The sequence below is a fragment of the Silvimonas terrae genome (assembly GCF_014202765.1).
GTDB lineage: Bacteria > Pseudomonadota > Gammaproteobacteria > Burkholderiales > Chitinibacteraceae > Silvimonas > Silvimonas terrae.
The window spans coordinates 176603-233194 of record NZ_JACHHN010000005.1; the positions used below are offsets into that span (position 1 = coordinate 176603).

Below are 56592 nucleotides of genomic sequence, written 5' to 3' on the forward strand. Positions count from 1 at the left end.
AAATAAATCCCGCGCGTTCTGTTTTTTTTTGTGGTTGGGGGTTTTTTTTTTGGTGTTTTTCCGCCCACAAACCCACCTGGGGGGGGGGGTTTGGCGCCGCCAATCCACCCTACAGCTACCTGAATCAACTGCAGTCACCGCAACACCGAACACGGGGATACCCCAATGAATACATGGATGCGTCATGTGCTGGCGCTGCTCTTGGGTTGTTTGATCATGCTACCCGCCCAGGCCGCGCTCGATGCCAAAGTCATCCGTCAGTTGGTGGATGACGACTCCGACCAGAAACTGGCCGCCATTGCCACGCTGGTGCAGGTCGGCACGCCAGAAGCCGCGCGCGTCTTGCAGGCGCTGGGCAGTGACGCCCTGTACGCCACGGATGCCCGCGTCTGGCTCAAGGCCGACGACAAAGTCTATGACGCCACCACCGGGGCCGAGATCACGCCTGCGCCGGAAGATGTGGACACCGTATCGATCAATAACCGTGTGCGCGGCGCGCTGGATTCCGCCCTCAGCGGCTTCAAGCTAACCGACCCCGATCCGGCGGCCCGCCTGGCCGCGGCGCAATCGCTGCAAGGGGATGTCAGTGCGGTCATGATCCCGGCGCTGACTGCCGCGCTCAAGAAAGAGACCGACAGCAAGGTCAAGCCGGTGCTGGAACAACTGCTGGCACAAGCCAACCTGAAAAACCCGGACGTGAAAGCCCGGCTGGCGGCGGTGGAAGACCTGAGCCACAGCAACTCGCCCAACGCGCGCGGCTTGCTGCTGACCCGGCTTGATCCAGCCAATGAACCGGACGCCAAAGTACGCGCCGCCGCGCAGTCTTCCATTGCCGCCATTGATTCACGCCTCGCGTGGATCAGCGCGCTGGCGAACGTGTTCTCTGGCCTCTCGCTGGGCAGCATCTTGCTGCTGGCCGCGCTGGGCCTGGCCATCACGTATGGCGTGATGGGCGTGATCAATATGGCGCATGGCGAACTCTTGATGGTCGGCGCGTACTCGGCCTATGTGGTGCAAGGCATCTTCCGCGCACATTTTCCCGGCGCGCAAGACTGGTATCTGGTGGCCGCCGTGCCGGTGGCATTCTGCGCCGCCGCAGCGGTCGGCATGCTCATGGAACGCACCGTGATCCGCTGGCTGTACGGCCGCCCGCTGGAAACCCTGCTGGCCACCTGGGGGATCTCACTCGTCCTGATCCAGGCCGCCCGCGCCTTGTTTGGTGCGCAGAACGTGGAAGTCTCCAACCCGTCGTGGATGTCAGGCGGCATTGAATTGTTGCCCAGCCTGATCTTGCCGTGGAACCGCGTGGTGATCCTTGGCTTTGCGTTATCCGTGCTGGCGCTGATGTGGGCCATCATGCAAAAAACCCGGTTGGGATTGTTTGTGCGCGCCGTCACGCAAAACCGCGCCATGGCCGGTTGCGTGGGCGTCCCGACGCGGCGGGTCGATACCCTGGCGTTTGGTCTGGGTGCCGGCATTGCCGGGCTGGGCGGGCTGGCGTTGTCGCAGATCGCCAACGTCGGGCCGGATATGGGGCAGGGCTATATCGTCGACTCTTTCCTGGTGGTGGTGCTGGGTGGCGTCGGGCAACTGGCCGGGGCGGTCTGGGCTGCACTGGGGCTGGGGATTGTGACCAAGTTGCTGGAAGGCTGGGCGGGGGCGGTCATCGCCAAGATTATTGTGCTGGCGATCATCATTGTGTTTATCCAGCGGCGGCCGCAGGGGTTGTTTGCTTTGAAGGGGCGAGTGGTGGATTGATTTTCTTGCAGGCGTTGAGTCGCCGTAGGGTGGATTCGGAGCGATAGCGACAATCCACCTTTGTTGGCCTAAAACCTTGAACCGCTGTTAGCGCCTTCGGCGCGCTTGTTTACACACCGGCGGTGGCCGGAGCACGTCACTTTCTTTGCTTCGCCAAAGAAAGTAACCAAAGAAAGGCGACCCTGGCTTGGCGGCCCTCCGGGCTTCCCTCAGTCGGTCGGGAGCCTAAGGTCTCCCTCCACTCCTTCGGCGCTGAGCCTTGACGGGGGAAGGTCCAAAACCAGGACAACAGCAAGATCAAAGACAGCGGCAACAGCAACAGCGGGGAAGGTTGGGAAACTCGCAGACAGACGGCTTGCGGGGTTGGGGTTGCAGTTGGGCCCCTTAAGGAGCGCTGAGCATCGCAGGGAAGTCCGGGGTTTCGGCGTAAGGGTGTTTGAGGGCGCAGCCCGAGTTCCCTGGAGCCAGCCGGACTTCACGAGAAGCGCAGGGGACCCGCGAAGCGGGCGCTCCGCCGGGGTCGCCTTTCTTTTGGTTACTTTTCTTTGGCGAAGCAAAGAAAAGTGACGTGGGCCCGGCACCCCGGGTTTGTAAACACCGCGCCGCCAGGCGCTAACAAATAACGCCACCACCAGGCAAAACCGAAAACGCATTTTGAAACAGGAACCAACCTCTATGCGTACTTCCTACACCGAACGCACCGCCCGCCTCCTTGGCCCCAAAGGCTGGACCGCGCTGGCCGTGTTCCTGGTCATCATGCTGATCGCCATGCCGGTGCTGCACCTCTTGGTGCCACCGGGTAACCCGCTGCATGTCTCCAACTACGCCATCACGCTCACCGGCAAGATTCTCTGTTACGCGCTGGTGGCCGTCGCCATGGATCTGATCTGGGGTTACGCCGGTATCCTCTCGCTGGGCCACGGCCTGTTTTTTGCCCTGGGCGGTTACGCGTTTGGTATGTATCTGATGCGGCAGATCGGGCTGGATGGCAACTACCACAGCCCATTGCCGGATTTCATGGTTTTCCTGGACTGGAAAACCCTGCCCTGGTACTGGCAAGGCACGGATCATTTTGTCTGGGCGGCGTTCCTCACGCTGGCCGTGCCCACCGTGATTGCCTTCATTTTTGGCTTCTTCGCCTTCCAGTCGCGCATCAAGGGGGTGTATTTCTCCATCATCACCCAGGCGCTGACCTACGCGGCCATGCTGCTGTTTTTCCGGAACGAAACCGGGTTTGGCGGCAATAACGGGTTTACTGATTTCAAACGCATCATGGGCTACTCGGTGACTGCGCCGGAAACCCGCGTGGTACTGCTGGGCCTGACTGCGCTGGCACTGGCCGGCACGCTGGTACTGGGCCGCTGGCTGGTGACCTCCCGTTTTGGCCGTGTGCTGGCCGCTACGCGCGATGCAGAGTCCCGCGTCATGTTCATCGGCTACAACCCGCTCTGGTACAAGCTGTTCATCTGGACACTCTCGGCCGCGCTGTGCGGCGTGGCGGGGGCCTTGTACGTGCCGCAGGTGGGCATCATCAACCCGTCGGAGATGTCACCCGCCGCGTCGATTGAAATTGCCATCTGGGTGGCGGTGGGCGGGCGCGGCACGTTGATTGGTGCGGTGATCGGGGCGGTAGCAGTCAGCCTGGCCAAGAGCTGGTTTACGGTGTCGTTCCCGCAATACTGGCTGTTCTTCCTGGGTTTTCTGTTCATCCTCGTCACGCTGTTCCTGCCCGAAGGCCTGGTGGGCTTGTATCACAAGCTGCGCGGCAAACAACACGCGGCAGATGCAGAACCCGCGTTTACGCCTGATCCCGAAACCGTCAGCAGCCCGGCGCCCAAAGCCGCGTTGCCTGCGTCCCAACCCCACCTGACCGGAGAAAGCGCATGATCACCGTCGCGAGTGGCGAAGAATTGCAAACCCGCCCGCAATGGGCCGACCCTTCTGCGGGTCAGGCGCGTGCGGTACAGCCGGGCCAGGTGGATACCGCGCATGGCGTGATCCTGTATCTGGAAGACATCGCGGTCAGTTTTGACGGCTTCAAGGCGCTCAATAATCTGAGCCTGAATATCGACGTGGGCGAGTTGCGCTGCATTATCGGCCCCAACGGCGCGGGCAAGACCACCATGATGGATGTCATCACCGGCAAAACCCGGCCCGATAGCGGCAAGGCGTTTTTTGGCCAGACGCTGGACCTCACGTGGCTGAAAGAGCCGGAAATTGCCCACGCCGGTATTGGCCGCAAGTTCCAGAAACCCACGGTGTTCGAGAACCACACGGTGTTTGAAAACCTGGAACTGGCCATGAAGACCGACAAGCGCGTCTTCAAGAGTCTGTTCTTCAAACTCGACAGCGAGGCCCACGGCCGCATTGACGCCGTGATGAAGCAAATCCGTCTCGATACCCATGCCAACCGCCTTGCCGGGCTGCTATCGCACGGGCAGAAACAGTGGCTGGAAATCGGCATGTTGCTGATGCAAGAACCCAAGCTCTTGCTGCTGGATGAGCCCGTTGCCGGTATGACTGATGACGAAACCATGCGTACGGCAGAGTTGTTCCTCTCACTGGCCGGGCAGCATTCGCTGGTGGTGGTCGAGCACGATATGGCGTTTGTGGAAAAACTGGGCGGCAAGGTTACCGTGCTGCATGAAGGCAGCGTGCTGGCGGAAGGTGATCTGGCTTCAGTCCAGGCCGACCCGCGCGTGATCGAAGTCTATCTGGGCAGGTAGGTCTGAGGTAGACCGGGCGTTCTCTTCCAGCATAGCGCCCCGGATTGCCACCCCGCGATGCGGGGCTACAAAAGAGGCATCAACCATGTTGCAAGTTGAAAACCTGAACCAGTACTACGGCGGCAGCCACATCCTGCGCGGACTGTCTTTTACCGCACAACCGGGGCAAGTGACTACGCTGCTGGGGCGCAACGGCGTGGGCAAGACTACCTTGCTGAAAACCTTGATGGGTCTTGTGCCGGCTAAAACCGGGTCGATCCAGTTTGGCGGGGCCGACATTACCCGCATGGCATCGTATGACCGGGTTAAAGCCGGCATTGGCTACGTGCCGCAAGGGCGGGAAATTTTCAGCCGTCTTTCAGTGGAAGAGAATCTGCGCATGGGTCTCGCCACCCGCCCGGCCAGCGCCGCCATCCCGCCGCGTATTTTTGAAATGTTTCCGGTACTGCAACAGATGATGCGGCGACGTGGTGGGGATTTATCTGGCGGTCAGCAACAACAACTGGCGATTGGCCGGGCGTTGGCCATGGGGCCGAAGTTGCTGATTCTGGATGAACCGACGGAGGGGATTCAGCCGTCCATCATCAAGGATATTGAACGGGCGATCCGGGCGCTGGCGGAAACCGGGGAGATGGCGATTCTGGTCGTGGAACAATACTACGACTTTGCCCGCTCGCTGGCGGATCAATACCTGGTAATGGAGCGGGGGGAGATTATCCGGGCGGGGAAAGGGAGTGAGATGGATGCGGATGGGGTGAGGGAGTTGTTATCTGTTTGACCGTTCTGGTCTGGTGGGCATCTCCAGCTTTGTAGCCCGGATGGAGCCGCGCCCGCCCCCACAAAGCGAGTTGATGCACCGAATTACGGTTGCAGCGGGGAAGGCGGGAATCCGGGGTGGCGGGCTTGGTTAATATTGTTGTGGGTTGTTAGCGCCTTGCGGCGCAGGTCTTGTAAAAGCATTTGATACCGGCGGTGGCCGGAGCACGTCACTTTCTTTGGGGCCGCCGAGGTGCTTCGCCAGCCTCGGCGGCCCCAAGAAAAGTAACCAAAAGAAAGGCGACCCTGCGACAGCGCCCCTTCGGGGTTCCCTGCGCTTCTCGCAAGGCGCGGCAGGCTACGGGAACTCGCCCTGCGGGCTCAGACCCCCCTCCGCCGAAACCCCGGGCCTTGCTGCGATGCTCGGCACTGCCGGAGGGGAGTTACGTCAAAAGCAACCCCAACCCCAACCCCAACCCCAACCCCAACCCCAACCCCGCAAACCGCCTGTACGCAAGATTGGCTAATTTGCGTCTCCACTACCTCGTCATTCCGGTCCTCGGCGGCCCCCTTGCGCCGGAATCCAGCCGCAGCCCAACGGGCTGCCTACGGTGGATTGTCGCTTTGCTCCGAATCCACCCTACAAAACCAACGAACAGACGATTTGGTCGTTGCCGTTGGTTTTGCTTTGGACTTTCTTCCCCCCGTTAAAGCCAAGCGCCGATGGAGTGGAGGGAGACCCAAGGCTCCCGACCGACTGAGGGTAGCCCGGAGGGCCGCCAGGCTGGGGGCGCCTTTCTTTGGTTACTTTCTTTGGCGAAGCAAAGAAAGTAACGTGCTCCGGCCACCGCCGGTATCAAATGCTTTTCACAACCGCGCCGTAAGGCGCTAACAACCTGGTTCTCGCCAGAGAACGGGGCCGTTCCGGCCCCAACTGGATTCCGGCTCAAGGCCGGAATGACGAGTCATTGAAAGAGCGAGCAGCCTCGGCTGCAAATCCCGCCACCCCGCATGTCCAATGCGCCCCCTCCCTCACCCATCACCAAACAACGCCTGCAACACAGCCAGCACCGCCGGTCCGGCAGTCTCTGTTCGCAAAATGCGTGGTCCCAGCACGACAGCCTCAAACCCCACCGCCCGCGCTGCATTTTCTTCGCCGTCCGACAAACCACCCTCCGGCCCGACCAGTAACACCACCTGCGTCTGCGGTGCCGGCAACGCCGCCAGCCGTGTCGCCGCGCCCGGTGCCAGCAACAACCGAGTGGCGTCTTTCGGTGCTGCGGCCAAAGCGTCCGCCAGCGTGGTCACCGGCAAGATCTGCGGAATCCGCGTCCGCCCGCTTTGCTCGCAAGCGGATTGCGCGACGCCTTGCCAGTGCGCCAGACGCTTTTGCGCGCGCTCGCCAGACAGGCGCTGCTGGCTGTAGGCCCCGTGCACCGGCCAGATTTTGGTCACGCCCAGTTCGGTGGCTTTCTGGATGGTGTAATCCATGCGCTCGGCCGCAGATACCGCCTGGATCAGAATGGTGCGCAACGGGGATTCGCGATCTTCTGGCGTATAGCCAATGACGATCACGGCCACATCGCGCTTGCCCATCAGGGTGATGCGCGCTTCGTATTCACCGCCTTCGCCGTTAAACAGCGTGATGGTCTCGCCGGGTTGCATGCGCAAAACCTGCACGTGGCGGGCCGGGCCTTCGGGCAGGTTGAAGGCGTTGTCTACAGATAAGGCGTGGTCGACAAAAAAGCGCGGCATTGCGGCAAATCCAGCGGGCAGTAAAACATCTATTCTGGCAGATCGTGCGGCTTCATCGCCAGATAGCGACTGTATTGCTGACTTTGTAGTCAGATTGCTTCATGACTCAAACATAAGCTTGTGGCTACAATGCAAGACCCGGTCTTTTGCCGGGCCTCATCACTCACTGCCGGATAACACCATGTCTGAAGCCACGAACGACTATCTGGAACGAATCCTCACCGCCCGCGTTTACGACGCTGCCATTGAAACACCGCTGGAAGCCGCGCCGAATATTTCGCGCCGTATTGGCAACCATGTGTTCATCAAGCGCGAAGATATGCAACCGGTGTTCTCGTTCAAGATTCGTGGCGCATACAACCGCATGGCGCAACTGACCCCGGCGCAACTGGAACGCGGTGTGGTCACGGCTTCGGCCGGCAATCACGCGCAGGGCGTGGCGTATTCGGCGCAATTGTTGAAATGCCGCGCGACCATTTTCATGCCGACCACTACACCCAACATCAAGGTGGATTCGGTTACGCGCCGTGGCGCGGAAGCCGTGCTGGTGGGCGAATCGTTCAGCGACTGTTACCAAAGCGCAGTGAACCTGGCCGAGGAAACCGGCGCGGCGTTTATCCATCCGTATGATCATCCGGATGTGATTGCCGGGCAGGGCACGATTGCCATGGAAATCCTGCGTCAGCATTCAGGCAAGCTCGATGCCATTTTCATTCCGGTCGGCGGCGGCGGTTTGATCGCTGGCGTGGCGGCGTATATCAAGCGCCTGCGGCCAGAGGTCAAGATCATTGGCGTAGAGCCGACCGACGCCAATGCCATGTACCTCTCGCTCAAGCTGGGCGAGCGCGTGGTGTTGCCGCAAGTGGGTATCTTTGCCGATGGCGTGGCCGTCAAACAGGTGGGCGAAGAAACCTTCCGCCTGTGCCAGGAACTGGTCGATGAAGTGATCCTGGTCGATACCGATGCCATGTGCGCGGCCATCAAGGACATGTTTGAAGAAACGCGTTCCATCCTGGAGCCGTCCGGTGCGCTGGCCATTGCCGGCCTGAAAGCCTGGGTAGCGCGGGAGAAAGTGCAAGACCAGACGCTGGTGGCGATCACCTCTGGCGCCAACATGAATTTTGACCGCCTGCGTTACGTGGCCGAACAAGCCGAACTGGGTGAAGAGCGTGAAGCCATCATCGCCGTCACGCTGCCAGAGCGTCCGGGTGCTTTCCGGGCGCTGTGCAGCGCCATTGGCGCGCGCAATATCACCGAGTTCAACTACCGTTATGGCGACAAGGATCAGGCCCACGTGTTTGTGGGCCTGCAGATTCAGAACCGCGCCGAGGTGACCGATCTGATCGAAAAACTGGCCGCCGAAAAACTGGCGGGGGTGGACCTGACCGATAACGAACTGGCCAAGCTGCATATTCGCCATCTGGTTGGTGGTCATGCACCGCAAGTGGATAACGAACGCGTACTGCGCTTTGAGTTTCCGGAACGCCCGGGCGCGCTGCTGAACTTTTTGAACAGCATGGTTGGCACCTGGAATATCTCTTTGTTCCACTACCGCAATCACGGTGCCGATTATGGGCGCACGCTGGTCGGTATTCAGGTGCCGCCACAGGATGACGCCGCATTTGCCGATTTCCTGGAAAAACTGGGCTACCCGCACTGGCTGGAAACCGACAACAAGGCGTATCAGCTGTTTCTGGGGTGAGACGGGTAGGGTGGATTCGGAACGTGCCGGTACCCCGCAAAGAGGCTGAGCGTTACGGATAGCGGCCGGCAGTGACAATCCACCGGTGGATTGCTACGCGAATCCACCCTGCGGGCCAGACCACAAAAGCGGGGACTGCAATCCCCGCTTTTTCATTTGGGCCCGGTTACAATCAAACCAATCACCGTATTCAACGCAAACAGGTTTTGACATGAAGATTTACCGCGTAGGCGGCGCAGTGCGCGATGAAATGCTGGGCCTGCCCGTCAAGGACGTGGATTGGGTTGTCGTCGGCGCGACGCCAGACGATATGATCGCCCAAGGCTACAAACCCGTCGGCAAGGATTTCCCGGTGTTCCTGCACCCCAAAACGCATGAGGAATACGCGCTGGCACGCACCGAGCGCAAATCCGGCCACGGCTACAAAGGTTTCCAGGTTTACGCCGCGCCGGATGTCTCGCTGGAAGAAGACCTGCTACGCCGTGATTTGACCATCAACGCCATGGCGCAAGATGAAGACGGCAACATTGTTGATCCGTTCAACGGCGCGGCCGACGTCAAGGCACGCGTATTACGCCATGTCTCGGATGCGTTTGTGGAAGACCCGGTGCGGGTGCTGCGCCTGGCACGCTTTGCGGCGCGCTTCAATTTTGAAGTTGCACCAGAAACCATGGCGCTGATGCGGCAGATGGTCAGCACCGGCGAGGTCGATCACCTGGTACCAGAGCGCGTCTGGCAGGAAGTCGCCAAAGGGTTGATGGAAGACACGCCTTCGCGCATGTTCAATATCCTGCGGGAATGCGGCGCGCTGGCCCGGGTCATGCCGGAAATCGACGCGCTGTTTGGGGTGCCGCAACCCGAAAAACACCACCCGGAAATCGATACCGGCGTGCATGTGATGATGGTGGTGGATTACGCGGCCAGCCAGCAACTGCCATTGCCCACGCGCTTTGCCGCGCTCTGTCATGATCTGGGCAAGGCGCGCACGCCACAAGAACTGCTGCCGGCGCACCATGGGCATGAAGGCAAGGGCGTACCGCTGGTCGAGAAATTCTGCGAACGCATCCGCGCCCCGGCGGAATGCCGTGATCTGGCGATCATGGTTTGCCGTGATCACACCAACGTGCACCGCGCGCTGGAACTGCGCGCCGCCACCGTGCTGGAACTGTTTGGCCGTTGCGATGGCCTGCGCAAACCGGACCGCTTTGCCGCTATGCTGGATGCATGTACGGCGGATGCGCGTGGTCGTCTGGGACTGGAAGGCACGCCCTACCCGCAAGCTGAATATCTGCGCGCCTTGCTGGGTGCCGCACGTGCAGTGGATGCAGGTGCCATTGCCGGTGCCACAGAAGACAAAGCGCAGATTCCGCAACGGGTGGCGACAGCGCGCACCGAGGCGATCACTGAGGCCATGCGCGTTTTGCGTGAGCAGGAACAGTTTCGTCGCGAGAACCATTGAAATACACGGCTGGTATCATTACGCACAGCCTGTGCCGATTGTCCCAAACCCACCGAGCCCGCCCGTGACTTTGCTTTATCACCCAGACACCATTGCCGCCATTGCCACCGCCCCCGGACGCGGCGGCGTGGGCGTGATTCGCGTATCGGGCCAGGACCTCTCTGCCATTGTGGCCGGGCTGATCGGCCGTGAACTCACACCGCGCCATGCGCACTTTGCCAAGTTCAAAGACACCGACGGCACGGTGATCGATGAAGGGCTGGCGCTGTATTTCCCCGGCCCCAATTCGTTTACCGGCGAACACGTACTGGAACTGCAAGGCCACGGCGGTCCGGTGGTGATGCGCATGCTGCTGGCGCGTTGTGTGGCGCTGGGCGCGCGCCATGCCGAGCCAGGCGAGTTTACCAAGCGCGCGTTTCTCAATAGCAAACTGGATCTGGCGCAGGCCGAAGCTGTGGCCGATCTGATCGACGCCCAATCTGAAGCCGCCGCGCGTTCCGCGCTCAAATCGCTGGATGGCGCTTTCAGCCGCGAGATCAACACGCTGGTCGAAGAACTGATCAACTTGCGCATGCTGGTGGAAGCCACCATCGATTTCCCGGAGGAAGACATCGACTTCCTGGAAGCCGCCAATGCCCGTGGCCGGTTGAATGACCTGCAAGCCCAACTGGCGCGGGTGCTGGCCACGGCCAGCCAGGGCCGCTTGCTGCGCGAAGGCATGCACGTGGTATTGATTGGCCAGCCCAATGTCGGGAAATCCAGTTTGATGAATGCGCTGGCGGGCGAAGAGATTGCCATCGTCACCGATATTGCCGGCACCACACGCGACACCGTGCGTGAACTGATTCAGCTGGATGGCGTACCGCTGCACATCATCGACACCGCCGGCCTGCGTGACACCCTGGATACGGTGGAGCAGATTGGCATTGAGCGCACCTGGCGTGCGGTCGACAAGGCCGATCTGGCATTGTTGCTGATCGATTCCCGCGAGGGCATCACGCCGCACGATGAAGCCATTCTGGAACGCCTGCCACCGGCCTTGCCCGTGCTGCGCGTGTTCAACAAGATCGACCTGACCGGAGAAACCGCCGGCGCGGTGGGCGAGACCGAGGTGCATGTATCCGCCCAGGCCGGCCTTGGGCTGGACGAACTGCGCGGAAGGTTGTTGCATATGGCGGGTTGGCATGGCGCCAACGAAGGCGTGTTTATTGCGCGTGAACGCCATCTGGATGCGATCCGTCGTGGAGCAGAACATCTGGTCAACGCCGGCCACGCCTTTCATGCGCTGGAACTGTTTGCCGAGGAGTTGCGACTGGCGCAGTTGACGCTCAACGAGATTACCGGCGAGTTCTCATCTGATGATCTGCTGGGCGTGATCTTCAGCCGCTTTTGCATCGGAAAATAACCGGGCCGGCTGCACCCCTGCGCTGGGTGTTCCGCCACCGTGCTGCGGTGCCTGTTTGCAGATTGCAACAAAGCAGCCGACGGACTGCCACGAAATTGCCAAATGATTCAGGCAAAATAGCGCGTTTTCTGGCGCATGCCCGTGATGGCGTGCGCAGGTTTAACCCTGGTTGCCGGACCACCCATGCCATGAGTATTCGCAAAACGCCGCAAGGCTGGCATGATGAGGCGTCCCAGGCTCACCGCCGTTGAGGTGGTCGTGGTGTAGACACCCAGCCGCAACCTTGTATCAAGTCAGGACACGCTTTGAATCATCCCGCTGTTTCGCAGTTAGTTCATCCCGCCGCCACTGAGGCCGCCCGCGCTTGCGGTATCGACTTTGGTACTTCCAACTCCACCGTTGGCTGGGCTCGCCCAGGCGCACCGCTTTTGCTGGCGCTGGAAGACGGCAAAACCACCCTGCCTTCCATGTTGTTTTTCAATGTGGAAGAAGAAACGGTCAGCTATGGCCGTGCCGCGCTGGGCGAGTATCTGGAAGGCTACGAAGGCCGTCTGATGCGCTCGCTCAAAAGCATTCTGGGCACCGGCTTGATGGATTTGCAAACCGAAGTCCAGGGCCGTTCGCTCTCGTTCCGGCATATCCTCGGACACTTCATTGGTGAACTCAAACGCCGTGCCGAGGCCTCTGCCGGGCGCGGGTTTGATAGTGCCGTGCTGGGCCGGCCAGTACATTTTGTCGATGACAACGCCGCCGCCGACCAACTGGCGCAAGACATCCTGGCGGACATTGCCCGCGCCAGTGGTCTGAAGCATGTTGAATTCCAGTACGAACCCATTGCCGCCGCGTTTGACTTTGAAAGCACGCTGGCGCGCGAAGAACTGACGCTGATTGTCGATATTGGCGGTGGTACCTCTGACTTCTCTTTGCTGCGCCTGTCACCAGAGCGTGCGCGCAAAATGGAGCGGCTGGACGACATCCTTGCCAATGGCGGCGTGCATATTGGCGGTACCGACTTTGACAAGGCACTGAGCCTCTCCAGCATCATGCCGCTGCTGGGTTATCGCAGCCGCCTCAAGAACAACTCGGAAGTGCCGTCCAGTTATTACTTCAACCTGGCCACCTGGCACACCATCAACTTTGTCTATACGCGCAAGATCTGGACCGAACTGCAAGACGTGTTCCGTGATTCCGGTGCAGAGACACGCACCGTGCTCGATCGCCTGTTGAACCTGATCCAGCGTCGCACCGGCCACTGGTTGGCCATGCGTGCAGAAGAAACCAAGATTGCCCTGTCTGACAGCACCAGCCATCGCCTGGCGCTGGAGCGCATTGAAGACGGGCTGTACCACGATATCTCCCGCCAGGATTTTGAAGGCGCCATCGACACCCAGATCACCCGCATTGAAGAAACCGTGCAGGAAATCCTGACCAATGCCGGCTTGCGTCCCGATCAGGTGGATACCGTGTTCTTTACCGGCGGCTCCAGCGGCGTGCCTTTGCTGCGCCAGCGCGTGGCGGCGCTGTTGCCCGCTGCACGGCATGTGGAAGGCGATCTTTTTGGCAGCATTGGCGCGGGTCTGGCGATCGACGCCCGCAGAAAGTTCGGCTGACCCTGCCGTACACGACCGGGCTTGCGCAAGGCGGGCCCGGTCTGGTTGGATAGCACTTTTATGCCATTCAGGAGTGCTGCATGTACACGGTTCACGGCGTCGCCCAGTCCGGTAATTGCTACAAGGTCAAACTGGCCCTGAGCCAACTGGAAAAGCCCTTTACCTGGCATGAAGTGGACATGATGAACGGCGCCACGCACGCGCCGGAATTCCTCGCCATGAACCCCGCCGGCCAGGTACCGGTACTGCAGATTTCCGCCAGTTCTTTTCTGCCGGAATCCAACGCCATCCTGTATTACCTCGCACAAGGCTCCAGCCTGTTTCCCGAAGACCGGCTGGAACAGGCGCAGGTCATGCAGTGGTTGTTCTTCGAGCAATATAAACATGAGCCGAACCTGGCGGTGGCGCGGTTCATCGTCCTGTTTGCCGGCCGCCCGGCCGAGCGCGAAGCGCAGTTGCAACAGAAGATCAAAGCCAGTGCAGATGTGCTGGCCGTGATGGAACAGCATCTGTCGACGCGACGGTTCTTTGTGGGCGAGCGTTATTCCATTGCGGATATCGCCCTGTACGCCTATACGCACAGGGCACATGAAGGGCTGATTGATCTGGCGCCGTTTGGGGCGGTGCGGGCGTGGCTGGAACGCGTGGCGGGGCAGCCGGGGTATGTGGCAATGGGGTGAAGGAGTTTCCTCCTCTAACCCGTCATTCCGCCGCACGCTGGAATCCAGAGTCAGGATGCTTGCTGGAATGAGCGGCTTGCTCCTCCTCATCGTCATTCCCGCGAAGGCGGGAATCCAGTCCGGCCACTGCAAGTGGCCTTTGCCAATGCTGGCAGTAGGGTGGATTCGGAGCGAAGCGACAATCCACCATTGCAATGCGTTAGCGCCTTCGGCGCGGCGTGAAAAGCATTTGATACCGGCGGTGGCCGGAGCACCCTACTTTCTTTGCTTCGCCACCTCGGCGGCCCCAAAGAAAGTAACCAAAGAAAGGCGACCCCAGCCTTGCGGCCCTCCGGGCTTTCCTCGGTTGGTCGGGAGCCTAAGGTCTCCCTCCACGCCCTCGGCGCTGGGCTTTTATGGGGGAGGAAGTTAAAAGCAACAACAACCCCATGAAGCGTCCATTCGCGGGATTAAGGCATACGAGAAATTGTCACTAACGAATCAAAATCACACAACAGATTCGCGACCAGTTGGTTTGGATGTTGCTGTTGTTTTTGACGTTCTCCCCGTTCAAGGACTTTTCCGATTGAGGGAGGGAGACCCAGGCTCCCGACTGATTGAGGGTATCGCGGAGCGAAAAAGTCCGGGGTCGCCTTTCTTTGCTTACTTTCTTTGGCGAAGCAAAGAAAGTAAGGTGCTCCCGCCACCGCGGGTATCAAATGTCTTTCACTCCCGCGCCGTCAGGCGCTAATACGCAGTTTCATTCCTTCAAGTCCACGTTCGGGTTGCGCACAATATTCACGCAACACAGCTAATGGCAAGCTGTCAGCCTGATCCTCACCCCAGTACCCGTCATGATTGACCCCAGCACCATCGCCCTGTTGATTCCGTTGTCTTTTGTCGCCGGCATGATTGATGCCGCTGTCGGCGGGGGCGGTTTGATTCAGGTGCCGGGCCTGTTTGCCATTCTGCCCAATGTCGCCCCGGCCACGCTGATGGGCACAAACAAGTTTGCCAGCATCATGGGCACGGCATCGGCGACGTGGCGGTACGCGCGCCAGGTCAAGCTGGACTGGCACATTCTGCTGCCTTGCGCCGTGGCGGCGTTTCTGGGGTCTTACGGTGGCGCCAGCATGATCCAGTTGCTGGATAAACACTGGGTGCGGCCGCTGGTCATCATTTTGCTGGCCGTCATGCTGGTCTATACGTGGATCAAACCCACCTTCGGTACGGAAGATGCCGGTCGGCCGCTGACCCGGCGTGATTTGTATGTGGGCCTGGTCATCGGCGCGTGCATCGGGTTCTATGACGGGTTTTTCGGGCCGGGCACGGGCTCATTTCTGATCTTTTTGTTTGTGCGCTTCTTTCATTTTGATTTTCTGCGGGCATCCGCCTCGGCCAAGGTGGTGAATCTGGCGACCAACCTCGCCGCGCTGGTGTCCTTTATTCCGGTGGGCGCGGTGATCTATGGTTATGCCATACCCATGGCAGCCGCCAACGTGGCTGGCGCGCAACTGGGTAGCCGTATGGCGCTCAAGGGCGGCAACACCTGGATTCGTCGCCTGTTCCTGACGCTGGCCATTGTGCTGTTGGCAAAATTGATTTGGGATACCTTGCACGCATGAGTACTCGCCCCGTTCACTACTGGCTGATGAAGTCAGAACCCGATGAAGCCGGCATTGATCACCTGGCGCGTGACGGCAAGCTGGGCTGGTTTGGCGTGCGCAATTACCAGGCGCGCAATTTCATGCGGGATCAAATGCAGGTGGGGGATGTGGTGCTGTTCTATCACTCCAGCTGCCCGGAGCCTGGTATCGCCGGGATTGCCGAAGTATGTACCGGCGCGTATCCAGACCCCACCCAGTTTGAGCCGGACTCCAAATACTTTGATCCGAAATCCAGCAGTGAAAATCCGCGCTGGATGCAGGTGGATGTGAAGTTTGTGAAGAAGACCCGGTTGATGGGCTTGCCGGAAATGCGCGCCATGCCAGAGCTGGCAGAGATGCAAGTGCTGCAGCGGGGTAACCGGCTGTCGATCACGCCGGTGAGCCGCGCCGAGTGGGACGCGATCAGCAAGAAGTTGTGAGACCCAGGCATGTTTGCCATGGCAAACATGCGTCGCACAAAAGAAAAAAGGCACCTGCATCAAGCAGGTGCCCTAAAGCTCGTGCCAGTTAAGGCGACAGAGCGTTGTCAACCGCACACGAGCAGCTCTCGCCGCCCGCACGGTAATAACGGGGTGTTTTTCCGCCTGGTTGACACATTTCGCAAAATTTTTTCAAAAATGTACCCAAATCGGGAAAAGCCCCAAAAAGGTGCATTTGTTTGCCGTGCTCAAGCACTGTGTCATCAACTTTTATGATGACAGCGCGTATGATGAATCCATGCCGCTCTCCAGCTTTGTTCCCGCTTTTGCCTCCCGTTGCGCCGATGACGAAGCGCGTTGCTATGCCTTCGTGGGCGACGAGTTGTTGCTTGATGACAACCGTGGTTTGCCACGGGCGTCTGTGCTGATTGAACAGCTTGGGCCGCCAGAACTGGACTATCTGGTGGGGCATCGGGCCGGCCAGCCTTGTCGGTTGCTGTTCTGGCCGCAAACCACCCAGGCGCCCGCCGGCTGGGTAAACCACAACCTGCGTGCCATTTATGGCCATATGGATGAAGCGGATTTCTGGATCGCCACGCGCGCCAAGCAAATGGCGACGTGGGATCGGGAACATCGCTTCTGCGGCGTTTGCGGCACCAGAACCGAAGTGGCCGAGCGTGAACCTGCGCGTGCTTGTCCGGCCTGCGGACACCGCCATTATCCGCGTGTCTCGCCAGCCATCATGGTGTTGATCCGGGACGGTGACCGGTTGCTGCTGGCGCGCTCGCCACATTTCAAACCAGGTATGTACAGCGCCCTGGCCGGGTTTGTTGAGGCCGGAGAGTCCTGCGAGGACACCATCCACCGCGAGGTGATGGAAGAAGTGGGTTTGCGCGTCAAAAACCTGCAATGGTTCGATAGCCAGAGCTGGCCATTTCCGCATTCGTTGATGCTGGCCTTCAATGCCGATTACGATGGCGGCCAGATCGTCTGCCAGCCCGAAGAGATTGAAGACGCACAGTGGTTCACCCTCGATAAGCTACCCGACTTGCCCATGGGGGCCAGTATTGCGCGGCACCTGATTGAAGCCACCATCAAGCGCATGCGCGCAGACGCCGCCATCGATCAGTGACAAGCCGGCGAACCGCATGCTAAGGTCTTTGGCATGAACCGTGTGTTTGCCTCCCCTTTTTCTCTGTGGCACGCCTCCTGGCCTTTGATCGCCCAGGGGTGAGTGCTTTTTGCCATCCTGGCGAGGTTTACCGGGACGGGATGGCAGCGCAGTAATCCACACTCAACTCACGGTCCTCGCCCCACGGCCAAGGAACCGTGAATGACTGAAACCACACTTTCCGCCCCCGTTGAACATGCAGACGCCCGCTTTCGCTTTGGCGTTGTTCTGGCATTGTTTGCGGCTACCGGTTTTGCCTCCAAAGCCATCTTTGTGAAGCTGGCCTATCGTTATCACGTTGATGCGGTGACCTTGCTGACGCTGCGGCTGGCGCTGGCCTTGCCCATGTTCTGGCTGGTGAAACTCGCCCGGCGGGAAGATGGCCCACCCATGACACGGGCAGATCGCTGGCAACTGATTGGCCTGGGTCTGGCCGGGTATTACCTCTCTAGCCTGTTCGATTTTCTGGGGCTGGTAACGGTCAGCGCCAGTCTGGAACGGCTGATCCTGTTTCTGTACCCCACCTTCACCGTGCTGTTATCGGCCGTGTTTGCCCATCACCCCATTACCCGTCGCGTGGCCGGTGCGCTGGTGATTTCCTATACCGGCATGCTGCTGGTGCTGTGGCCAGAACTCTCCGCCGCGCAAGGCACCTGGCTGGGCATCGGGCAGGTGTTTCTCAGCACCTTGTGTTACGCCGTATTCCTGACCTTTAGCCCGCGCGTGATCGCCCGCGTGGGCGCCATGCGCTTTACCGAAAATGCCCTGACCGTCTCTGCCGCCGCCATGTTGACTCACTTTGCCCTGACCCGCTCGTGGTCGGCGCTGGTATTGCCATGGCCAGTGTGGGCATATGCTGCGGTGATTGCGTTGGTGGCGACCGTATTTCCCATCTACGCGCTGGCTGCGGCCATGGCCCGCATTGGTGCACCCCGCACGGCCATTATTGGCAGCATGGGCCCGATTCTGACCATCTTTCTGGGGGTGCTGATCCTGCATGAGCACCTCACCTCATTACAATGGCTGGGCACGGTGGTCGTCATGGCCGGGGTCTGGCGGATCAGTCACAAGAAATAACAAGGATTGCGGATGTTTGATTTTGATACGGTCATCAACCGTCGCGACAGCGACAGTACCAAGTGGCGCAAGTACGGCGAAGACGTTCTGCCGCTGTGGGTGGCGGATATGGACTTTGCCTCGCCACCCGCCATTACCGAGGCCTTGCAGGCGCGCGTGGCCCATGGCGTGTTCGGCTATCCGGACCCGCAAGCCTCGCTGGTGCAGACGCTGGTCATGGCCATGCAGCGCGACTACCACTGGCAGATTCAGCCAGACTGGCTGGTGCCGCTGCCAGGCTTGGTGGTGGGCCTGAATGTGGCCTGCCGGGCCACCGGCAGCCACGACGATCCGGTGCTGACCGCCACGCCGGTTTACCCGCCATTCATGAGTGCACCCGTGCTCTCGCAACGCCGCCTTGTGCGCGTTCCGATGCTGGAAGCCGATACGGCCGATGGCGCGCATTGGGCATGGGATATCGATCAACTGGTCAGCAGCCTGGGGCCGGGCAACAACACGCTGATGCTGTGCCACCCGCACAACCCGGTCGGCCGCGTCTGGCGCACTGAAGAGCTGCTGCAACTGGCCGCTGTGGCGCAGCGCCACGACATGATCGTGGTCAGCGATGAAATCCACTGCGATCTGATCCTGGACGCGGAACACAAACACGTGCCGTTTGCTGCGCTCTCTGAAGACGCTGCCCAGCGCAGCATTACGCTGATGGCACCCTCCAAGACCTACAACGTGCCGGGCCTGGGTTGTTCCTTTGCCATCATTCCCAACCCGGCGCTACGCAAGCGCTTTGCCGATGTCATGCGCGGCATCGTGCCGCATGTGAACATTTTCGGCTATGTAGCGTGCGAAGCCGCCTACCGTGATGGCGTGGCCTGGCGTGCCCAATTGCTGGACATTCTGCGGCGCAACCGTGATCTGGTGATGCAACAACTGGATGGCTATCAAGGGCTGCGCGTGACCCGGCCAGAAGCCACGTACCTGGCCTGGGTAGATTGCCGGGCGACCGGCATCGAGGACCCAGCCGCGTTTTTTGAAGCAGCGGGTGTGGGTTTGTCCAGCGGGGCGGATTTTGGCCTCAAAGGCTTTGTCCGGCTGAACTTTGGTTGCGCGCTGGGCACCCTGCAAGAAGCCCTGCACCGCATGCGCGAAGCCCTGGCCAATCGCGCCAGTTAGCCGGGATTGCCGCGTTTGCAGCCATGGGCCTGTGCACGCGGTAAGCTGCGGCGATCTGTGAAGAGGGGCGGGATCATGGCCAAAACATCGGTGCAATATCAGTTTGCAGACATCGGGCAGAACCGGGAAAACTGGCAAGCCGCGCGCGAACGCCTGCAACGTTTCAACGATCCTGCCACCTCTGATGCTGACCGTGCCGCGTTATTGCCGTTGCTGTTTGGCCAGGCCGAAGGCGCCAGCGTCACCCCACCGTTATTTGTTGCCGCCGGCCACAACGTACACCTGGGCAAGAAAGTGTTCGTCAACCTGGGCCTGACCATTTCTGGCAGCGCCCCGGTGATCATTGGCGACTACACCCTGATCGCGCCCTGGGTGCAAATCCACAGCACCACGCACCCCGTAGACCCGTGGGAACGCCAACAAGTGGCGTTCACAGCCAAACCGGTGACCATTGGCGAAAATGTCTGGATCGGCGCGGGCGCCATTATTTGTCCTGGTGTGACGATAGGCGATCACGCCGTGATTGGCGCGGGGTCTGTGGTCACGCAAGACGTGCCCCGCTGCACGCTGGTGGCGGGTAACCCGGCCAGTGTGGTGAGGGCGCTGGATGAGCCGGATATGGCGACGATTTATCTGAAGCGGCAGGAAGGGTAAGGGGCGCAGCAAAACAGGAAAGCGTTGTTAGCGCCTGCGGCGCGGGTTTTTTACATGTCGGGGGTAGCCCGATAGCCAGGCACTTTCTTTTGGGTCGCCAAAAGAAAGTGCCCAAAGAAAAGGCGACCCCTGCGACTGCGCCCGCTGCGCGGGTTCCCTGTGCTTCTCGCGAAGTCCGGCTGGCTCCAGCCCCGCTTCTACTGTCATCCGATGGGATGATCAACTTTGTGGGGGTACCCCCAAGGGGCAGGAACTCGCTTCGCTCAAACACCCTTACGCCGAAACCCCGGACTTCGCTGCGATGCTCGGCGCAGTCAAGGGGACAACGGCCAAACCCGCTGGGCGCTAGCAGCCATGGTTTTCGTTGTTGCAGTTGGGGTTGTTTTTGACTTTCCTCCCCCATTAAAGCCCAGCGCCGAAGAAGGGAGGGAGACCTTAGGCTCCCGACTGACTGAGGGCAGCCCGGAGGGCCGCCAGGCTGGGGTCGCCTTTCTTTGGTTACTTTCTTTGGGGCCGCCGAGGTGGCGAAGCAAAGAAAGTGACGTGGGCCCGGCACCCCGGGTATCAAACGCTTTTCACACCTGTGCCGTCAGGCGCTAACACTCAAACGCCACCATGGTGGATTGTCGCTCTCGCTCCGAATCCACCCTACGAACTGCAACAACATTATCCAGGCCAGTCTCCCCGGATTCTCGCTGCCGCTTCATCCGGGCTACATCGTGGCATCTGCCAATGCCGCTACTGGATTCCGGCTCAAGGCCGCAGTGACGACCTGGTTTGCAAATCGCCACGGTAAGTCGCGCCTAACGCGAATACCGCGCCAACGGCGCGTTTTACCCCCCGCTAATCCCCACCCCGTTTATAATCAGCGTTTTGCGCCAGACAAGCCACCTGCATGAGCAATCGCACCACCAGCCGTACCCTCTATTTCCGCATCCTGCAGCAGATCAAGCCCTACTGGGGCATGGTCGTGATGTCCATGGTGGGCCTTGCCGTTTCTGCTGGCGTCGACGCCGCCCTGACGCGCCTGTTGCAGCCGCTGGTGGACCATAACCTGCGCGCCGACTCGCTGGCTCGCCGGGATGCCTGGATTCTGCCGGCCATCATTCTGGGCATGGCCGTGCTGCGGCTGGTATCCAATTTCTCCAGCGACTACGCCAGCGCGTGGTTGTCCTCCCGGGTGATGCATGACCTGCGCGAAAGCATGTTCGCCCGCTTTATGCAGTTGCCGGTCAAGTTCTTCGACAAGTCTTCCGTCGGCGTACTGGTCTCCCGCGTGACGTATGACGTCAACCAGATCATGGAGGCCGGTGTACAGGTGCTGACCGTGCTGGTGCGAGACTCCATGCTGGCTGTGTTTCTGCTGGGCGTCATGCTGTATACCGACTGGAAGCTCACCCTGTTGTGCGTGATATTGCTGCCGGGCGTTGCGTTGTCGATCCGTATTGTGGGCAAGCGCCAGCGCAAGTTGTCGCGTGCAACCCAGTCTTCCATGGGGGAGATGACCAGCATTCTGGATGAGTCGATCTCCGGCCAGCGCATCGTCAAGGTGTTTGGCGGTGGCAAATACGAGATCGGCCGCTTTTTCACGGTGAACAACCGGGTGCGCTCGCTGGCGGTAAAGCGTGCGGCCACATCCAGTACCAACTCGGGCCTGATCATGTTTTTGATCGGGATCACGCTGGCGGCCATCATTTACTACGCCAGCCTGCGCGCGCAGGCCGGGGTGCTGACGGCGGGCTCGTTCGTGTCCTTCATGGTCGCCATGATGGCGTTGCAAACCCCGATCAAGAACATCACCAAGATCAACGAAAGCCTGCACCGTGGCCTTGCTGCCGCCGAGTCTGTGTTTGCCGTGCTGGATGAAGAACCCGAAACCGATGCCGGCGCGCAAGCGCTGGATCGGGCGCGGGGCGAACTTGATATTGAAGATCTGGTGTTCCAGTACAACGATGAAAATCGCCCGGCGCTCGATCACGTCTCGCTGACGGTGGCGCCGGGGGAATCCGTGGCGCTGGTGGGTAGTTCCGGCAGTGGCAAGACCACGCTGGCGAACCTGTTGCCGCGTTTTTACGACCCTACCAGTGGCAGTATCAAGCTCGATGGCGTAAAGCTGTCTGACTACAAGCTGCTGGATTTGCGCCGGCAATTTGCCATGGTCAGCCAGGACGTCGTGCTGTTTAACGACACCGTGGCCGCCAACATTGCCTACGGTGATGCCAATCCCTCGCGCGAGCGGGTGCTGGCTGCCGCCGAAGCCGCGTTTGCGCGGGATTTCGTGGAAGCCATGCCGGAAGGCTTTGACAGCATTCTGGGCGAAAACGGCGTGCGCCTGTCCGGCGGTCAGCGCCAGCGGCTGGCCATTGCCCGCGCCATTTACAAAGATGCCCCCATCCTGATCCTGGATGAAGCGACCAGCGCGCTGGATACCGAGTCCGAGCGCAAAGTGCAGGCCGCGCTGGAAAACCTGATGAAGAACCGCACCACCATCGTCATCGCACACCGGCTTTCCACCATCGAAAACGTCGACCGCATTGTGGTCATGCAGCACGGCAAGATCATTGAATCTGGCCACCATAGTGAGCTGATCACCAAGGGCGGCCAATACACGCACATGCACGCGGCGCAGTTTGCCGGCGATGAGTCTTCGCACTCGCCAGCGCAACCCTGAACGCCTTGCACAACACCAGCAACAGGACCGACCATGACCAACCCGTCAAGCGTAGGGATCGTCACCGCCCAGAAGGCCGTGTTCGATCAGCCCATCGCCTTGTCGAGCGGTGTGACCTTGCCGCGCTACGAGCTGATGTATGAAACCTACGGCACGCTCAACGAGAACCGCTCCAACGCCATCCTGATCTGCCACGCGCTGTCGGGCCACCACCATGTGGCCGGGCGTTACGAGGAAACGGACAAGAACCCAGGCTGGTGGGACAACATGATCGGGCCGGGCAAGCCCATCGATACCAACCGCTTCTTTGTCATTGGCCTGAACAACCTGGGTGGTTGTCATGGTTCGACCGGGCCGTCATCTATCGATCCGGAAACCGGCACGCCGTATGGTTCGCGGTTTCCGCTGGTGCTGGTGCGCGACTGGGTAGAAACCCAGGCACGCCTGGCCGACATGCTGGGCATTCACCAGTTTGCGGCGGTCATTGGCGGTAGCCTGGGCGGCATGCAGGCGCTGCGTTGGACCATCACCTACCCGCAGCGGGTGCGTCACGCGCTGGTGATTGCCTCTGCGCCCAAGCTCACGGCGCAGAATATTGCGTTTAATGACGTGGCCCGTCAGGCCATTCTGACCGATCCGGATTTTCATGGCGGCGACTTCTACGCCCACAACACCGTACCGCGCCGTGGCCTGCGCCTGGCGCGCATGCTGGGTCATATCACCTACCTGTCCGACGACGGCATGGGCGAGAAATTCGGCCGTCTGCTGCGCAGCGGCGAGTACCGCTACAGCTACGAGGTCGAGTTTGAGATCGAATCCTACCTGCGCTACCAGGGCGACAAGTTCTCGGACATGTTCGACGCCAACACCTATCTGTTGATGACCAAGGCGCTGGATTATTTTGATCCGGCCCGCCATTACGGTGGCAATCTGGCCGTGGCGCTGAAAGACGCGCTGGCCAAATTCCTGGTGATCTCCTTTACCAGCGACTGGCGCTTTGCGCCGGAACGCTCGCGCGAAATCGTCAAAGCCCTGCTGGATGCCAGAAAGCACGTCAGCTACGCCGAAATTGAATCGGCCCACGGCCACGATGCCTTCCTGATGGAAGACGCGCCGTATCACAACATCATGCGGGCCTATATGAACCGTGTGGCTGCGGAGGTGAGCGCATGAACAACCTGACTTTGCGCCCCGACCTGCGCAATGTGGCGGACTGGATTGACCCGAATGCCAGCGTACTCGATCTGGGTTGCGGCGATGGCTCTTTGCTCTCCTGGCTGTCCAGCCACAAGCGCGTGCAGGGCTATGGCGTGGAAATCGACGTTGATAGCGTCACCGCCTGCGTCGAGAAAAACGTCGACGTGATCCAGACCGATCTGGAAAGCGGCCTGGGCACGTTCGAGGACAACACGTTTGACTACGTGGTGCTGTCGCTGACCATTCAGGCCATGCACAACATCGAGAACATCCTTGTTGAGATGTTGCGTGTGGGCCGCACTGGCATCGTCACCTTCCCCAACTTTGGCTACTGGGAAAACCGCTGGCAACTGGCGCTGGGCCGCATGCCGGTGTCGGAAACCATCCCCTACCAGTGGTACAACACGCCCAATATTCACCTGTGCACCATCTATGACTTTGGCGTGCTGCTGAACAAGCTGGGCATGAAGGCCACCGGCCAGGTGGTGATGCATCAAGACCAGAAAGTCTTGTTCCTGCCCAATCTGCGCGGCAGCCTGGCGCTGATGCGCTTTGACAAAGCCTGATTGCCGGAATGGCGATGCGGACGGGCAAAAGGGTCGCTGAGGCGGCCCTTTTTCAGGTCTGGCCGCAACGTTATCCCGGCCAGATGTGATGTTTGTCGTCTGTCCAGTGTTTACCCGGTTCGCCCGTCACATCTCACGGGGTATCATGGCCCAATAAAATCCAGTCAACGGAATGTGCCATGTCCTCCCAAACCATACGCTTTGGCGTGATCGGAACCGGCGGGATTGCCCGTCGTTTTGCCGACGGCCTGCAATACGTACCTGATGCCAAACTGGTGCAGGTCTGGAATCACACCGCCGACAAGGCGGCTGCCTTTGCCAAAGACTTTGGCGCTACGGCGGCATCTTCACTCGAATCCCTGCTGGCCAGCGATATCGACGCCGTCTACATTGCCACCCCGCACAATAGCCATGCCCAGTATTGTCTGGCCGCACTCGCCGCTGGCAAGGCCGTGCTCTGTGAAAAACCTGCGGCGATCAGCCTGGGCGAACTGGAAGCGGTGCTGGCGCAAGCCGCCGTGAGCGACAAGCTCTTCATGGAGGCCATGAAGCCGCCGTTCTACCCGCTGTACCGCAAACTGCGGGAGACACTGCAGCAAGACCCGATCGGCCAGATCCGCTTTACCCGCGCCGGCTTTGCCATTCCCGATGCCCAATCCGGTGGCCGCCTGTATGACCCGGCGCTGGCCGGCGGCGGTTTGCTGGATATCGGCGTGTACGGCGTGTTTCTGGCCGTGGACTGGCTGGGCGCAGCGCAGAACGTACAAGTGCAGGGCACGGTGGAAGGCGGCGTGGATACCTTTGCCAGCATCAACAGCCGTCACCGCAACGGGTTCTCGCACGTGTATTGCGGTTTGGGCGTGGGTGGCGCGGGCGATGCCATGATCAGCGGCACCGGCGGCCACGTCGTCATTCACGAAAAATGGTGGCACCCGGAACGGGCCACCATTGTGTATGCCGATGGCCGCAAAGTGGAACTGCATGAACCCGCGGAAGGTGGCGGTCTGAACTATGAGGCTGCGCACTTTTGCGAACTACTGCGCGACGGCAAGCGCCAGAGCCCGATCATGTCGCACGAAACTTCACGCGGCATGATTCGCCTGCTGGATCATGCACGCGCTGACCTTGGCGTGGTTTACCCGTGCGAACGGGGCATTATCGGTTCGATCTGACCCAGTCGCGCCACGGGCCGAACAGGGCTGCGGTGCGTGCGGCAATGGCCGAGCGTGCCATCACCCGGTCGGCCCAGTAATCATCCAGATTGAGTGTGGCCAACTGGCAGCCGGCTTCTTCGGCAATCAGTGCGCCGGCGGCGTAATCCCACAGCTTTTGCGAGCCGTGCAACATGATGTCGACCCGGCCCGCCGCCAGGAAACACCAGTCTATGGTGGACGCGCCAAAGTTGCGCAGGCTGGCAAACGGCGCCACGGACACCACCCGGTTGGGCAGGCGACCGGTGAGGTGTTTGGTCTCGACAATGGCCACGCCATCGCCCGTCTGGATATCCGGCGCAATCAACGGCAAGGGCTCGCCATTGCACCAGGCGCCCTGGCCGGCCGCTGCGTAATAGCATTCATCCAGCACGGGCAGGTAAACCACCCCCAGTGCAGAACGGCCGTGGCGCATCAGCGCAATGGAAATGGCAAAGTACGGCAAGCCGTGAATAAAGTTTGTCGTGCCATCAATGGGGTCGACAATCCATAGGCCTTCCGGGTTGTCTTCCAGCAGCTTGAGCTGCTCTGCCGTGGTCATTTCTTCACCCAGCACCGGGCAATCCACGATCTGCGGCAGGGCCTGGACCAGCGCCGCCTGACTGGCCAGATCGGCCTCGGTAAACGTGCTGCCGTCCTGTTTGCGCCCGCTGGCTACTTTCAGAAAACGCGGCATGACCTCGCGCGCGGCAACGTCGCGGGCAAGGTCACAGATTCGGGTCAGCAGTTCCAGGTCAGACACAGGGCACTCCGGCTTGGGTGTGGCTCAGGGTTCGATTGTATGCGAGCTCTTGAGAATGTACTGTCGGAATTTGCCGCACCGCAATACTGGTTTTCCACGCAGGCTGCGTTTTGTCATGCTCATCACTGACAACGCCCAATAAAAAACGACCCGCCGGAGCGGGTCGTTTATGTGGCGAATCAAGCCTTGCGGCTTAGTATGGCCACTTCCAGTCGCGTACTTCCGGCATGTCATCGCCATGCTCATTGATGTAGTGCTTGTGTTCAATGAGCTTGTCTTCAAACTTCTGCCGCACATGCGCACCCTTCACTGCCAGCGCCGGTACGCGGTCGATCACATCAATCGCCAGCGAGTAACGGTCAACCTGATTCATGACCACCATGTCGAACGGGGTGGAGGTCGTGCCGTTTTCCACATAGCCGCGCACGTGCAGATTGTCGTGACCGTTGCGGCGATAGGTAATGCGGTGGATCAGCCACGGGTAACCGTGGAAGGCGAACACGATCGGCTTGTCGGTGGTGAAGACCGAATCGAACTCGTGATCATCCAGACCGTGCGGGTGCTCGATCTTGGGTTGCAGCGTCATCAAGTCGACCACGTTCACAAAGCGGATTTTCAGATCCGGGAAGTGTTGACGCAGCAAGTCGGTGGCAGCCAGCGCTTCCATGGTTGGCACATCACCCGAGCACGCCACCACGACATCCGGCTCAGCGCCTTGATCGTTGGATGCCCAGTCCCAGATGCCCACGCCCTTGGTGCAATGCTTGATCGCCTGATCCATGGTCAGGTATTGCAGTGCCGGTTGCTTGCCTGCTACCACCACGTTCACATAATGACGTGAACGCAGGCAGTGATCGGTCACCGACAGCAAGGTGTTGGCATCTGGCGGCAGGTACACGCGGATCACTTCAGACTTCTTGTTGACCACGTGATCCAGGAAGCCCGGATCCTGGTGCGAGAAACCATTGTGATCCTGGCGCCACACGTGGCTGGTCAACAGGTAGTTCAGCGACGGCACCTGTTTGCGCCAGTGGATGTCACGCGTGGTCTTCAACCACTTGGCGTGCTGGTTGAACATGGAGTCAATGACGTGGATGAACGCTTCGTAGCAGCTGAAGAAGCCGTGACGGCCCGTCAGCAGATACCCTTCCAGCCAGCCCTGACAAGTATGCTCAGAGAGGATTTCCATCACACGACCGTTCTGGGCCAGGAAGTCGTTGTTGGCGTCTTCCGGCTTGTAATCGGCCTGCCATTGCTTGCCAGTGACATCAAATACGTCTTGCCAGCGGTTGGATGCGGTTTCGTCCGGGCCAAAAATGCGGAAGTTCTGGGAATCCAGGTTTTCCTTCATCACATCGCGCAGGAACTTGCCCATCACGCGGGTGGCTTCTGCATTGGTCGTCGCCGGCTTTTTGACCTCGACCGCATATTTGCGGAAGTCCGGCATTTTCAGATCACGGGTGACCTGGCCGTGCACGTGCGGGTTGGCACCCATGCGCAGTTCACCCTTGGGGGCGAGTTCCTGCAGTTCCGGCTTGAGCGCGCCATCGTCAGTGAAGAGTTCCTTGGGCTTGTAGCTCTTGAGCCAGTCTTCCAGGTTCTTCACGTGTTCCGGCGTCATGTCGGAGAACGGGACCTGGTGGCTGCGCCAGTAATCCTCGACTTTCTTGCCATCAATGGTTTCCGGACCAGTCCAGCCCTTGGGGCTGCGCAGAATGATCATCGGCCATTTCGGGCGGGTCAGTGGTTTGCCGGCTTTTTGTTCCTTGAGCGCGTTTTTGCGGATCGCGGCCAGCTCATCGAGCACGGTATCGAGCGTGGCGGCAAAGCGCTGATGCATGTCGGCGTAGTCATGGACATCTTTGCCCACTTCGACAAAGTGCGGTGTGTAACCGTAGCCTTCAAACAGCTTTTGCAGTTCCTCGTGCGAAATGCGCGAGAGCAGCGTCGGGTTGGCGATCTTGTAGCCATTCAGATGCAAAATGGGTAATACAAAACCGTCATTGATCGGGTGCAGATACTTGTTGGAGTGCCAGCTGGTGGCCAGCGGGCCGGTTTCTGCTTCGCCGTCACCCACCACGCAAGCGATCATGAGGTCCGGATTATCAAACGCGGCGCCAAACGCATGCGACACCGAATAACCCAGTTCGCCGCCTTCGTGCATGGAGCCCGGGGTTTCCGGGGCGACGTGAGATGGAATACCACCCGGGAAAGAGAACTGTTTGAACAGGCGCTGGATGCCGTCAGTGGTCTGGCCGATGCTCGGATAGATTTCGCCGTAGGTGCCTTCCAGCCAGGTATTGGCCACCAGGCCTGGGCCACCGTGCCCCGGGCCGGCAATATACGCGACCGACAGATTGCGTTCCTTGATCACCCGGTTCAAATGCACATATACAAAATTCAGACCCGGTGTTGTACCCCAGTGCCCCAGCAGGCGCGGTTTGACGTGTTCGCGCTTGAGTGGTTTTTTCAACAGGGGGTTATCGAGCAAGTAGATCTGGCCAACTGACAGGTAGTTAGCGGCACGCCAGTATGCGTGCATCTTGTCGATGAGGTCCTTGGGAAGAGCTTTTTGAGCCACGGTTCACCTCGTTCTGGTTGTGATTGCAAAACTGGTCTGGCTAGCTGTCTTTGCGCTGCAAAGCTTTTGCCGGGTTGTATTCAGTTTATGCCGTTTACATGAACGGCCTCTGACATGGATCAATGCGCCAGACAAGCCGACGCCTGCTGTGACAAAGTTACTGGGTAACCTTAGGACAAACTTTGAGAAATAGAGAGAAAGTTGCCGGATAGGTTCCACCGACATTTCTCACAATGAAAAGAAAGTGCCGTGAAAATTATCATGGCATATTTTGAGAAATATGCTGGGCTGGTGCGCAAGGGATAAATGCGCGCTGCAGACCAGCCAGCCCGCAGCGCGCTGGCGCTCAGAAGTGGAAGAAAATCAGGGTGACCAGCAAGTACAACGGCAACAAAATGGCGCCGGACCACAGCATGTAACCAAAGAAACCCGGCATGGCCACACGGTTTTGTTCGGCAATGGCCTTGACCATGAAATTGGGCGCATTGCCAATATAAGTATTGGCGCCCATGAACACCGCGCCCATCGAGATCGCCAGCAGGGTCGATGCCATGGGGCCCATCATGTGCGCCGCATCGCCATGCGCCAGATTGAAGAACACCAGATAGGTCGGTGCGTTATCCAGAAAGCTCGACAGCAAGCCCGTCATCCAGAAATACATGCCATCGACAGGTTGGCCCAGTTCGTTGCTGACCAGGTTGACGAGGCTGGCCAGGTGGCCGTCTGGGCCGGCGCGCAAAATGGCAATGGCAGGGGCAATGGTGATGAAGATGGCGGCAAACAGCTTGGCGACTTCCAGAATCGGAAACCAGTTGAACTCATTGCCCGCGCGTATTTGTCTGGGCGTGAGCCACAGTGACACCAGACCCAGGCCCAGCAACAAGCCATCCCGCACCAGGCTTTGCAGCGCAACCGGCGTGCCGTAGATATCCAGCGTGACGCCGCTATCCCACAGGCCGGACATCAGCACCGCGCCGACCACACCCGCAATCAACACCATGTTCCAGGTGCCATACAATCTGACGGGTTTGGGTTTTTCTGTGATGACGGGCACCGGGTCGCGCCGCCAGAAATGCCGATCCAGAAAATAGAACACGGTCAGCAGCACTGCGCTGCAAAACGCGACAGAGGGCAGCATATGCGTCACCGTCCACATGAACGAGACGCCCTGCAAGAAACCGAGGAACAACGGCGGATCACCCAGCGGCGTTAGCCCGCCGCCAATATTGGCGACCAGAAAAATAAAGAACACCACCACATGCACGTTGTGCTGCCGGTGCGCATTGGCCTTGAGCAAGGGGCGGATCAACAACATGGCCGCACCCGTGGTCCCCATGACAGAAGCCAGCAGGGTACCCAGGGCCAGAATGCCGGTATTGAGTGCAGGCGAACCACGCAACGTACCCCAAACCAGAATCCCGCCCGAGATGGTGTACAGCGCAAACAGCAACAAGATAAACGGAATGTACTCGCCCACCAGCGCGTGCACCACGTTATGCAGCGCGGCGTCCGGGCCAAAGGCCAGGGCAAACGGGATCAGGAACAACGCCACCCAGAACGCCGCAATCTTGCCAAAATGGTCATGCCACAAGTGCGGCGCCAGCAGCGGAAACAGCGCGATCGACAGCAACATGCCGGCAAACGGGATGGTCCAGCCCAGCGACAAGCTGGCGCCATCAGGCTCTGCGCCCAGCGCAACGGCAGGTAACAACAGTAGCAATGGCAGTAGGCGTTTGCAAAGAAGGGGCATGGGCGCAGCGCTGGCTCAACAAGGGTTCGACAGTCAAAACAAACAAGGCCGGACAAATGCCCGGCCGGCAAGCGGGATCGGTCAGCTCTTTTGCTGGATAAACTCGATCTTGTAGCCATCCGGATCGGCGACAAACGCAATCACGGTGGTACCGTGCTTCATCGGGCCTGGTTCACGCGTGACCGTACCGCCCTTTTGACGAACTGCCTCACAGGTCGCAAAAATATCGTCGGTTTCGATCGCGATATGACCGTAACCGTTGCCCAGATCGTAGTGCTCGGTATCCCAGTTATGGGTCAGTTCAATCACGGCGGTATCGTGTTCATCACCGTAGCCCACAAACGCCAGGGTGAATTTGCCGTCCGGATAGTCGTGCTTGCGCAAAAGGCGCATGCCCAGCACTTCGGTATAAAAGGCAATGGATCGATCAAGGTTGCCGACGCGCAGCATGGTATGCAGCAAACGCATGGATAATGACTCCGTGTGTATCAGTGTAAAAACGCCCCCAGACAGGGCTTGCCCGGACGATATCAGGCCAGCGCTGACCGGGCCACGTAAATTGATAACCATTCACAATCTGGTCTGTGCCACTTCAATAAACAAGGAAGATGTCCATGAGTTCCCCGCAACGTGTCGCGCTAATTGGCGAATGCATGATTGAACTGCAAGAAGACGGCGCCGGATTGCTGCGCCGTACCTTTGGCGGCGATACCCTGAACACGGCGGTTTACCTCTCACGCCTGTTGCACGACAAGGCCGTGGACATCAACTACGTCACCGCCCTGGGCGATGACCCGCACAGTGAGGCCATGCTGGCCGCCTGGCAGGCGGAAGGGATCAAGACTGGCCTGGTACAGCAACTGCAGGGCCGCGTGCCCGGTTTGTATATGATCCAGGTCGATCCCTCCGGGGAGCGGCATTTCAGCTACTGGCGCGACACCAGTGCGGCCAAAGCGTATTTCGACGCCCAGGTCACCCCACTTGAAGCCGCCCTGAGTGATATTGATGTGCTTTATTTCAGTGGCATCAGTCTGGCGATCCTGCCCGAGGCCGGCAGAGAACGCCTGCTGCAAGCGGCCAGCACCTTGCGCGCAGCCGGTGGCAAGGTCATCTTCGACAATAACTACCGCCCCCGCCTGTGGCGCGACGCCGCAGAGGCCCGCCAGTGGTATGCCCGAGCATACGCCAGTTGCGACATCGCCCTGATCACGCTGGATGACGACATCGCCATGGCCGCCGGCGTCGTCACCACAGAACAAGCCCTTGCCACTGCGCTGGCGCTGCCTGTGCCAGAAGTCGTGGTTAAACAAGGCGGCAATGACACTGTCGTGCGCCTTGCCGGCCAACCACCGCAATCCATCCAACCCACCCGCGTAGAAAAAGTAGTCGATACCACTGCCGCTGGCGACTCATTCGGCGCGGGATACGTTGCCGCCCGCCTCACCGGCCATACCCCGGCCGAAGCCGCCGCAACCGGTAATACCCTGGCCGGCACCGTAATTCAGCACCGGGGTGCGATTATTGCTACACAGGCCATGCCCAACATCAAACTGTAAAAAACTGCGTCAAGGCGCTTGACAGGGTAGGGGTCCCTATATAATATTGCGGCCTCGTTGGGCTGTTAGCTCAGTTGGTAGAGCAGCGGACTCTTAATCCGTAGGTCGAGTGTTCGAGCCACTCACAGCCCACCAGCGAATTCAAGGACTTATGCGATTTTTCGTGTAAGTCCTTTTTCATTTTGTGCCGTAAACGTGCCGTTGTTTGTGCCGAGCAGATCGTCGAGTTTGCTTGCGTGGCTGTGCATGTGATCCGGCGCCAGGTGCGCATAGCGCCGTACCATCTCAGCCGATTCCCACCCTCCCATCTCTTGCAGTTCAGCCAATCCGGTGCCGTTCTGGATATGCCAGGACGCCCACGTATGGCGCAGATCGTGAAAACGAAAGTCCTTGATGCCCGCACGTAGCAGGGCAGACCGCCAAGCCGAATTGCTATCGATACGCATCGGCTTTCCCTCGAAAGTGAACACGAACTCGTCGTGCGCGCCCATGCATGCCTGAATCGCGTTAACTGCAGTCTGGTTGAGCGGTACACCGATTCCGCGCCCGGCCTTCGCTTCATCCGGGTGTACCCATGCTACGCGGCGGGCCATGTCGATCTGGCTCCAGCGCAGTTGCAGGATATTGTTTTTCCGCAGGCCGGTTGCCAGCGCAAACTGCACGATCACTTTCCAATGCGCGGGCAGTTCCTTGATCAACTGCTTGGCTTCCGCCGGGGTAAGCCAACGGATCCGGCGCGTTGTTTCCCGGTAAAGGCGGAACGCCGGCGCCGCATCCAGCCATTCCCATTCGCGGTGCGCCTTGCGAATGATCGAACGAACCAGCGCGATATAGCGATTGCGGGTGGCACCAGACATCGGCTTCCCGCGAGGCTGCATTTTCTCGAGGATATCCCGCACGACCGTATTATTAATTTGGTCGAGGGTGTAGCCCTTGAGGTGAGGGCGGATCCACTTGATGCGGCTGCGGTCATCGTCGAGGCTGCGCTTGTGCTCCATCTCCTGGATCCAGCGTAGAGCGGCTTCGTCAAAGCTACGCTTGGGTTTTTGCCCCAGGCGGGCTTCGCGCCACATTTCAGATCTCAACCGGTCGTGGAGTTCCTGCGCCTCGAGCTTGTCCGAGGTTTTAAGGCTCCTTCTAAGTCGCGTTCCATCTGGCCGCGCGATATCGCACCACCAAATCTCACCACGTTGTTTGATTGACATGAGGGTTTCTCCTTGGCCCCTCCTGCTGTCGCAGGGGCATTTTGCATTTTCTGAATCATCGCGACCAGATCACCGTCGAGGTAGATCACTCTTTTGCCAATCTTGGCGCGGGGTACGTCTTGTTCTTTTGCTATCCGCCTGAACGTGCTCACAGGCAGGCGGACGAAGGCGGCGGCTTCTTCTACGCTGAGTGGCTGCATATACCTCACCCAAACAAGTCAATTTGTTCCGGCTGGCGCGGTGGGTTGGCCAGCCCTTCGTATTTCATTGCCCATTGGCGCAATTGGTTGCGCCAGAGCACATGTGGGCTTGCATCGGCCGCCGTGTGGTAAACGGCGGCCATGTGCAGGTGCTCGTCACGTTCAGTGGCGAATGGTTTCATGCGTTGCCCTGGATCCGGGCGGCGGTCTGGTGGCGGCGGTTGTGCTCTTGCCAGTCCTGGGCGCATTCGGTTCCGCAGAACGTGGCGCCGGCGGGTGCCTGTTCTTCGCACCAGGGGCAGATACCGGAGGGCATCGGGGTTTCGCGTTTGGCGCCGGCGCGAATATTGGCCAGCGCGTGGTCGCGGAGGCGGGTTTCTAGTTCACTGGCTTGATCAATTTCACGGCTCATGGGTTTTTTCCTCTTTTGTGCGGTTTTCAGGCGTGCGTCGGCCGTGCCGGGGCCACGTCGGGCGCGTCGGCGTACATAAAGTCGATATCTGCCTGGGGTTTTGGCGGCCGCGGGTGCCAGCGGCCTGACTTGTCCCACTCGCCGGCATGCAAGGCGGTGGGTAAATGGGTGTTCCAGTCGGCTGTTTCTTCACCGATCTTGCGTTCCAGCTCTACAATTTCTGGCGACTGGTTACAGTTATTCACACGAGTCCAAGTGCTCGCGGCTGCGCCGCTGCGCTCAAATTCAAAACCTGGAACTTCAAAAACAACGGTGCTGGCCAGCTCTTGCAGACGCTTGGCTTCGCCATCACGGCGCCATTCCACTGACCACTCGTGCATGCGGGTCTGGATGCGCTCGATCACCTCGTTGGCTGGGCTGAACAGCGCCACGGCGTTGCGGACGAAAGTGGTTTCGCCGTATTTGTTGATTGGCTCGATCAGCTCACCGGTGCTCTTGTCTGCTTCACGCAGTGGCTCGAAGCCCACGCGATAACCACCCAGCAGGCCGTCGTAGAAGCGGGTGTATGCCGCCCAATCAGCGCGGTCAGCAGCGGCGTGCAGGTTGTGCAGCACCAGCTCGTCGCGGTTGTCTTCGGCCAGCAAGTCAGCCTTGCGCAGCTCACGCCAGACAGTGACCGGCGGAACACCGAACATCTGGAACTGGCGGATACGGTGGCAGCTCGCCCACTTCACGGCGCGCTGCGCGGCTGTGGCGCCAGACAGGCCGGTGTCGTGATCCACGTCGACAAAAGCGCCGTCGATGTTCTTGGCCAGATACTTGGCCACATAGCCCACGGCACTGCCCTTGCGCGGGTCGATCTTTTCGACGGTAAAGCGGTGCTTTGCAGCGCCTTTCTCTTCGCCATCCACCTCGAACGCCTTGCCCTGCAGGATGGCCAGCATGCGGTCGGCCTGGTGTGGGGCGACCCAGATCAGCATGTGCCAGTGCGGCGTGCCGTCGTGATGCGGCTCGGCCACGCGCACACCGGTGATCTGGATGCTGTTGGCTTTCTTCTTGAACAGGGCGCGCGCCTGCTTCCAGAGCGTGCACAGGTAGGTCTGGGTATCGCGTGGGCTGTACTGCTTGCGCACGAAACGCGGCTCGGCATTTGGCCCGAGGTCGACAGCGTCGTCGTCTCCCAGTGCATCTGCGGCGCAGGTATACGGCTTGCCGTACTTTGGTGAACTGGCGTGGTATTTACTAGGGGCGGTGATGGTGACGAAATAGCCAACCATGCCCAGCTCCTGCATGACTTCTTCCGTGCCACGGATCCGGACCATCAGCTCGGTACGCCGGATCTCCGGGTTGGCCACGGTACGGCGGCTCAGCTCGGCCAGCGTGTAGGTCTGGCCTTTCTCGTTCGTGGCCTCGGCCAGTTCGAGCGCGATGGCGGTTTTCTGGTCGCGGTGGGCGAGGCGTTTCAACGTGCCGTTGCTGACGTAGGGCGCACCACGGTCATTGACGCAGCCGAGGCGCACCAGATGTTGTTCTACGGCGCGGGTAATCAGCCGCTTGAGACGGCCGCGCCACCACTTCACATCGGCAAGGCGCTTTTGTGTCGTCTCAAACCATGCCGGCAGGTTCTTGGCCCTGATGCCTGCCAGCTCGGGGAGTACGCCGTGGCTCGCCGCTTTAGCCAGTGCTTCCAGGGCAAAGCGGGGGCGTTTGATCCATTGGGTGCCAACCAGTACCGGCACAGCCGCGCCGGATCCGGCCAGCGACAGGATCTGCGCGCACTCGTCCGCTGCCTTGCGTGCAAAGACGCCGATGTCATCGTCGTTCAGTTCAAGCGGCAGGGCCCCGGTCAGCTCCGGGACACGCGCCATGAAACCGCGCACAAACAGGTTTGCATCGCGCAAGGCAGTCGTTGCCGCCGACTTCCGGATCCGGCTCCATTTCTGGTGCAGCGGATTCCGCAGGTATGCCGGCAAGCCGCGCGTCATTGCATTCAGGTCAGCGTATTCACCGGCAGTTATAGCTTGTGCCAACGGACGGCACAACATGCGGCGCAACAAAGAGTTTGTTTTCTTGGGCAACCTCTCTGGATGCCCAACTCACCAGAAACCAATCGTCGCCTCGAGAGCCTGTTCCGCACCGGTCTGATCGCCGACGTGGATCTCAAAGCCAAGCCGCCAGTTTGCCGCGTACAAACCGGCGGCCTCGTCACCGACTGGTTGCAGTGGTTCACGCTCCGCGCCGGCAAAACACGTAAATGGTCACCCCCGACGGTTGGCGAGCAATGCGCAGTACTGTCTGCCAGTGGCGAAACCGGAGCCGGGCTGGTGCTGCTGGGCTTGTTTTCCGATGACATCCCCGCGCCGTCTAACGATGCCAACGTTGAACTGACCGTGTACCCCGACGGTGCCGTGATCAGTTACGACTATGCCGCCAGCGCTTTGTCCGCGACCGGCATCAAAACTGGACTGGTTCAGGCCAGCGACAAGGTAATCATGCCGAACTTCTGGCGGTTCACTATCAGGACTTTGGCGATGATGAGCCGCCAGAGGAAGAGCCTATCGAGCAGCCAGAAAATCCAGAATGACCCCTTCAATCCACTGCTGTTCCTCTCGGGAAAAACCTAAAACATGCCGGCTCGGTAATCTGTATTTCGGCATGCCTTCTTGGTGCTGGCTGGCGATCATGGCATCACGCCCGGTAAAGCCGACGCGTGCCTCGTTGGCGTCACTGTCCGCTTTCAGGTGGCGGGCGTTGCGCAGCTTCTGAAACATGCTTCTGCGAATCCTCCCCTTTTTCTTGCGGAGGGTGGCATTGCGTGGGGTGTAGGGTGAGCCGTCCGGGTTCTGTTGCTCCGCAATGCGTTGCACCTGGCTTTTGCGCAGTTGCATGGCGATCTGCCGCGTGAGCTGGCGACGCGCTACGGGCTGCATCTTCGCCAGTAGGTCTGCAGCCCACGGCACGAGCTGGTCGAGTTCGTCAGCCACTGCGCGGCTTCCCGAGCACAAGTTCCCAGCCGGTTTCTACGGGCGGTGGTTCTGGGAGATCTGCTGTCGTCCAATTTCCGTCAACCTGGCGGGCCAGAACGCTTTCAGTCACCGGCAACTTGATCGACACGTCGACCGTGTCGTTGCTGATGATGTCGGCCTCGAACTGGATCGCATCCTTGCGCTGATCGGGATTGGCCAGCAGCTCGGGTTGGTTGGTGGCCACCCAATCCACCACGGCCAGCATTGCGGCGTTCGGGTCGTCGGTGAAGTCGGTCAGGATCAGGTTGAGCGTGTAGCGCAGCTCAAACGAGCGGGCGGGTGTGCCGGTGGCGACCACGCGGCCGGCATCGGCAAACACCAGCAGTTTGTCGGGGTTGCGGTCGTAATCGGGAAACGCCTCAATCAGGCGTTTGCGCAGGCTATTGGGCTTCTGCATGGACGGCCTGCTGTTTGCGGATCCAGTCTTGCAGGCCGGTCAGTTGCTGCTCGGTTTCCCGGCACTGGCTGGCCTCGACGCTGTGCTGTGTTGCAATGTCTGAGAGGACAATTGCACTGGCGGCCGCATCAGCAGGTCCGGCGGATCCGGAAAGCTCACCACGGTTTGCACGGTTCCACACCCGGACAAAGCCAACATTAACGATGCAGGCAGCATCAGCGTTTTGATCCACATAGACAGGCACTTCCTTGATGATGGTCTGCCCGGCGTCGCGGATCGTGCGTACCCAATTGCAGCAAACGCAGGCGGAGATATGGGTTGCGCAATGGGCAGACGCGGGGGTGATTGGGGTATGTCACATTGCGGGCGTACGCAATCTGTCTACCGCTGGTTATGCAGAAATCATGGAGCTGGCCGTGCGGGCAGACTGGCAGGGCCGTGGCGCGGGCACGGCGTTGATCCATGCCGCCAAAGACTGGGCGCAGTGCAACGGTTTTCCCCGCTTGCGCCTGCGCTCTGGTGTGCACCGGCCAGAAGCGCATGGCTATTACGAGCGGCTGGGTTTCACCCGATCCCGTGCCAGCTACGCCTTTGAACAACATCTGCCTGGCGACCAATAACTAACAACCAACAACCAATACGCCACAAAAAATCCCGGGCCACCCTGGAGGTTTGACCCCGGTCGCGGCTTCATCCGGGCTACGGCGCTGGGTTTGCACCAAAGTACTGGTTGAGTGCGTTGGTCTGTTTGCGCAGCAGGCATAAAAAAATGGTCATGTTCTGGCATGACCATCCGGGAAATCCCCGCAGGCTGGAATGGCTTGATGAACTTGATTAACTTGGCAGGCCCAATCCGGCTTCAAACTCATCCATGTGCTGGAAAAAGGGCGCTAGCAGGCGCTTGATGGCCTCACAAGACAAGTGTTGGTCTGGCGCGCTGTCCAGGTGCTCAAGCAGCAGATCCACCGCCTGCGCGACATGCAGCAAATGCCGGTAGTACTGCAACACCATGAAATCTGTGGCGACGAAAAAACTGTGCAGTTCCAGCAAGTGGCTGACCATACCGGTCTGACCCTGTGCGCTGGCCTGTGCCAACAGCAAATTGAGCAGCACTTTGGCGCGGGTAAACCCTTCAAGCTCGTCAGATTGGGTCAGCATCCGTGGCCTCCACTCAAAGAGAAGGCAAGGCGGGGTGCACTGAAACGATTAGCGTAGACCTGCCGGAGATAGAAAAACGAGGGGCTGCAAAAGAACCTGCGCCTGGGTGGCGCGGGTGTGCCTTGAGGAGCATGCATGGGGACAGTTCCTGTAGTAGCGGTACTAACTTCCGCTCCCCCGTTTCCAAGCGAGGTGGCGGAACCGAACGGGGTTGGAAAACCGGCTACAGGACCCGGCAGACCTTGCGGTCTCCCCGCCCGGCCCGCCATAGATACAGGCATGCCAAGCGAACCAATGGACGCAAAAAAACCACAACATGTGTGATTGCGGCGATTGGCCTGTATACCGGGTTTCCATGCCCGGTCGCGCTATTGAACGCGACGCCGCCATACTGCCCGGCGAACCCGCCATGCCCCATCGGATCATTCCGATTTGAAGTTTGACCTGGCGCAAACACAGCCCGCATTTGACCATGCCATCCGCGCCTTACCCAAAGTAAATATGCCATCCGCCTTGAGCGCAGCCACCCGTAGCCCGGATGAAGCGAAGCGAGAATCCGGGGTCGCCGGCCTGACCAGGATCACCCTCTCTTTGCCAGGATCGCCACCCCGGATTCTCGCCTGCGGCTTCATCCGGGCTACGGGGTGTGGGGGTCGGAAGCACATGGTCGGAGCCGCTGCGTGGCCCGAATGAAGGCCCATCGGGGTCGGGAATCCGGTGTTGCTACCCAAAGTAAATATGCCATCCGCCTTGAGCGCAGCCACCCGTAGCCCGGATGAAGCGAAGCGAGAATCCGGGGTTGCCAGCCTGACCAGGATCACCCTCTCTTTGCCAGGATCGCTACCCCGGATTCCCGCCTGCGGCTTCATCCGGGCTACGGTGTGGTGTGGGGGGCGGAAGCACATGGTCGAAGCCGCTGCGTGGCCCGAATGAAGGCCCATCGGGGTCGGGAATCCGGGGTTGCCGGTCTGACCAGGATCACCCTCTCTTTGCCAGGATCGTCACCCCGGATTCTCGCCTGCGGCTTCATCCGGGCTACGAGGTCGGGTCGGCTTACTCCGCCATCCAATGCCCGGACTTGCCGCCTTTTTTCTCCAGCAATTTCACGTCCCCAATCACCATTCCTCTATCGACCGCTTTGCACATGTCGTAAATGGTGAGCAGGGCAATCTGCACAGCGGTGAGGGCTTCGATTTCCACGCCGGTGCGGCCGACAGTTTCGGCACTGGCTTCGCAGTGCACGCGGCTGGTGGCGTGGTCGATGCTGAAATCCACCGTCACGCGGGTGAGGGCGATGGCGTGGCACAGCGGTATCAGATCGGGCGTTTTCTTGGCGGCCATGATGCCGGCAATACGGGCAATGCCCAGCACGTCCCCTTTTTTGTGGGTGCCACCGGCAATCAGCGCCAGGGTCGCTGGTTGCATGCTGATGTGGCCACTGGCACGGGCAATGCGGTGAGTTTCATCTTTGGCACCGACACCAACCATGTGCGCCTGGCCGCTGGCATCAAAATGCGTCAGGCCGCCGTTGGCGCTGGGCTGAGGCGGGTTGCCATCACCCAGGCGGGCCGCAGCGGCGGCCAGTTCTTCCGGCGAGTTAAGGTTGGCAAACGGCGCATCAAAACTGACCCACACCGGCGAGAGCGTGTTGAGCCAGTCGCCCAGTTTGAATTGCTTGTGTTCAATGTGATCGACCAGCGAGGTCAGCACACTGCGGCGCAGCAGGCAGATTGCCGGGTGCGTCTGGCCGTCGGTGGTTTTGACGGCAGCGACCTGGGCATGGGGATGGTCATCCAGCGCGGTGGCCAGATCACGCAGCAGGTTGGGCGGCAATTCCGGTACGTCGCAGGGGACCACCAACAACGTGTTGGCGGGCGAGGCGAGCATGGCGGCATGGATGCCGGCCAGCGGCCCGGAAAACCCGGTGTAGACGTCATGCAGTACCGGGAAACCAAAGCGTGCGTAGTCGGCCAGGTTGCGGTTGGCAGAGACCATGATCTGCCCGATGGGGCGGGTTTGGCGGCTTAATGCTTCGGCCACCCAGGAGACCAGCGCGTTGCCGTTCAGCACCACCAGGCCTTTGTCTTGTCCGCCCATTCGCCGGCCTTCTCCACCGGCAAGGATCACCGCATCAATCGTCACCTGTTTGCTCCCAACGTTGGCGGGCCGCGTCGTCGCTGGCGCGCGCGTCAACCCAGTGGGCCCCTTGTTCACTGACTTCCTGTTTCCAGAAAGGGGCCTCGGTTTTCAGATAGTCCATGATAAATGCATTTGCATCGTACGCTGCAAGCCGGTGTGCGCTGGCGGTGATCACCAGCACAATTTGCTCGCCCGGTTGCAGTGTGCCCACACGGTGGATGATGCGTACCGCGTTCAATGACCAGCGCTGGCAGGCCTGGTCCGCAATGCGCGCCAGGGCTTTTTCGGTCATGCCGGGGTAGTGTTCCAGCCGCATGGCTTTGCCGCCGTGCCAGTCCCGCACCAGACCGGCAAAGGCAACAAGGGCGCCAGAACCCGGTACCGCCTGCGCGGCCAGGTATTCGGTGGCAAGGTCAAAGTCGGCTTCGCCCACGCGGATATGGATTTGTGGCTGGCTCATGGGGTGCCTCTTGGTCTTAGCCACCAGTGACAGGGGGGAACAACGCCACTTCGGCGTCATCCGGAATGGGCTCATCCAGCGGCACCAGGTCCTGGTTGATGGCCGCACGGAACGGGCGGGCGCCGCTGAACTGGGCATCCCACTCGCCGCCGCGCTGGCGTAACCAGGCGATCAGATCTCGCACGGTGTGGACTTCCGCCGGCACGTTGACGTGTTCACCTTCCAGCCCCAGCGCGTCCCGCAGGCGGGCAAAATATCTCAGTTCAAGTTGTTTCATGCAGTTTATCCCCGTAGTTCGTAGGGCAAGAACACCAGCTTGTCGCCCACATCGACGGCCTGGTTTTCCGGCACGATGGCCAGGCCGTCGGAGGCGGCAACGGAGGTCAGCACGCCAGAGCCCTGGTTGCCAAAGGGCTGCAACTGCCCATCCACAATGCGCACGCGCAGGAACTCGCGGCGCGTGCCGGCGCTGCGTTTGAATCCGGCCGGAATCAGAATTTGCGGTGGTAATTGGGCGTCGGTTTTGCCCTGACGGCGCGCCAGGAATGGCCGCACCAGTACAAAGAAGGTGACAAAGCTGGAGACCGGGTTGCCCGGCAGGCCAATGAAGTCGGCCTCTGTGCCATCCGCCCGCAGGAGGCGGCCCTGGGCAAAAGGTTTGCCGGGTTTGATGGCCATTTTCCACAGGTTTAGCGTGCCGAGTGCTGCCACGGCGGCTTTGACATGATCTTCTTCGCCAACCGATACACCGCCCGTGGTGATCACAATGTCGTTGTGGTTGGCGGCGGTTTGCAGGGCGGCCTGGGTGGCATCCAGGTGGTCTGCCACAATGCCGGCATCGGTCACCTCGCAACCGGCTTCGCGCAGCATGGCGGCCAGCAGGTAGCGGTTGCTGTTATAGATTTGCCCGGCGCCCAGTGGCTGGCCGGGCTCGACCAGCTCGCTGCCAGTACTCAGCAGCGCCACCCGCAACGGGCGCGTTACCGTGGCCGTAGCAATCCCGATCGAGGCCAGCAAGCCCAGTTGCGCGGCACCCAGCCGGGTACCCTGCGCCACCGCCACGCTGTGCTGGCGGATATCGTCACCACTGCGGCGGATGTTCTGGCCGTCAGCGAGCTTGCCGCTCACGCTGACCTTGTCCTCGTTCACGATGCAATCTTCCTGCATGGCTACGGCGTTGGTGCCCGGCGGGATGGGGGCGCCCGTGAAGATGCGTGCAGCTTCCCCCACATTCAGCGCCGCACCGGTTTCACCGGCCGCAATGCGCTGGGTCAGCGTAAAGGCGGCGGGCGGAGCGGCAAAGTCGGCCACGTTCAGTGCGTAGCCATCCATGGCGCTGTTATCGAACCCCGGCACGGCAATGGGCGAGACCACATCTGCAGCCAGGTAGTGCCCATGTGCGGCGGCAAGGGGCAAGGTGTGGGTGTCGGTCAGCGGGCGGGCCAGCGATAACAGCTGAGTCAGTGCCTGGTCTACAGAGAGCATGCGCGGGTCGGGTCATGTCGTTTGAATAGACCCATGATACGCGCGCGGCCACAGCGGAAAAAGGCAACCGTTGTGGGTATTGCAGGCCGCCCCGCACTGTGGCTGGCGGGCAGGCTGTGAAAAAAGAAAAACGCCGCAACCCGAAGGCGCGGCGTTTTTGGGCGCGAGATCAGCGGGTGATCAGGCAGCAGGCTTGAGTTCGTAGCCCTGAATGTCAGCGGCTTGCACCAGCGATTGCAGGTACTCGTGCATGGCACGGCGAGACTTGGTCTCGGTCAGGAACTCGCCCAGACGGTCTTTCACTTCGTCATAAGACACAGTGTCGCCGCTGGTTTTCTTGCCGGTACGGATGATGTGCAGACCAAACTGGGTTTCCACCAGTTGCGGCAGCAATTCGTTTTCGCCCATGCTGAATACGGCCTGGTCGAATTCCGGCACCATCTGGCCACGGCCAAACTGACCCAGCGCGCCGCCTTGCTTGCCGGACGGGCAGGCCGAGTGTTCACGGGCCAGTGCTTCAAACTTGAACGGCTGCGCTTTGAGTTCGTTCAGGATACCTTCGGCCTTGGCGCGCACCAGGGCGGCTTCGGTCGGGTTTTCAGCGGTGAACAGAATGTGGCTGGCTTCGGCTTGTTCGCCGCGCACAAACGCTTGCGGGTTTTCAGCGTAGAAGGCTTTGCATTCTTCTTCGGTGGCGTCGTCCGATTTGACTTCGTTTTGCAGCAGCGTGCCGATGGCTTCTTCCGGGTTGGAAGCATCCAGGCCCTTGGCCTTGGCCGCTTGCAGCAAGAGTTCGCGCAGAATCAGTTCCTGCACAGCGCCATCAACCGCGTGCGGTGCGTCGTCGTGGTGCGGCAGTTCTGCCTGGATCATGGCGTCGGTAATTTCTACGCCGTTGACGGTGATGGCCATTTCAAAATACTCCTGGGTCCAGAAAAGTTTGAGCCACCTCAAGGGGTGGCTGCCCGATCATTGTAGCCGCTGTGTGCGGCTTTCGCTTTGCAATTGGTGTCAATGGCACATGGCTGCAAGAGTGGCGCACAGGTATTTTTTGGCAAAGCTTGCCAAACATGACGTTTTCCCACGCCATCGGGCCGGCGCAGGCACGCAGAACCGCCGCGGCTCCACTACAATCCGGGCATCCATCTCAGGCGCAGTACGCATACGTCATGCAAGAGTTCCTTTCCCTGTTTCTTAGCAAGATCATCGTGGTGATTGCGGGTTTGATCCCCATTCTGAACCCCTTGGGCGCGACCCCGATCTTCTTGTCCCTGACCAACAATTACAGTTCGGAAGAACGGGCCATCCTGGCGCGGCGGGTGGCGTTCTTCAGTTTTGCACTGTTGTTGTTCAGTATGTTTATCGGCACCTATGTGCTCGACTTTTTTGGGGTGTCGATCCCCATTGTGCGGGTCTGTGGCGGTTTGCTGGTGGCCTCTGCCGGCTGGAAACTCTTGAACAGCCCGGAAAATACCGGCGGCGCCAGTGAACCCATCGGCAGCGCGGCAGATCACGCGCGGCGCGCTGCAGAACTGCAGCAACGGGCGTTTTACCCGCTGGCGTTCCCGTTTACCGTGGGACCAGGCTCGATCACGGTGGCCATCACGCTGGGCGTGGGTATTCATGGGCAGGATGCGCATCGGGTGGCGGTGCCGCTGGGCAGCACGCTGGGGGTGGCCGCGCTGTCTGCCATCATTTATGTGTGTTACCGCTATGGCGATCGCATGCTCAAACTGATCGGCTCCACCGGTACAGTGGTGTTCCTGCGCTTGTCTGCGTTCATTTTGCTGTGTCTGGGCGCGCAGATTTTCTGGGATGGGGCATCCGGTCTTGCCGCTGAATTCCTGACGTTGCATCCCTGGCAATTTGCGCCGACCGGGCAGGGCTGATGTTCATCAGGGCGTGCCGGCGCTGACCCCGCGCCGGGCGGCCATCTGCCGGCCCATGTCTTCCAGTTCTGCCGCACTGAGTAACGTTGCGGCGTGCGGATACACCGCATTTTCTTCCCGCGCGGCATGGTGCAGGTAGAGCGCCACAAAACCCTCCACCTCTGCCGCGTTCAGCTCGGCTACGCCACCTGCAGCAATGGTCTGCAATGGCAGGCGCATGGCTGCCCACTGCGCGTGCAATAGCGGGTGTTCGCCAGCCAGGGCGTCAATCCCGGTTTTCAGACTCAGGTCCCCGCGTTGGTGCAGCAGCGGGAACAGGTTGTCGTCTTCATCCTGGTGATGCAGTGGTGCGGCAATATCAAAATACCGCAGGACTGCGCGTGCGGCATCTTGCGCGGCGGCATCGCTGCCGTGGCTGGCATGATGGGAGGCTAGTTTTTGCAACAAGGCCAGGTAGTGACGGACGCGTTCATGGCACGCCAGTAGCATGGACACCGGGTCGTCAAAGCTGGCGTGCCGGTCAGAAAAGCGGTTGAGCATGCGCATTCACCATAAGTTGTATATTGAATACGACTATTGTACGCCGCTCAGGCGGTGGGTGGCACGCTACCCGTCGGCGCGGCATGCGCCAGCTTGGTGGCCAGTGCACTCAGTACGCGCTGGGTGGCGCCCCGGTGAAGGCTGGCAAAGTGCAGACCGGCCTCTGCAGCGGCTTGCCGGTCGTTTGTGTCCAGCAACAGGCGGGTTGCCAGCGCCAGAACGGTGGGCATGTCCTGGCCTTGCAGCGCCGCGCCGGCTTCGACCGCCATGCGCGCGGTTTCGGCAAAATTGAAAGTGGACGGCCCGATGACGACGGGTGTTCCCACCGCGCAGGCTTCAATCATGTTCTGGCTGCCAAAAGGCAACAAAGAGCCGCCGATGATGGCGACGTCGGCCAGCGCGTACCAGGCGGTCAATTCACCCATGCTGTCGCCCAGCAAGACGTCGGCCTCACCGATATCCTGGCCGTTCCATTCACTGCGGCGCAGACAACGTAAACCCCGGCTGCCGATCAGCGCCGCGACCTCATCAAAGCGTTGAGGGTGGCGCGGCACGATCACCAGCAGGGTATGGGCGGGTAGAGGGGTCTGCGCCAGCGCATCCAGCAGCAGGGTTTCTTCGCCTTCCCGGCTGGATGCAAACAGCAGCACCGGGCGCGGGCCCAGTGCGTTACGCCAGTCCTGGCCTTGCACCACTTTGGCCGGGGCCGGATCAAAGTCGAATTTGACGTTGCCTGTGACTTGTACGTGCTGACCGCCCAACGCCACGATGCGTTCGGCATCCGCCGCGCTCTGGGCAAAGGTACCGGTCAGCCCGGCAAAGGCGGGGCTGGCCAGCCAGCGCCAGCGCTGATAACCCGCGGCGGATTTGGCAGAGAGGCGGGCGTTGACCAGAAACAGCGGCACGCCGCGGGCGCGGCAAACGGCCACCAGATTTGGCCAGATTTCGGTTTCCATCAGCAGGCCAAATACGGGCTTGAATTGACGGATAAAGCGGCGGGTTGCGCCGGCATAGTCATAGGGTAGATAGGCAATGGTGACCGAGTCCCCCAGCAACTCTTCTGCCGTTGCGCGCCCGGTAGGGGTCATGCAGGTCAGGACAATACGGTGCGCCGGCCAGGCATCCTTGAGTGCCTTGATCAGCGGGGCCGCCGCACGCACTTCACCAACTGAGACCGCATGCAACCAGATCGTGCGGCTGCGGGCACGCTGGCCATAAAACCCCCAGCGTTCATTCCAGTGTTTGCGGTAATCCGGCTGCTTGAGCGAACGGCGCCACAAATAGAGCATGACCAGTGGCGTGAGCAGCCACAGCAAGACCGAGTAAAGCGCGCGGATCATGCCCGACGGCCCGCCATGGCCGCCTGCCAGACTTCATCCACCTCGGGTGAAGCGCCATTGTGGCCAACATTCACCGCATAAGTGGAAGCCAGCACACCGTTCTCTAGCGGGTCGGAGGCCAGGAAGATGGCGACCACCGGCGTCGCCATGGCGGCCGCCAGATGGGCGAGGCCGGTATCGACACCAATCACCACCCGGGCATCTGCCAGCAGGGTGGCGGCGGCATCCAGCGGCATTTTCGGGGCAACCAGGGCGTCCGGTATCGCCTTGGCAATCCGCTCCGCCCGGGCTTGTTCCTGCGCGTTGCCCCAAGGCAGTACACACGCGAGGCCCAGATCGGCAAAACGCTGACCCAGACGCACCCAGCGTTCCTCCGGCCATTCTTTTTCCGGACGACTGGTGGCCGTCAGCAGGACCACATAGGGCCGTACTGGCAGCCATGACAGGGTGATGTCCGGCCGCGCCAGACCATAATCAATATTGACCGGCAATGGGTAGTCAAAGGCTTGTGCTGCCAGTTTGCGCACGCGGTTGATGGCGTGCTGGTGCCAGACGATGGGGTAACTTTTCTGGTAGGCCAATGCCGCCAGCCCTTCACGCGCGCTGTGGCGGTCTGGCCCGGCAATGGGGCCGTGGGCCATACGGGCAAAGAACACGCTCTTGACGAGGCCCTGGACGTCCAGGATCAAGTCATACGGGGTTTCACCCAGCGCCTGGCGTGCTGCACTGAACTCTCGCCAGCTCCGGCCAGAGAGGGGGGACTTGCGCCAGCGGCGCAGTGCCACCGGAATAATGCGGTCTACCGCAGGATGCAAACGCGGCAGGGTCTGGAAGCTTTCTTCCACTACCCAGTCCAGTTTCAGGCCAGGCATGGCCTGTGCCATGTCGGTCACTGCCGGCATGGCGTTGATGATGTCGCCCATGGAAGACAGGCGTACAAGCAGAATTTTCGACATGGGCGGCATTCTAGCAGGCTGGCGGCACTGGCGTATGGCCGCGCGAAGGCTACACTGGGTAGAGTTATTCATATTGGATATTGGGAAAGCAACCCATGCCAAACGTACCGGTTTCATTCGTCTGGTTTCTCGCCGCATCGGGCTGGGTGGTCGCAGTGCTGGCGCTGATTGCCTGGTATTTCGAGCGCACACGCCACAAGACCTTCATCGTCAAGCAGGCGCGCCGTGCGGGGCTGGATGTTCAAACCGGCCTGAGTTCGCGTGATCGGTTTCTGGCAGACGCCGGAGCCTCGATCAACCGCGCCCAGCGCACGCACTCCTCGATCTGCGTGTTGTTGGTCTGTGTAGAGAAACTGGAGCAGCTCGAACAGGGGTACGGCCCGCTGGCGCGTGACATGGTGTTGCGGCAACTGGCGACGCTGTGCCGCACCAATGTGCGCGACTTTGATATCGTCGGGCGCTTTTCGCCCAGCGAAGTGGCGCTGGTGCTGATGGATATCGACCTGCCTGGCGCGCATGTGGTGGCCAACCGGCTGGTGAATCGCAAACCGGCACAGATGGTGACCTTGCCAGATGCCCGCGTGATCAATTTTTCGCTGGAATGGGGGCTGGCCCAATTGCGCAGCGAAGCCGATACAATTGAAGACCTGATGCTGGCCGCCGATGCGGATCTGGTGGCCTGCCGTAATCGCAAGAACCGGCCGGAACTACAAGTCATTGCAGGCGGCAAGGCGGTTGGTGTGGTGGGCGGGATTTGATGAACTGGCGAGCCGGAATCCGTCATCCGGTTCAGACTTGATGTGAACGTCTTATGAAGATCATTCGTTTGCTGGAAGTCTGGGAAAAGGGCATGGATGGCAGCTTTGTCGGCCACGTGCCGGTGGCGACTACGGTCACCACGCCCTTTCTGCTGGGCTTGTTCGCCCATGAACAAGATCGGCCTGACCCGGAAATGAAATTATCCTACATGCTGGACGCGGCCCGCGTCGCCCGCTTGCAACCCTATGTAGCCGAACAGCTCTTGCCAGAGCGCTATGACTACATCCTCACCGCGCATGGTATCCCGGACGAGGGCTAACGGCTTAGCTGGCCAGAGCGGCCTCGTAGACCGCCAGGTCATGGTCGGAGAAGCAACAAAAGAGGATGTCCTGGGGGGCCTGCGGGAAGGCCTCGGCCTCTTGGCGCACGGTGTCTACCGCAATGCGCGTGGCCTCGACCAGCGGATAGCCATACACCCCCGTGCTGATGGCCGGGAAAGCCATGGTACGCACATGGTGTTTTGCCGCTAACCGCATGGACTCCCGGTAGCAGGCGGTCAGCAACGCAGCTTCATTCTCTTTGCCACCGTGCCAGACGGGTCCTGGTGTGTGGATGACAAAGCGCGCCGGTAACCGGTAGCCCTGAGTGATGCGGGCCTCGCCCGTGTGGCAGCCGCCCAGCGTGCGGCACTCGGCCAGCAAGTCCGGTCCGGCCGCCCGGTGAATGGCACCGTCTACCCCGCCGCCGCCCAGCAAAGAGGTGTTAGCCGCGTTGACGATGCAATCTACATTCAGGGTGGTGATATCCGCGCGCAGCGCACGAAGGACAGCCATGCAGGGAGTTTCTCCGGATCCTGGAAAAAAGAAACCCCGGCCCAAGGGGAGAATGACCGGGGTGTAATACGCCTTGGCATTTGGCCAAGGCACCCGCTCAGGGAGGAAAAGCGGGAGGTGCAGGGGCGCACCCAGATTTCAGGGTAGAAAGGTTCGCGCAAAGTTCAAGGAATACTATTCGCCGTTCGTCAATTCGGCGCTGTCAGCCGCAGGCTCGGCAAACCAGGCACCCACCACTTTCTCGGTTTCTTCAACCCCTTGTTTCTTAAGGCTGGAGAACAGCTGAACGGTGACTTGCGGGTTATTGGCAAACTCTTTTTGCACACTGCGCAATGCGTTAGTGCGTTCCTGGTTGGAGAGCTTGTCGGACTTGGTCAACAAGCAATGCACGGGTTTGCCGGTCGGCAAGAACCAGTCCAGCATGCGCCGGTCCAGTTCGGTGAGCGGCCGGCGCGAATCCATGATCAGCACAAGACCGATAAGATGGTCGCGCTCTTTCAGGTAACGGCCCAGCAGCCCTTCCCAGTGCGCACGCACGGCGGCAGGCACTTCGGCGTAACCATAGCCAGGCAAGTCGACCAAGCGTTTAAGCTCGTCACTGCCGAACGTGAAATAGTTGATATGTTGGGTACGACCAGGCGTCTTGGAGACGTATGCCAGTCGTGTGTGGTTGGCCAGCGTGTTAATTGCGCTGGATTTACCGGCATTGGAACGACCAGCAAATGCAACTTCTCGCCCGTCAAGGGGTAAAGTTCGCAAATCATTGACCGTGGTTAAAAATTTGAGTCCGCGAAACAGCGACATGGTGTCCGTGCTATGTATGGTCTAGATTAGTCTTGATATAGAATATCAGGATTTAGTCCGTCGGCTGCTCCTGATGCCTGATGGGTACATCTAAAAATTGAAAGATCAATTAGGGAAGGGAGCCAAGTTATGCGCAGAGCGCCTGTCGCAGCCTTGCTTGCTGCACTGACGTTGATGAGCACCGGTATTTTTGCAGCCACCACCAAAGGCGATCCCGCCAAGGGCAAAGAAATCGTTGATAAAGTCTGCGCTGCCTGTCATGGCGCCGACGGCAATAGCGTGATTCCCGCCAACCCCAGCCTGGCGGGCCAGCATTCCGAATACCTCTACAAGCAATTGACCGAGTTCAAAACGCAAAAGCGCAAGAACCCGGTCATGCTCGGTATGGCCGCCACGTTGTCGGATGACGACATGCATAACGTTGCCGCTTATTTCTCGACGCAGAAAGCCAAAGAAGGTGGCGCTTCAGACAAAACGCTGATTGCCGCTGGCGAGAAAATCTACCGCGGTGGTATTGCCGCCAAGAATGTGCCAGCCTGTATGGCCTGTCACGGCCCCAGCGGCGCCGGTATTCCGGTGCAATACCCGCGTGTGGCCGGACAGCATTCGGCTTACGTGATTGGTGAACTCAATCTGTTCCGCACTGGCGAGCGTGCCAACGGCCCGATGATGAACGATATCTCGGCCCGCCTCTCGGACCAGGAAATCAAATCGGTGGCCGAGTACATCCAGTCCCTGCATTGATGAATGGTCGCGGACTGGTTGATCGCACTGGCCGGTGCCATGCAATTTTAACCTTGGTAGCTTATTCTGGAGGGGCGGTAGAAAACCGCCCCTCTTTTGCGTTATGAACCAGAACATACCCCTACGCCCGCCTCGCACCGTCCCGTTCAGTCGGGCCTTGTACGATCTCTTTTCCTCCATGCGGTTTGCCGTCAGCCTGCTGACGGTGCTGGCGATTGCATCGGTCATTGGCACGGTGCTCAAGCAAGGTGAGCAATACGTCGATTACCGCATCGAGTTTGGCGAATTCTGGTTTGCCATCTTCAAGCCCGTTGGCTTGTTTGATGTCTATCACACCAGCTGGTTTTTGCTGATCCTCGGGTTTCTGGTGCTCTCGACCACGCTGTGCATCTGGCGTCATGCGCCGGGCATGTTGCTGGATATTCGCAGCTACCGCGAAAACGCCAGCCGCAACTCTTTGCGCCTGATGCCGCATCACGCAGAAATCGACGGCGAGCCCGAACGCGGCGCCGTACAAGACTATCTGCGTCAGGCCGGTTACCGTTGGCGTGTGCAGGACAAAGAGGGCGTACGCATGCTGGCCGCCAAAAAGGGCGTGGGCCAGCGTCTGGGGTATTTCTTTGCCCATGCCGCCATTGTGGTGATCTGTATTGGCGGCTTGATGGATGGCAACCTGCCGCTCAAGCTGCGTGAACTGGTTGGCAACAAGGTTGAAGAAACCCGCGACGTGCCGCAGAGCAAAGTACCGCCGCAAAGCCGGTTATCGCCAGATAACCTCTCTTTTCGGGGCAATGTGACCCTGCCGGAAGGTGCGGTAGCAGACGTGGTGTTTCTGAACTCGGGCGACGGTTTTTTTGTACAAGACTTGCCGTTTGCGCTGCGACTCAAGCAATTTCAGGTGGATTTTTACAGTACCGGCATGCCCAAACGCTTTGCCTCCAGCATTGACGTGCTGGACCCCAAGTCGGGCAAAGTGGTGAAAAGTGGTGTGGTCGAGGTGAACAAGCCGCTGATCTATGATGGCATCGCTATTTATCAGGCCAGCTTTGGCGACGGTGGGTCGCCGCTGCAACTGACCGGCTGGCATCTGGATCGGCCTGCCACGCAAAAGTTTGAAGCGCGTTCGCGCAGCACCCAGACGATTGAACTGGATAACAAGCCCTATACGCTGGAGTTCGGTGACCTGCGCGTGAACAATGTCGAGAATATGGGTAAGAACGCGCCGGCGGACACCTCTGCCGTGGCGGTGAACAAGCTGGAACAGGCGCTGGCGTCCTCGCAGTCCGTCAAATCCAGCAACGCCATGCGTAACCTCGGGCCGATGATCCAGTTCAAGTTGCGGGATTCATCCGGGCAGGCGGTAGAGTTCCAGAACTACATGGCCCCCTTTCTGGACGATGGCGCGCTTTACCTGATGACGGGCGTGCGCAAGGAAGTGAATGCGCCATTCCAGTACGTGCGCATTCCGCTGGATGATGATGCCAAAGTCGATCGCTACATGCGTTTGCGCAATGTCTTGCTGGACCCGACGGCATGGCCAGAAATTGCCCGCCGTACGACCGACAAGGCATTCCAGGGCGGCGGTTTTACCGAGACCAAGCGCACCGAGTTTGAGTCGGTCACGCAGACCATCCTGAATCAGTTTGCACATGGTGGCTTCACCCGCATTGACCAGTTCATCCGGGAGAAAGTCCCGGAAGACAAACGCCAGGCGGTGGCGCAGACCTATCTGAAGATTCTGCAGGGGGCGACGGTAGACGCCATGGACCTTGCGCAGGAGCGCGCTGGCCTCTCGCCCGTGGCCATGAGCGAAACACAATATCGTTTTCTGATGGATAGCCTGGTCGCCACCAGCGGTTTCTTTGAATATGGCGCGCCGATCTATCTGCAGTTGAGCGGGTTTACCGAGGTGAAGTCCTCTGGCTTTCAGCTCACCCGTTCGCCGGGCAAGAAGGTGGTGTACCTGGGTTCCATCCTGCTGGTCATCGGCATATTCTGCATGTTCTATCTGCGTGAAGAACGGGTCTGGTTACGGACTGAACAAGGTAAAACGGTGCTGGCTGTGACGGGCAATCGCCGTTCCGCCGATCTGGCGGGCACATTTGAACGGCATCGCGCGGCGTTGTTGCCGGCATCCTCCAAAGACGAGATCGCGACATGATGATGACGCTTCCCCTGACCCGGCGTACGCCGTTTGATTTTGCCTTTGCCGTGTTGATGCTGGCGGCGGGTGGCTTTGCCTTTGCCCGCTACGGCCAGTATATGGACTACTACGAGCACGGCATTTTGCTGGGTGCCACACTGGCCCTCGTCTGGTTTGGCTGGTTCTGGCCAGCCATGCGCTATTTTCTGCCGGGCGTGGCGGTATTGGCCCTGATTGGCACCAGTAGCTATCACGGTGATCTGGCCACCGCGCAGCATTCGTTCCTGCTCAAGTATTTTCTGGCCAGCCAGTCCGCCGTGATGTGGATGTGCGTGCTGTATTTCATTGCGACAGCCGTGTATTGGGCAGGGCTGATCACGCGCTCGGAAACGGCATTGTCGATTGCCTCCGGCCTGACCTGGACCGCCGCCATGGCCGCGCTGACGGCACTGCTGGTGCGCTGGTACGAGAGCTATCTGATCGGGGCGGATGTCGGCCACATTCCGGTTTCCAACCTGTATGAAGTGTTCATTCTGTTCTGTCTGATCACCACCTTGATGTACCTGTATTACGAGGCCCGGTTCAAGGCACGTGCCATGGGCGCGTTTGTGTTGCTGGTGATCAGTGCAGCGGTCGGGTTCATTCTGTGGTACTCGCTGGATCGGCAGGCGCATGAAATCCAGCCGCTCATCCCCGCGCTGCAATCGTGGTGGATGAAAATCCACGTGCCGGCCAACTTTATTGGTTATGGCGCGTTTTCGCTGTCGGCCATGCTGGGCGTGGCGTGGATTCTGGCCTCGAAGATCGAACGGCGGCCAGCAACCCGTCAGGCGCTGCATGCGCTGGCGCTGGGCGCGGTGGTGCTGGCGGTGGCGACCGGTATTTACGGCGCGGGCTGGTTTGAGATCTCTGCCGCCGCGGCCCAACTGACCATGGGTGGTTTGCTGTGTGTGGCCATTATTCTGGTCATTGCCGCCTGGCCGGGCGTGATGGCGCAGCGACTGCCCTCCCCGCAGGTGCTGGAAGAAGTCTCTTACCGCGCGGTCTCGGTGGGCTTTTTGTTCTTCACCATTGCCACCATTCTGGGCGCGGCGTGGGCAGCAGATGCCTGGGGCGGCTACTGGAGTTGGGACCCGAAAGAAACCTGGGCGCTGATCGTCTGGCTCAATTACGCCGCCTGGCTGCATGTGCGCCTTGTGAAGGGCTGGCGAGGCGAGGTACTGGCCTGGTGGTCGGTGATCGGCCTTGCCGTGACTACCTTTGCGTTCCTTGGCGTCAACATGTTCCTGTCCGGGTTGCATTCCTACGGCGGCCTGTAACAGGGCAAGCACGGCAAAGCATGCCAGAAGGGCGGGTCAGGTGACCCGCCCTTTTTTGCGTCGCCAGCTTGCGTACAGCTAACGCTGTCTGCCTGCAACAGAAAGATCACCGCGCAGCGGCTTCTTGTCTCATTCAAATCAAAATTGTGGGTAGCAGCTTTCCGTGACTGCTTGATTGCAGTAAAAACCGTGTTTGCCATTGTTGTTACATCAGCTTTTCATGAATTACGGCCTCGCCCAAGAAGTGCCGGATTCCCTTTGCGTGGACATATAAAAGCGGCGTGAATACAACCCCGTACACCGCTGACAAGGCGAAGTAGAACGGGGTTGTGTTGACCGCAGGTAATCAGGGGGAGGTGCACCACATGCTGGATGTGATTTACCGCAAAACCCAGGCCGGTCTGACCGAGATTCAGACGCGTGCCAGCGGGCTTTCGCTCAAACAACGTCAATTGCTAATCATGATTGACGGCAAGACCCCGGCGCATGCCCTGCCCATGGCCATGCCGGAGAAAGACCTTGTTCACAAATTGTTAGAGCTGGAGTGGGACGGCCTGATTGAGCGCGCGGGTTCGCTGCCGCCCAAAACTGCCGCCACCGTTGCCGCACCTGCCGCAGCGCCGGCGCCGGCGGCTGCTCCCGCTGTAGCAGCGGGTAGCTTCTCCCTGGGGCTCAACGCCGTACGCATCAGCGCAGGCCAGGTGGCCCGTATTCGTTCCATCCTGCACATGACCAACCAGAACCACCTTTCTGGTGAGCTGGACGAAATGATTGGCGAGATGGAAAACCTGGTGTCAGTCGCTGAGATCGAACGCTGCATTGCCCGCTACCTGGCGGTCATGAAGGGGCGGGGTATGGAAAGCGCGGCGCAGACGTATCTGGCGCAAATCCGGACGGTAGTACGTTAAAGCCGACTGGCAACACCGGGGCGAACAGGTGGGCACCTGCGGCCCCGGTTTGGGTTTTGTTTATGCTTGCGGTTGGCTTGCCGGCACAATGCGGGCGGCTAGCAGGCGTGTTTCCAGCGCGGTCCAGTCTGGCGCATTCGCCCCTTCCACAATAATTTCAAAGCGGCTATCTCTGCGGTAGGCCGAGATATTGGCGCTGGGGTAGGCATCTACCCAGTCAAAGCGGTACCAGTCGCGCTCGGTATGAAACACACCTTTGGCGCGGGAAATCCCCGCCACGCCCAGGCTGTCCGGGGTCTGGAAGGCCTGGAACAGATCGGCGATTGCACCGCTGTCAAACAGGGTTTGCGGGCTGAATATCCAGCCACAGGCGTGTGAACCCAAGCTAGACTGCGCCTTGCGTAGCGGCTCGTTGCCTTGCGGGGTGGCGACAGGTGCAGCGGCTTCTGCCTTGCGCCGCGGCGCCAACGGGTTGTGCGTGCCGACAGCGTGTGGCGCATCCTGCCAGCGCTCGGGGTTGAGTGGCGCGTCCAGCAACGCGGCGTCAAACAAACCGTTCTGCACCTGCACAACAGCCAGCTTGGGCGGGAATGCTGCACGTGCCATGGCTACGGCGGCATCCAGTTGGCCGGCGTCAGCCAGATCGGTCTTGTTGATAACCAGCACGTCGGCCAGTTCAATCTGGTCGCGCCAGGTTTCATTGCGGGTATAACGGGCGTCTTCCAGGTGACGGGCATCCATCAAGGTGACTACGCCACGGACTTCAAACGTGTTGCCCATGAACGGATCACGCAGCAGATCGATAATGCCGGCGGGATGACCCAGGCCGGATGGCTCGATCAAGATGCGATCCGGCCGCTTGCCCTGTACCAGCTTGTTCAGGTTGACGCGCAGCATGGGGCTGGTGGTGCAGCAAATGCAGCCACCGGGCACTTCCGCCACTTGCAGGCCGTCTCCGGCCGCGGAGAGTGTCGCACCATCAATACCCACTTCGCCGAACTCGTTGACCACCACGGCCCAGAATTCGTCAGCCGGTTTGCTGGCCAGCAAATGAGCGATAGAGGTGGTTTTGCCGACCCCCAGAAAGCCGGTGATCAGATTGACGGGGATGAGGGGTTGCGAAGCCACTTGAGGATTGCCTGCCATTGTTCCAGGTCACGTTCGAACCGCCGGCCCGGCAGATCAAACAAGGTGAGCCCTTTGGGTTGAAGTTGCACATAAAGCTGGGTATTGCGCAGCCAGGACAGTACCGGAAAGCCATAGCCCGCCAGAAAATGTTCCAGTTGCTGCGCAGCGTGGGTGCGCGGGTCGACCCGCATGCCGACAATACCGATTTCCACCTGTTTTTTGCGCACCGTTTTTTCTTCGGCCAGTTGCGCAAAAAAGCCTTCCAGCGCCCACATATCAAACGAAGACGGTGCCACCGGCACCAGCACACGGCAGACCGCCTTGAGTGCGGTTTCCAGCTTTTTGCCATGCAGACCCGCCGGACTATCGAGCAACGCCACGGTGGTGCCTTTGGGCGCGTGGGGCGTGGTGTCGCTGTCGATATCCCATTCGGCAATATGCGGATACTGTTCCGGACGCCGGGTCAGCCAGTAACGCGCGCTTTGTTG

55 protein-coding genes, 1 tRNA gene and 1 pseudogene (1 of these 57 running past the window's edge) are annotated in these 56592 nt (G+C 60.0%); 31 read left to right on the forward strand and 26 right to left on the reverse strand.

Features of this window, described 5'->3' with window-relative positions; all coding sequences use genetic code 11:
• Positions 1 to 165: 165 nt before the first annotated feature.
• From urtB to HNQ50_RS22545, 5 genes and pseudogenes are all read left to right on the forward strand, one after another.
• Positions 166 to 1758 (forward strand): urea ABC transporter permease subunit UrtB, encoded by a 1593-nt coding sequence (gene urtB, locus HNQ50_RS13635; protein ID WP_221303176.1) that lies wholly within the window; start codon positions 166 to 168, stop codon positions 1756 to 1758.
• A gap of 675 nt (positions 1759 to 2433) precedes the next feature.
• Complete coding sequence (urtC, locus tag HNQ50_RS13640; protein ID WP_184101639.1) at positions 2434 to 3645, forward strand: urea ABC transporter permease subunit UrtC; 1212 nt, start codon at positions 2434 to 2436, stop codon at positions 3643 to 3645.
• Entirely contained in the window at positions 3642 to 4484 is an 843-nt protein-coding gene (urtD, locus tag HNQ50_RS13645; protein WP_184101642.1) for an urea ABC transporter ATP-binding protein UrtD, read from the forward strand. The genes urtC and urtD overlap by 4 nt, the downstream gene beginning before the upstream one ends.
• Before the next feature lie 85 nt (positions 4485 to 4569).
• Positions 4570 to 5262, forward strand: a complete 693-nt coding sequence (urtE, locus tag HNQ50_RS13650; RefSeq protein ID WP_184101644.1) for an urea ABC transporter ATP-binding subunit UrtE — start codon at positions 4570 to 4572, stop codon at positions 5260 to 5262.
• Positions 5263 to 5361: 99 nt separating this feature from the next.
• A pseudogene (locus HNQ50_RS22545) lies at positions 5362 to 5448 on the forward strand (hypothetical protein); the annotation flags it as partial.
• Between the two features lie 824 nt (positions 5449 to 6272).
• On the opposite strand, the gene HNQ50_RS13655 reads toward HNQ50_RS22545, so the two are convergent.
• Positions 6273 to 6995: a 16S rRNA (uracil(1498)-N(3))-methyltransferase gene (locus tag HNQ50_RS13655; RefSeq protein ID WP_184101646.1), complete on the reverse strand. Its 723-nt coding sequence runs from the start codon at positions 6993 to 6995 to the stop codon at positions 6273 to 6275.
• Positions 6996 to 7176: 181 nt separating this feature from the next.
• Here HNQ50_RS13655 and ilvA point away from each other — a divergent pair, with 181 nt between their 5' ends.
• From ilvA to HNQ50_RS13730, 15 genes are all read left to right on the forward strand, one after another.
• A complete protein-coding gene (gene ilvA, locus HNQ50_RS13660; RefSeq protein ID WP_184101648.1) occupies positions 7177 to 8697 on the forward strand; it encodes a threonine ammonia-lyase, biosynthetic in 1521 nt (506 codons plus the stop codon).
• A gap of 211 nt (positions 8698 to 8908) precedes the next feature.
• A complete protein-coding gene (locus HNQ50_RS13665; RefSeq protein WP_184101650.1) occupies positions 8909 to 10156 on the forward strand; it encodes a multifunctional CCA addition/repair protein in 1248 nt (415 codons plus the stop codon).
• Positions 10157 to 10226: 70 nt separating this feature from the next.
• Positions 10227 to 11561, forward strand: a complete 1335-nt coding sequence (gene mnmE / locus HNQ50_RS13670) for a tRNA uridine-5-carboxymethylaminomethyl(34) synthesis GTPase MnmE (RefSeq protein WP_246428725.1) — start codon at positions 10227 to 10229, stop codon at positions 11559 to 11561.
• 305 nt (positions 11562 to 11866) lie between these two features.
• A complete protein-coding gene (locus HNQ50_RS13675; RefSeq protein WP_184101654.1) occupies positions 11867 to 13171 on the forward strand; it encodes an Hsp70 family protein in 1305 nt (434 codons plus the stop codon).
• Between the two features lie 80 nt (positions 13172 to 13251).
• Positions 13252 to 13851, forward strand: coding sequence for a glutathione S-transferase family protein (locus tag HNQ50_RS13680; protein WP_184101656.1), 600 nt, complete (start codon positions 13252 to 13254; stop codon positions 13849 to 13851).
• 833 nt (positions 13852 to 14684) lie between these two features.
• Positions 14685 to 15455: a sulfite exporter TauE/SafE family protein gene (locus tag HNQ50_RS13685; protein WP_184101658.1), complete on the forward strand. Its 771-nt coding sequence runs from the start codon at positions 14685 to 14687 to the stop codon at positions 15453 to 15455.
• The gene (locus tag HNQ50_RS13690) at positions 15452 to 15916 is read left to right on the forward strand and encodes an EVE domain-containing protein (protein ID WP_184101667.1); all 465 of its coding nucleotides are present in this window, start codon (positions 15452 to 15454) and stop codon (positions 15914 to 15916) included. The genes HNQ50_RS13685 and HNQ50_RS13690 overlap by 4 nt, the downstream gene beginning before the upstream one ends.
• Before the next feature lie 229 nt (positions 15917 to 16145).
• The gene (gene nudC, locus HNQ50_RS13695) at positions 16146 to 17048 is read left to right on the forward strand and encodes an NAD(+) diphosphatase (RefSeq protein ID WP_308419161.1); all 903 of its coding nucleotides are present in this window, start codon (positions 16146 to 16148) and stop codon (positions 17046 to 17048) included.
• Between the two features lie 201 nt (positions 17049 to 17249).
• Complete coding sequence (locus HNQ50_RS13700; protein ID WP_184101669.1) at positions 17250 to 18164, forward strand: DMT family transporter; 915 nt, start codon at positions 17250 to 17252, stop codon at positions 18162 to 18164.
• A 12-nt stretch (positions 18165 to 18176) separates the two neighbouring features.
• A complete protein-coding gene (locus HNQ50_RS13705; RefSeq protein WP_184101671.1) occupies positions 18177 to 19331 on the forward strand; it encodes a MalY/PatB family protein in 1155 nt (384 codons plus the stop codon).
• Positions 19332 to 19406: 75 nt separating this feature from the next.
• Positions 19407 to 19985, forward strand: coding sequence for a sugar O-acetyltransferase (locus HNQ50_RS22370; RefSeq protein WP_184101673.1), 579 nt, complete (start codon positions 19407 to 19409; stop codon positions 19983 to 19985).
• An 895-nt stretch (positions 19986 to 20880) separates the two neighbouring features.
• Positions 20881 to 22656, forward strand: a complete 1776-nt coding sequence (msbA, locus tag HNQ50_RS13715) for a lipid A export permease/ATP-binding protein MsbA (protein WP_184101675.1) — start codon at positions 20881 to 20883, stop codon at positions 22654 to 22656.
• A 33-nt stretch (positions 22657 to 22689) separates the two neighbouring features.
• Positions 22690 to 23829 (forward strand): homoserine O-succinyltransferase MetX, encoded by a 1140-nt coding sequence (metX, locus tag HNQ50_RS13720; RefSeq protein WP_184101677.1) that lies wholly within the window; start codon positions 22690 to 22692, stop codon positions 23827 to 23829.
• Positions 23826 to 24419 carry a methionine biosynthesis protein MetW gene (metW, locus tag HNQ50_RS13725; RefSeq protein ID WP_184101679.1) on the forward strand — a complete coding sequence of 198 codons (594 nt, stop codon included), beginning with the start codon at positions 23826 to 23828 and terminating at the stop codon, positions 24417 to 24419. The genes metX and metW overlap by 4 nt, the downstream gene beginning before the upstream one ends.
• Before the next feature lie 179 nt (positions 24420 to 24598).
• Entirely contained in the window at positions 24599 to 25591 is a 993-nt protein-coding gene (locus tag HNQ50_RS13730) for a Gfo/Idh/MocA family protein (RefSeq protein ID WP_184101680.1), read from the forward strand.
• Here the strand turns inward: HNQ50_RS13730 and HNQ50_RS13735 are convergent.
• The 4 genes from HNQ50_RS13735 to gloA all read right to left on the reverse strand — a co-directional run bounded on the left by HNQ50_RS13735 (position 25575) and on the right by gloA (position 31171).
• Positions 25575 to 26363, reverse strand: coding sequence for an inositol monophosphatase family protein (locus HNQ50_RS13735; protein ID WP_505965933.1), 789 nt, complete (start codon positions 26361 to 26363; stop codon positions 25575 to 25577). The genes HNQ50_RS13730 and HNQ50_RS13735 overlap by 17 nt on opposite strands.
• A 202-nt stretch (positions 26364 to 26565) precedes the next feature.
• Positions 26566 to 28953 (reverse strand): phosphoketolase family protein, encoded by a 2388-nt coding sequence (locus tag HNQ50_RS13740; protein WP_308419162.1) that lies wholly within the window; start codon positions 28951 to 28953, stop codon positions 26566 to 26568.
• A gap of 346 nt (positions 28954 to 29299) precedes the next feature.
• Positions 29300 to 30703, reverse strand: a complete 1404-nt coding sequence (locus HNQ50_RS13745) for a sodium:proton antiporter (protein ID WP_184101681.1) — start codon at positions 30701 to 30703, stop codon at positions 29300 to 29302.
• An 81-nt stretch (positions 30704 to 30784) separates the two neighbouring features.
• Positions 30785 to 31171 (reverse strand): lactoylglutathione lyase, encoded by a 387-nt coding sequence (gene gloA / locus HNQ50_RS13750; RefSeq protein ID WP_184101682.1) that lies wholly within the window; start codon positions 31169 to 31171, stop codon positions 30785 to 30787.
• Positions 31172 to 31317: 146 nt separating this feature from the next.
• Between gloA and HNQ50_RS13755 the strand changes: the two genes are divergently transcribed.
• Together HNQ50_RS13755 and HNQ50_RS13760 are read left to right on the forward strand one after the other, a co-directional pair.
• Positions 31318 to 32259: a sugar kinase gene (locus HNQ50_RS13755; protein ID WP_184101683.1), complete on the forward strand. Its 942-nt coding sequence runs from the start codon at positions 31318 to 31320 to the stop codon at positions 32257 to 32259.
• Positions 32260 to 32318: 59 nt separating this feature from the next.
• Positions 32319 to 32394: transfer RNA gene (locus HNQ50_RS13760), tRNA-Lys, on the forward strand.
• A gap of 14 nt (positions 32395 to 32408) precedes the next feature.
• Here the strand turns inward: HNQ50_RS13760 and HNQ50_RS13765 are convergent.
• The 5 genes from HNQ50_RS13765 to HNQ50_RS13780 are packed head-to-tail and all read right to left on the reverse strand — an operon-like array spanning position 32409 to position 36061.
• Positions 32409 to 33458 carry a tyrosine-type recombinase/integrase gene (locus HNQ50_RS13765; RefSeq protein WP_373282236.1) on the reverse strand — a complete coding sequence of 350 codons (1050 nt, stop codon included), beginning with the start codon at positions 33456 to 33458 and terminating at the stop codon, positions 32409 to 32411.
• Positions 33341 to 33664, reverse strand: a complete 324-nt coding sequence (locus tag HNQ50_RS22550) for a helix-turn-helix domain-containing protein (RefSeq protein ID WP_373282235.1) — start codon at positions 33662 to 33664, stop codon at positions 33341 to 33343. The genes HNQ50_RS13765 and HNQ50_RS22550 overlap by 118 nt, the downstream gene beginning before the upstream one ends.
• A gap of 5 nt (positions 33665 to 33669) precedes the next feature.
• Positions 33670 to 33846 carry a hypothetical protein gene (locus tag HNQ50_RS13770; protein ID WP_184101685.1) on the reverse strand — a complete coding sequence of 59 codons (177 nt, stop codon included), beginning with the start codon at positions 33844 to 33846 and terminating at the stop codon, positions 33670 to 33672.
• Complete coding sequence (locus HNQ50_RS13775) at positions 33843 to 34076, reverse strand: hypothetical protein (RefSeq protein WP_184101686.1); 234 nt, start codon at positions 34074 to 34076, stop codon at positions 33843 to 33845. Before HNQ50_RS13775 ends, HNQ50_RS13770 begins: the two co-directional genes overlap by 4 nt.
• Positions 34077 to 34102: 26 nt before the next feature.
• Positions 34103 to 36061, reverse strand: a complete 1959-nt coding sequence (locus HNQ50_RS13780) for a replication endonuclease (protein ID WP_184101687.1) — start codon at positions 36059 to 36061, stop codon at positions 34103 to 34105.
• Between the two features lie 102 nt (positions 36062 to 36163).
• On the opposite strand from HNQ50_RS13780, the gene HNQ50_RS13785 reads away from it, so the two are divergent.
• Positions 36164 to 36700 carry a phage baseplate assembly protein V gene (locus tag HNQ50_RS13785; protein ID WP_184101689.1) on the forward strand — a complete coding sequence of 179 codons (537 nt, stop codon included), beginning with the start codon at positions 36164 to 36166 and terminating at the stop codon, positions 36698 to 36700.
• Here the strand turns inward: HNQ50_RS13785 and HNQ50_RS13790 are convergent.
• From HNQ50_RS13790 to HNQ50_RS13800, 3 genes are read right to left on the reverse strand one after another with little or no spacing between them, the layout of a single operon-like run.
• The gene (locus HNQ50_RS13790; protein ID WP_221303177.1) at positions 36632 to 37060 is read right to left on the reverse strand and encodes a phage virion morphogenesis protein; all 429 of its coding nucleotides are present in this window, start codon (positions 37058 to 37060) and stop codon (positions 36632 to 36634) included. The genes HNQ50_RS13785 and HNQ50_RS13790 overlap by 69 nt on opposite strands.
• Positions 37053 to 37499: a phage tail protein gene (locus HNQ50_RS13795; RefSeq protein WP_184101691.1), complete on the reverse strand. Its 447-nt coding sequence runs from the start codon at positions 37497 to 37499 to the stop codon at positions 37053 to 37055. Before HNQ50_RS13795 ends, HNQ50_RS13790 begins: the two co-directional genes overlap by 8 nt.
• Entirely contained in the window at positions 37483 to 37731 is a 249-nt protein-coding gene (locus tag HNQ50_RS13800) for a hypothetical protein (protein ID WP_184101693.1), read from the reverse strand. The genes HNQ50_RS13795 and HNQ50_RS13800 overlap by 17 nt, the downstream gene beginning before the upstream one ends.
• Positions 37732 to 37777: 46 nt before the next feature.
• On the opposite strand from HNQ50_RS13800, the gene HNQ50_RS13805 reads away from it, so the two are divergent.
• The gene (locus HNQ50_RS13805) at positions 37778 to 38119 is read left to right on the forward strand and encodes a GNAT family N-acetyltransferase (protein ID WP_184101695.1); all 342 of its coding nucleotides are present in this window, start codon (positions 37778 to 37780) and stop codon (positions 38117 to 38119) included.
• A 214-nt stretch (positions 38120 to 38333) separates the two neighbouring features.
• Here the strand turns inward: HNQ50_RS13805 and HNQ50_RS13810 are convergent, their stop codons facing one another.
• The 6 genes from HNQ50_RS13810 to HNQ50_RS13835 form a co-directional block, all read right to left on the reverse strand.
• The gene (locus HNQ50_RS13810; RefSeq protein ID WP_184101697.1) at positions 38334 to 38657 is read right to left on the reverse strand and encodes a hypothetical protein; all 324 of its coding nucleotides are present in this window, start codon (positions 38655 to 38657) and stop codon (positions 38334 to 38336) included.
• Positions 38658 to 39710: 1053 nt separating this feature from the next.
• Positions 39711 to 40799 carry a cyclic pyranopterin monophosphate synthase MoaC gene (moaC, locus tag HNQ50_RS22595; RefSeq protein ID WP_221303178.1) on the reverse strand — a complete coding sequence of 363 codons (1089 nt, stop codon included), beginning with the start codon at positions 40797 to 40799 and terminating at the stop codon, positions 39711 to 39713.
• On the reverse strand, positions 40789 to 41256 hold the full coding sequence (locus HNQ50_RS13820) for a molybdenum cofactor biosynthesis protein MoaE (RefSeq protein WP_221303179.1): 468 nt from the start codon (positions 41254 to 41256) through the stop codon (positions 40789 to 40791). Before HNQ50_RS13820 ends, moaC begins: the two co-directional genes overlap by 11 nt.
• A gap of 16 nt (positions 41257 to 41272) precedes the next feature.
• Positions 41273 to 41533, reverse strand: coding sequence for a molybdopterin converting factor subunit 1 (gene moaD / locus HNQ50_RS13825; protein ID WP_184101699.1), 261 nt, complete (start codon positions 41531 to 41533; stop codon positions 41273 to 41275).
• Positions 41534 to 41538: 5 nt separating this feature from the next.
• Positions 41539 to 42741 (reverse strand): molybdopterin molybdotransferase MoeA, encoded by a 1203-nt coding sequence (locus HNQ50_RS13830; protein ID WP_184101701.1) that lies wholly within the window; start codon positions 42739 to 42741, stop codon positions 41539 to 41541.
• A gap of 180 nt (positions 42742 to 42921) precedes the next feature.
• Complete coding sequence (locus tag HNQ50_RS13835) at positions 42922 to 43653, reverse strand: peptidylprolyl isomerase (RefSeq protein WP_184101703.1); 732 nt, start codon at positions 43651 to 43653, stop codon at positions 42922 to 42924.
• Between the two features lie 257 nt (positions 43654 to 43910).
• Here HNQ50_RS13835 and HNQ50_RS13840 point away from each other — a divergent pair, with 257 nt between their 5' ends.
• Positions 43911 to 44630, forward strand: a complete 720-nt coding sequence (locus HNQ50_RS13840) for a MarC family protein (RefSeq protein WP_184101705.1) — start codon at positions 43911 to 43913, stop codon at positions 44628 to 44630.
• Between the two features lie 6 nt (positions 44631 to 44636).
• Here the strand turns inward: HNQ50_RS13840 and HNQ50_RS13845 are convergent, their stop codons facing one another.
• From HNQ50_RS13845 to waaC, 3 genes are read right to left on the reverse strand one after another with little or no spacing between them, the layout of a single operon-like run.
• Positions 44637 to 45170 (reverse strand): hemerythrin domain-containing protein, encoded by a 534-nt coding sequence (locus tag HNQ50_RS13845; protein WP_184101714.1) that lies wholly within the window; start codon positions 45168 to 45170, stop codon positions 44637 to 44639.
• A gap of 47 nt (positions 45171 to 45217) precedes the next feature.
• The gene (waaA, locus tag HNQ50_RS13850; RefSeq protein WP_184101716.1) at positions 45218 to 46510 is read right to left on the reverse strand and encodes a lipid IV(A) 3-deoxy-D-manno-octulosonic acid transferase; all 1293 of its coding nucleotides are present in this window, start codon (positions 46508 to 46510) and stop codon (positions 45218 to 45220) included.
• Positions 46507 to 47466 carry a lipopolysaccharide heptosyltransferase I gene (waaC, locus tag HNQ50_RS13855; RefSeq protein ID WP_184101718.1) on the reverse strand — a complete coding sequence of 320 codons (960 nt, stop codon included), beginning with the start codon at positions 47464 to 47466 and terminating at the stop codon, positions 46507 to 46509. The genes waaA and waaC overlap by 4 nt, the downstream gene beginning before the upstream one ends.
• A gap of 95 nt (positions 47467 to 47561) precedes the next feature.
• On the opposite strand from waaC, the gene HNQ50_RS13860 reads away from it, so the two are divergent.
• On the forward strand, positions 47562 to 48224 hold the full coding sequence (locus tag HNQ50_RS13860) for a GGDEF domain-containing protein (RefSeq protein WP_184101728.1): 663 nt from the start codon (positions 47562 to 47564) through the stop codon (positions 48222 to 48224).
• Positions 48225 to 48277: 53 nt separating this feature from the next.
• Positions 48278 to 48544 (forward strand): hypothetical protein, encoded by a 267-nt coding sequence (locus HNQ50_RS13865; RefSeq protein WP_184101730.1) that lies wholly within the window; start codon positions 48278 to 48280, stop codon positions 48542 to 48544.
• Positions 48545 to 48548: 4 nt separating this feature from the next.
• Here the strand turns inward: HNQ50_RS13865 and HNQ50_RS13870 are convergent, their stop codons facing one another.
• Together HNQ50_RS13870 and yihA are read right to left on the reverse strand one after the other, a co-directional pair.
• A complete protein-coding gene (locus tag HNQ50_RS13870; RefSeq protein WP_184101732.1) occupies positions 48549 to 49058 on the reverse strand; it encodes an O-acetyl-ADP-ribose deacetylase in 510 nt (169 codons plus the stop codon).
• Between the two features lie 174 nt (positions 49059 to 49232).
• Positions 49233 to 49862, reverse strand: coding sequence for a ribosome biogenesis GTP-binding protein YihA/YsxC (yihA, locus tag HNQ50_RS13875; RefSeq protein WP_184101734.1), 630 nt, complete (start codon positions 49860 to 49862; stop codon positions 49233 to 49235).
• A 129-nt stretch (positions 49863 to 49991) separates the two neighbouring features.
• Between yihA and HNQ50_RS13880 the strand changes: the two genes are divergently transcribed.
• From HNQ50_RS13880 to HNQ50_RS13895, 4 genes are all read left to right on the forward strand, one after another.
• Positions 49992 to 50606, forward strand: coding sequence for a c-type cytochrome (locus HNQ50_RS13880; RefSeq protein WP_184101736.1), 615 nt, complete (start codon positions 49992 to 49994; stop codon positions 50604 to 50606).
• 157 nt (positions 50607 to 50763) lie between these two features.
• Positions 50764 to 52767, forward strand: a complete 2004-nt coding sequence (locus tag HNQ50_RS13885; RefSeq protein WP_246428714.1) for a cytochrome c biogenesis protein ResB — start codon at positions 50764 to 50766, stop codon at positions 52765 to 52767.
• Positions 52764 to 54068, forward strand: coding sequence for a c-type cytochrome biogenesis protein CcsB (ccsB, locus tag HNQ50_RS13890; RefSeq protein WP_184101740.1), 1305 nt, complete (start codon positions 52764 to 52766; stop codon positions 54066 to 54068). Before HNQ50_RS13885 ends, ccsB begins: the two co-directional genes overlap by 4 nt.
• A gap of 365 nt (positions 54069 to 54433) precedes the next feature.
• A complete protein-coding gene (locus HNQ50_RS13895) occupies positions 54434 to 54976 on the forward strand; it encodes a hypothetical protein (protein WP_184101742.1) in 543 nt (180 codons plus the stop codon).
• Positions 54977 to 55036: 60 nt separating this feature from the next.
• On the opposite strand, the gene HNQ50_RS13900 is transcribed toward HNQ50_RS13895, so the two are convergent.
• Both HNQ50_RS13900 and HNQ50_RS13905 read right to left on the reverse strand, forming a co-directional pair.
• A complete protein-coding gene (locus HNQ50_RS13900) occupies positions 55037 to 56104 on the reverse strand; it encodes a CobW family GTP-binding protein (RefSeq protein ID WP_221303180.1) in 1068 nt (355 codons plus the stop codon).
• Positions 56071 to 56592, reverse strand: the 3' portion of a protein-coding gene (locus tag HNQ50_RS13905; RefSeq protein ID WP_184101746.1) for a nucleotide-binding protein. 129 nt of this gene lie beyond the right edge of the window; 522 of the gene's 651 nt are visible here — the last part of the coding sequence; its start codon lies off the right edge, out of view; its stop codon occupies positions 56071 to 56073. Before HNQ50_RS13905 ends, HNQ50_RS13900 begins: the two co-directional genes overlap by 34 nt.

Bases quoted from the DNA above. Each gene is read 5' to 3' on its own strand.
- urtB (WP_221303176.1), top strand. From the start codon at position 166: ATGAATACATGGATGCGTCATGTGCTGGCGCTGCTCTTGGGTTGTTTG.
- urtC (WP_184101639.1), top strand. From the start codon at position 2,434: ATGCGTACTTCCTACACCGAACGCACCGCCCGCCTCCTTGGCCCCAAA.
- urtD (WP_184101642.1), top strand. From the start codon at position 3,642: ATGATCACCGTCGCGAGTGGCGAAGAATTGCAAACCCGCCCGCAATGG.
- urtE (WP_184101644.1), top strand. From the start codon at position 4,570: ATGTTGCAAGTTGAAAACCTGAACCAGTACTACGGCGGCAGCCACATC.
- HNQ50_RS13655 (WP_184101646.1), bottom strand. From the start codon at position 6,995: ATGCCGCGCTTTTTTGTCGACCACGCCTTATCTGTAGACAACGCCTTC.
- ilvA (WP_184101648.1), top strand. From the start codon at position 7,177: ATGTCTGAAGCCACGAACGACTATCTGGAACGAATCCTCACCGCCCGC.
- HNQ50_RS13665 (WP_184101650.1), top strand. From the start codon at position 8,909: ATGAAGATTTACCGCGTAGGCGGCGCAGTGCGCGATGAAATGCTGGGC.
- HNQ50_RS13680 (WP_184101656.1), top strand. From the start codon at position 13,252: ATGTACACGGTTCACGGCGTCGCCCAGTCCGGTAATTGCTACAAGGTC.
- HNQ50_RS13685 (WP_184101658.1), top strand. From the start codon at position 14,685: ATGATTGACCCCAGCACCATCGCCCTGTTGATTCCGTTGTCTTTTGTC.
- HNQ50_RS13690 (WP_184101667.1), top strand. From the start codon at position 15,452: ATGAGTACTCGCCCCGTTCACTACTGGCTGATGAAGTCAGAACCCGAT.
- HNQ50_RS13700 (WP_184101669.1), top strand. From the start codon at position 17,250: ATGACTGAAACCACACTTTCCGCCCCCGTTGAACATGCAGACGCCCGC.
- HNQ50_RS13705 (WP_184101671.1), top strand. From the start codon at position 18,177: ATGTTTGATTTTGATACGGTCATCAACCGTCGCGACAGCGACAGTACC.
- HNQ50_RS22370 (WP_184101673.1), top strand. From the start codon at position 19,407: ATGGCCAAAACATCGGTGCAATATCAGTTTGCAGACATCGGGCAGAAC.
- msbA (WP_184101675.1), top strand. From the start codon at position 20,881: ATGAGCAATCGCACCACCAGCCGTACCCTCTATTTCCGCATCCTGCAG.
- metX (WP_184101677.1), top strand. From the start codon at position 22,690: ATGACCAACCCGTCAAGCGTAGGGATCGTCACCGCCCAGAAGGCCGTG.
- metW (WP_184101679.1), top strand. From the start codon at position 23,826: ATGAACAACCTGACTTTGCGCCCCGACCTGCGCAATGTGGCGGACTGG.
- HNQ50_RS13730 (WP_184101680.1), top strand. From the start codon at position 24,599: ATGTCCTCCCAAACCATACGCTTTGGCGTGATCGGAACCGGCGGGATT.
- HNQ50_RS13745 (WP_184101681.1), bottom strand. From the start codon at position 30,703: ATGCCCCTTCTTTGCAAACGCCTACTGCCATTGCTACTGTTGTTACCT.
- gloA (WP_184101682.1), bottom strand. From the start codon at position 31,171: ATGCGTTTGCTGCATACCATGCTGCGCGTCGGCAACCTTGATCGATCC.
- HNQ50_RS13755 (WP_184101683.1), top strand. From the start codon at position 31,318: ATGAGTTCCCCGCAACGTGTCGCGCTAATTGGCGAATGCATGATTGAA.
- HNQ50_RS22550 (WP_373282235.1), bottom strand. From the start codon at position 33,664: ATGCAGCCACTCAGCGTAGAAGAAGCCGCCGCCTTCGTCCGCCTGCCT.
- HNQ50_RS13770 (WP_184101685.1), bottom strand. From the start codon at position 33,846: ATGAAACCATTCGCCACTGAACGTGACGAGCACCTGCACATGGCCGCC.
- HNQ50_RS13775 (WP_184101686.1), bottom strand. From the start codon at position 34,076: ATGAGCCGTGAAATTGATCAAGCCAGTGAACTAGAAACCCGCCTCCGC.
- HNQ50_RS13780 (WP_184101687.1), bottom strand. From the start codon at position 36,061: ATGACGCGCGGCTTGCCGGCATACCTGCGGAATCCGCTGCACCAGAAA.
- HNQ50_RS13785 (WP_184101689.1), top strand. From the start codon at position 36,164: ATGCCCAACTCACCAGAAACCAATCGTCGCCTCGAGAGCCTGTTCCGC.
- HNQ50_RS13795 (WP_184101691.1), bottom strand. From the start codon at position 37,499: ATGCAGAAGCCCAATAGCCTGCGCAAACGCCTGATTGAGGCGTTTCCC.
- HNQ50_RS13810 (WP_184101697.1), bottom strand. From the start codon at position 38,657: ATGCTGACCCAATCTGACGAGCTTGAAGGGTTTACCCGCGCCAAAGTG.
- HNQ50_RS13820 (WP_221303179.1), bottom strand. From the start codon at position 41,256: ATGAGCCAGCCACAAATCCATATCCGCGTGGGCGAAGCCGACTTTGAC.
- moaD (WP_184101699.1), bottom strand. From the start codon at position 41,533: ATGAAACAACTTGAACTGAGATATTTTGCCCGCCTGCGGGACGCGCTG.
- HNQ50_RS13830 (WP_184101701.1), bottom strand. From the start codon at position 42,741: ATGCTCTCTGTAGACCAGGCACTGACTCAGCTGTTATCGCTGGCCCGC.
- HNQ50_RS13835 (WP_184101703.1), bottom strand. From the start codon at position 43,653: ATGGCCATCACCGTCAACGGCGTAGAAATTACCGACGCCATGATCCAG.
- HNQ50_RS13840 (WP_184101705.1), top strand. From the start codon at position 43,911: ATGCAAGAGTTCCTTTCCCTGTTTCTTAGCAAGATCATCGTGGTGATT.
- HNQ50_RS13845 (WP_184101714.1), bottom strand. From the start codon at position 45,170: ATGCTCAACCGCTTTTCTGACCGGCACGCCAGCTTTGACGACCCGGTG.
- waaA (WP_184101716.1), bottom strand. From the start codon at position 46,510: ATGATCCGCGCGCTTTACTCGGTCTTGCTGTGGCTGCTCACGCCACTG.
- waaC (WP_184101718.1), bottom strand. From the start codon at position 47,466: ATGTCGAAAATTCTGCTTGTACGCCTGTCTTCCATGGGCGACATCATC.
- HNQ50_RS13860 (WP_184101728.1), top strand. From the start codon at position 47,562: ATGCCAAACGTACCGGTTTCATTCGTCTGGTTTCTCGCCGCATCGGGC.
- HNQ50_RS13865 (WP_184101730.1), top strand. From the start codon at position 48,278: ATGAAGATCATTCGTTTGCTGGAAGTCTGGGAAAAGGGCATGGATGGC.
- HNQ50_RS13870 (WP_184101732.1), bottom strand. From the start codon at position 49,058: ATGGCTGTCCTTCGTGCGCTGCGCGCGGATATCACCACCCTGAATGTA.
- yihA (WP_184101734.1), bottom strand. From the start codon at position 49,862: ATGTCGCTGTTTCGCGGACTCAAATTTTTAACCACGGTCAATGATTTG.
- HNQ50_RS13880 (WP_184101736.1), top strand. From the start codon at position 49,992: ATGCGCAGAGCGCCTGTCGCAGCCTTGCTTGCTGCACTGACGTTGATG.
- ccsB (WP_184101740.1), top strand. From the start codon at position 52,764: ATGATGATGACGCTTCCCCTGACCCGGCGTACGCCGTTTGATTTTGCC.
- HNQ50_RS13895 (WP_184101742.1), top strand. From the start codon at position 54,434: ATGCTGGATGTGATTTACCGCAAAACCCAGGCCGGTCTGACCGAGATT.